Genomic DNA, 52602 nt, shown 5'->3' with positions numbered 1-52602 from the left:
CGAGTTCGCCGAGCAGTTCGGCCATCATGGCCCGGTCCTGGAGCGCGATCCCCGCCGACCCGGTGTGCGGGCTGAACTTCTCGTACGGCCCGTCAACGGCGCCCGACTGCGGCTTGAGGCCGAGCACGTCGGCGTAGAAGCGGTAGCAGGCGGGGAAGTCGGAGACGAGCAGCCTCACCTGGGCGAGTTCCAACGGGGCCTCCTTGGATGGCGGTTCTGGGCCGGTGGTTCGGGACCGGTGCTTCGGGACCGGCGTTCAGGACCAGCGGCCGGTGCGGCCGAGCAGCAGCGCCCCGGCCGCGGTCCCGGCGGTCGACGTACGCAGTACGGTACGCCCCAGTCTGTACGCTTTTGCCCCGACGCCGGTGAACAGCTCCAACTCCTCGGGCGCGATGCCGCCCTCGGGGCCGACGACGAGCACGATCTCGCCGCTTGCCGGGAGTTCCGCGCTCGCCAGGGGTTCGCTCGGGTAGTCCCGGTCCTCGTGCAGGACGGCCGCCAGTTCGGCGCGGGCGAGCAGGGCGGCGACCTGCTTGGTGGTCATCGGCTCGGCGATCTCGGGGAACCGGACGCGGCGGGCCTGCTTCCCGGACTCGCGTGCGGTGGCGCGCCACTTGCCGAGCGCCTTGACACCCCGATCGCCCCGCCACTGCGTGACACAGCGGGCCGCGGCCCACGGCACGATCGCGTCGACGCCGGTCTCGGTCATGGTCTCGACGGCGAGTTCGCCGCGGTCCCCCTTGGGCAGCGCCTGGACGACGGTGATCCGGGGGGTCTCCTCGGGTTCGTCGGTGAACGAGTCCATCTGGACCACGAGCCGGTCCTTGCCCTCGGCGGCGAGGACGACGCAGTCCGCCCAGCGCCCGCGCCCGTCGGTCAGGACGACGTCCTCGCCGGGCCGCAGCCGCTTCACGGACACGGCGTGCCGCCCTTCGGCGCCGTCGAGGACATAGCGCCCGGCGGGTCCCGCGTCGAAGTGCGCGACGACGAAGACGGGCGCGGTCATGACGCCCTCCGCAGCACCAGCGCGTCGCCCGCGGCCTCCAGCTCGGCGGTCAGTACCTCGACAAGCTGTCCGGCGGGCAGTTCGCGGGCGAGCCGGTGGCCCTGGCCCGCCCAGAGCGCCATGCCCTGCGGGTCGCCCGCCTTGGCCGCGGCCTTGCGCAGTCCGGCGGTGAGGTGGTGGATCTGCGGGTAGGCGGCGGGCGCGTACGGGCCGTGTTCGCGCATGAAGCGGTTGACGAGGCCGCGTGCGGGGCGGCCCGAGAAGGCGCGGGTGAGCCGGGTGCGGTTGAACAGCGGGTCGGTGAGCGCCTGTTTGTGCAGGACGTGGGCGCCCGACTCGGGGGTGATCAGGAAGGCGGTGCCGAGCTGGGCCGCGTCGGCGCCCGCCGCGAGGACGGAGGCGATCTGGGCGCCGCGCATCAGCCCGCCGGCCGCGATGATCGGGAGCTGCGCGGTCTCGCGGATCTGCGCCACGAGGGTCAGCAGTCCGAGCCCGGCGCCGTCGTTCTCGATGTTGTCGCGGTGGGTGCCCTGGTGGCCGCCCGCCTCGATGCCCTGCGCGATGACGCCGTCCGCTCCGGCCCACTGCACGGTCTGCGCCTCCTCGGGCGTGGTGGCCGTGACGAGGGTGAGGGTGCCGACCTTCTTGAGGGACTCCACGACCTCGCGGGTCGGGCAGCCGAAGTGGAAGGAGACGACCGGGACCGGGTCGTCCACGAGGATCGCCAGCTTGGCCACGTATCCGTCGTCCAGCCCGGCGTCCGTGTCACCGAGCCGGGTCTCGTACCAGGTGGACTCGCCGGCGAGCTGGTGACGGTAGACGGCGATGGCCGCCGGGTCGGCGTGGTCGGGCTGCGGCAGGAAAAGGTTGACACCGAAAGGGCGGGATGTGAGGCCCCGCACCTGCTTGATCTCCTCGTACATCCCGTCGGCGGTCTTGTATCCGGCGGCGAGGAATCCGAGCCCGCCCGCGTCGGAGACGGCCGCCGCGAGCTGGGGCCGGGAAACGCCGCCCGCCATGGGCGCCTGCACGATCGGGCGTGGGAAGAGATCGGTCAGTGCGGAGGACATGACGGCATGTTGTCACGTCCTCCGCACAAGTCCGAATCCAGCCTTACGCCTGGCATATTCCGCTGACCGTAAGGCTTTACCGACGGTAAGTCGGCACCCGTCGGCACCGGTTTCGACCGAAAGTCAGCCGTAATTCAGCGGCCGTTGAAAGCATCCTTCAGGCGGGAGAAGAGCCCCTGTTGTCCTGGCTGAAACTGGCCGGTGGGGCGCTCCTCACCCCGCAGTACGGCCAGCTCCCGAAGGAGCCGCTCCTGTTCCGGATCGAGCTTCGACGGGGTCTGCACCTCGACATGCACGATGAGGTCACCGCGCCCGCCGCCGCGCAGATGGGTCACTCCGCGCCCGTGCTTGGGGATGGACTGCCCGGACTGGGTGCCCGGTCTGATGTCGACCTCTTCGAGGCCGTCCAGCGTCTCCAGGGGCACCTTGGTGCCCAGGGCCGCCGCCGTCATCGGGAGGGTCACCGTGCAGTGCAGATCGTCGCCGCGCCGCTGGAACACGGAGTGCGGCAACTCATGGATCTCGACGTACAGATCACCGGCCGGGCCGCCGCCGGGGCCGACCTCGCCCTCGCCCGCGAGCTGGATCCGGGTGCCGTTGTCGACACCCGCCGGGATCTTCACGGTCAGGGTGCGGCGCGAGCGGACCCGGCCGTCTCCCGCGCACTCCGGGCACGGCGTGGGCACCACGGTGCCGAAGCCCTGGCACTGGGGGCACGGCCGCGAGGTCATGACCTGGCCGAGGAAGGACCGGGTCACCTGCGAGACCTCGCCACGGCCGCGGCACATGTCGCAGGTCTGGGCGCTGGTGCCGGGGGCCGCGCCCTCGCCGTTGCAGGTGGTGCAGACGACGGCCGTGTCGACCTGGATGTCCTTGGTGGTCCCGAAGGCCGCCTCGTCCAGCTCGATCTCCAGCCGGATCATCGCGTCCTGGCCGCGCCGGGTGCGCGAGCGGGGGCCGCGCTGGGACGCCGTGCCGAAGAAGGCGTCCATGATGTCCGAGAAGTTGCCGAAGCCACCGGCTCCGAAACCGCCCGCGCCGCCGCCCGCCTGCGAGAGCGGGTCACCGCCGAGGTCGTAGACCTGCTTCTTCTGCGGGTCCGACAACACCTCGTAGGCGGCGTTGATCTCCTTGAACCGCTCCTGGGTCTTCGGGTCGGGGTTCACGTCCGGATGCAGCTCGCGCGCGAGCCTCCGGAACGCCTTCTTGATCTCGTCCTGGGAAGCGTCGCGGCGCACGCCGAGTACGGCGTAATAGTCCGTGGCCACTTACGACTCCGCCAGGATCTGTCCGACGTAACGTGCCACTGCGCGTACTGCTCCCATCGTTCCCGGGTAGTCCATGCGGGTCGGGCCGACCACGCCGAGCTTGGCCACTGCCTCGCCGCCCGAACCGTAGCCCACCGACACGACGGACGTGGAGTTGAGTCCCTCATGCGCGTTCTCATGACCGATCCGTACGGTCATGCCCGAATCCTTGGCCTCGCCCAGGAGCTTGAGAAGCACGACCTGCTCCTCAAGGGCCTCCAGGACGGGCCGGATCACCAGAGGGAAGTCGTGCCCGAAGCGGGTGAGATTGGCGGTGCCGCCGATCATCAACCGCTCCTCCGTCTCCTCGACCAGCGTCTCCAGCAGGGTGGAGAGCACGGTCGAGACGATGCCGCGGTCCTCCGCCTCGAAGGCGTCCGGCAGATCCTGCACCAACTGCGGCACATCCGTGAAGCGGCGGCCCGCGACCCTGCTGTTGAGCCGGGCCCGCAGATCGGCCACCGACGCCTCACCGAAGGGCGCCGGGCAGTCGACCATCCGCTGCTCGACCCGGCCGGTGTCCGTGATCAGGACGAGCATCACGCGGGCCGGCGCCAGCGAAAGCAGCTCGACATGGCGCACCGTCGAGCGGGTCAGCGAGGGGTACTGCACGACGGCGACCTGCCGGGTGAGCTGCGCGAGCAGCCGCACGGTCCGGCCCACCACGTCGTCCAGGTCGACGGCGCCGTCGAGGAAGTTCTGGATCGCCCGGCGCTCGGGCGCCGTCATCGGCTTCACGCCCGCGAGCTTGTCGACAAAAAGCCGGTACCCCTTGTCGGTGGGGATCCGTCCGGCGCTGGTGTGCGGCTGGGCGATGTACCCCTCGTCCTCCAGGGCCGCCATGTCGTTGCGCACGGTCGCCGGTGAGACGCCGAGGCTGTGCCGCTCGGTCAGCGCCTTGGAGCCGACGGGCTCCTCGGTGCCGACATAGTCCTGGACGATGGCGCGCAGCACTTCGAGCCTGCGTTCACTGAGCATCGCGCGCACCTCCAGCAATGTGTGTTCCCTGCCCCTCTGGCACTCAGAGCAGGCGAGTGCCAGCATTCCCGGAGCCAGTGTACGGCCGGTGGGTACGCCGGTAGCAAGGCCGGGCGCGACCTATGTCGTAGCGTCGCGGTATGGGCATCGGTACGGGTATCCCTCCGGGGATCGCTTGGGAAGAGCCGGGGTGGGAACGGCTGGCCTCCGGGGTCGGCCGGCGCCGCCTTCCCGCCTGGGACTGCACGGCGGGTCTGGTCGCCGGGGCCGACAGCGCGCTGCTGGTCGACAGCGGCGGGACGGTACGCGAGGGGGCGGACCTGCGCCGGGACACCATGCGGCTCCTCGGCGCGGGCCGCCGGGTCACGCATGTCGCGCTGACGCATCCGCACTTCGACCATGTCCTGGGCACATCGGCGTTCGCGGGCGTGGAGGTGTACGGGGCGCTGGGCGCGGGCGAGATCCTCACGCGGGGCGCGGACGAGCTGCGTACGGACGCGGTACGGCACGGAGCCGACCCGAGGGCCGCCGCGGAGGCCGTCGAGCTGCTGGTCCGCCCCCGGTACGAGGTTCCCGTACCCGGCGAGTGGACGCTCGACCTGGGCGGCGGGGTGCGGGTGCTCCTGGTGAACCTGGGCGCCGCGCACTCGGGCCACGATCTGGCGGTCGTCGTGCCCGGCTCTCCCCGGGTCGTGTTCTGCGGCGACCTGGTCGAGGAGTCGGGCGAACCGCAGGCCGGCCCGGACGCGGTCCCGTCACGGTGGCCGGCCGCCCTGGACCGCCTCCTGGAGCTGGGCGGCGAGGACGCGCGGTACGTCCCCGGGCACGGTTCTGTCGTGAATGCGGAGTTCGTCCGGTCCCAGCGTGACCGCCTGACCAGGAGATTCGGCGTGTCGTGAGCCACGCCCGGCCCCTTCTTCCTATCGTCGGTCGAATGCGCCAGTACTCGCCGGACCTGACTCCGCCGTGGAAGAAGAAGCAGCCCGTACCCGAGGTACCGGCCGAGCCGGGGCTCGTGGTCGAGGAGCCGGGTACGGGGTTCTGCGGTGCGGTGATCCGGTGCGAGGCGGGGACGGTCACGCTGGAGGACCGGTTCGGCAAGCACCGGGTGTTCCCGCTGGAGCCGCGCGGATTCCTGCTGGAGGGCAAGGTGGTGACCCTGGTCCGGGCCGCCACGGGCGCCCCCTCGCGACCGGCCCGTACCGCGTCCGGTTCGGTGGCGGTGCCGGGCGCTCGGGCGCGGGTGGCCCGCGCCGGTCGGATCTACGTCGAAGGCCGGCACGACGCGGAACTCGTCGAGAAGGTGTGGGGCGACGACCTCCGGATCGAGGGCGTGGTGGTCGAGTACCTGGAGGGCGTGGACGATCTCCCGGCGATCGTCGCGGAGTTCGCACCGGGCCCCGACGCCCGGCTCGGCGTCCTGGTCGACCACCTCGTACCCGGCAGCAAGGAGTCCCGCATCGCGGCGGAGATCACCAGCGAGTACGCCCTGGTGGTGGGCCACCCGTACATCGACATCTGGGAAGCAGTGAAGCCGACCACCATCGGCATCCCGGAGTGGCCCCGGATCCCCCGGGGCCAGGACTGGAAGACGGGCGTCTGCAGGGCGCTGCGCTGGCCTGACCAGACGGGGATGGCGTGGCAGCGGATTCTGGCTTCCGTACAGAGCTACAGGGATCTGGAACCGGAACTTCTGGGGTCGGTGGAACGGTTGATCGACCACGTGACGGAGTGACGCTCCGCGGGTGGACCGGACATTCGGGTGCAGGTCGGATGCGTCCTGTTGCGCAGTTCCCCGCGCCCCTGAGGGGGGTGGCGAAGGCCGACTATCGACTGCGGGCCGTCGGCCGTTTTGCGCAGTTCCCCGCGCCCCTGAAAGAGACGGCTGACGCCCGTTGTCGACTGCCGGCCGCGCCCGCTTTCCAAGGGGCGCGGGGAACTGCGCACCCCGCCACACCCAACCCGCACCCCAACAACCGGCCCCACCACCCCCCTCAGGGGCGCGGGGAACTGCGCGACAAGCCACACACGACCCACGGGTGACCACCGGCCCCAGCCCCCCCTCTCCAGGGGCGCGGGGAACTGCGCACCCAGCCACACACGACCCGCACCCCAACAACCAGCCCCACCACCCCCTCAGGGGCGCGGGGAACTGCGCAACAAACCACACCCAACCCGCACCCGACCACCGGCCCCACCCACCCCCTCTTCAGGGGCGCGGGGAACTGCGCACCCCGCCACACCCAACCCGCACCCTCAGTCGACCAGATCCCGCACCACCGCATCAGCCAAAAGCCGCCCCCGCAGGGTAAGGACCGCCCAACCCTCCTCGTACGGGCCCGGTTGCAGAAGGCCGTCCTTGAGGGCCTGGCGGGACGCCGCGAGGCCGGTCGGCCTCAGGAGCGTCAGAGGGCAGCCGTCGCTCAGACGGAGTTCAAGCAGGACCCGCTCCACCCGCCGGTCCTCGTCCGACAGGACCTCACGGCCCGCACCGGGCGAGCGACCCGCCGCCAGGGCACCCGCATAGGCGCCGGGATGCTTCACGTTCCACCACCGCACCCCACCGACATGACTGTGCGCACCGGGCCCCGCGCCCCACCAGTCCGCGCCACGCCAGTACAACTCGTTGTGCAGACACCGACCCGCCTCGCTCGTGGCCCAGTTCGACACCTCGTACGACTCGAATCCGGCCATCCCCAGCACCTCGTCCGCGATGAGGTACCGATCGGCGTGGACGTCGTCGTCCGTCATCGGGACCTCGCCGCGCCGAATGCGGCGGGCGAGCTGCGTGCCCTCCTCGACGATGAGCGCGTACGCGGACACATGGTCGGGCCCCGCACCGATCGCGGCGTCGAGCGAGGCCCGCCAGTCGTCGTCGGACTCGCCCGGCGTGCCGTAGATCAGGTCGAGATTGACGTGCTCGAACCCGGCGGCGCGGGCCTCGGCGACGCACGCTTCGGGGCGCCCCGGCGTGTGGGTGCGGTCGAGGATCTTGAGCACGTGCTGCCGCGCGCTCTGCATGCCGAACGAGATCCGGTTGAACCCGCCTTCGCGCAGCGCCGCGAGATAGGCCGGATCGACGGACTCCGGATTCGCCTCCGTGGTGATCTCGGCACCGTCGGCGAGACCGAACTCGTCCCGGACGGCGGCGAGCATCCGGACCAGGTCACCGGCGGCGAGCAGCGTCGGCGTACCCCCGCCCACGAACACGGTCCGGACCGGCCGGGGATCGTCGCCCAGGACCTTGCGGGCGAGACGGATCTCGTCGACGAGGGTGTCGGCGTAGTTGTCGCGCGAGGCGAGTACACCGCCGGTGGAGCGGAGTTCGGTGGCGGTGTAGGTGTTGAAGTCGCAGTATCCGCAGCGGGTCGCGCAGTACGGCACATGCAGATAGAAGCCGAGGGGCCGGGCGGAGGCGCCGGCGAGAGCGGAGGCCGGAAGGCCACCGTCGTCCGGCACGGCCTCCCCCTCAGGAAGCACGGAGGGCATGGCCCCATTGTCCCCCGCCCACGCATTACCACCGCCGCCCCCACCTCACCCCCAGTTCCGTCACTCGCCGCATGCGCGCCCCGCCGGTCTGTCACTCTGTTGCGATGCGACGCGAGAGCGCGGTCCGGGCGGTGATCCCGCCGAGCCGTCGGCGGCGGCCGACGCCGCGCGAAGCCAGGACGTCCCTGCCCGGAAACCCGCAGTCCCCGGCCGCTGCCAGGCGATTCGTCCGTACGACGCTGACGCACTGGACGGGCCCGGTCGTCCTGGACCGGCTGGTGGACGACGCGGTGCTGCTCGTCAGTGAGCTGGTCACCAACGCGGTGGTGCACGCCGGCACGGACGTGGGGCTGCTGTGCCGCCTGGAGGACACGGCGGACGACGGCACGGCACTGGTCGTGGAGATCTCCGACCACCATCCCGCGCGGCCGATACGCGGCGGTCTGGCGCCCGTGGGCCAGGAGACCCCCGAGTTCGGCCACGGACTCCAGCTCGTCTCGGGGCTGGCCGCGGCCTGGGGCATCACGTACCGCCCGGGGACGAAGACGGTGTGGGCGCGGCTGCCGGTGGACTCCCGCGAGCAACCGCACCCGGCCCTCGGGGGACTCACGGCCGACGGCGACCACGGCGACGTCCTCGGGCCCCGCCAGGACCCCGAGGACCAGGACTGGGTCAACCGGGGCGCCCTCACCTTCCTCGCCGAGGCGTCCGACCTGCTCGCCGGACAGTTGGACGAGGAGCATGTCGCCGCGCTCGCCGGACAGCTCCTGGTGCCCCGGCTCGCCGACTGGTGCGCGGTCTGGCTCACCGACGAGGCCGACCGGCTCGGCCAGGGCGGCGCCGACGGCTTCGCCACCGGCAGCCGCCCCGCCCGCGTGTGGCACGGCAGCGAGAACCGGATCGAGGACCTCCGCCAGGCCCTGGAGAACGACCCGCCGGTCCTGCCGCTGCCGGCGAGCGATCCGGAGCGGTCGGGTCCGGTGCCCGTGCCCTGGCCGAAAGCCGCCTTCGGCGACGGCGATCCGACGGGGGCCGCACTGGCGTTCCGCCTGGCCGCCGGTGGCCGGCCGCTCGGCACCCTGATGATCGGGCGGGCCGGACTGCTCCGGTTCCCCGACGAGGTCACCGGCCTGGTCGAGGACTTCGGCCGCCGCGTCGCGCTCGCCATCGGAGCGGCCCGCCAGTACACGCGCCAGGCCACCATCAGCCGCGTCCTGCAACGCGGGCTGCTGCCCAGCGCCGTCGCCGAGATCCCCGGCATGCGCAGCGCCCTCGTCTACGAGCCACGGGAGGCGGGCGGACCCGGCGGCGACTTCTACGACGTGTTCCCGGCCGGGGACGGCCGCTGGTGCTTCGCGCTCGGCGACGTCCAGGGCAAGGGCCCCGAGGCGGCGGTCGTGATCGGCCTCGCCCGGCCCTGGCTGCGGCTGCTCGCCCGCGAGGGCTACCAGGTCGGCGAAGTGCTCGACCGGTTGAACCAGTTACTCCTCGACGACGCGACCGAGGCCGCCGACGCGGCGGCGCGCGCCCTGGCGGCGGCCGGCGGCCCCTCCGTACCGCCCGAGGGGCCGCTGCCGCGCTTCCTGTCCGTGCTGTACGGGGAGCTGGTGCCGGTCGACGGCGGGGTGCGGTGCACCCTCGCGTCGGCCGGGCATCCGCTGCCGCTGGTGCTCGGGGCCGACGGTGTGGTGCGGGCGGCGGCGAAACCGCAGGTCCTCCTAGGCGTGGTCGAGGAGGCCGCGTACCGCACGGAGACCTTCGACCTGCGGTCCGGTGAAACGTTGCTCTGTGTCACGGACGGCGTGACGGAGCGCCGGGCCGGGCGGCGGCAGTTCGACGACGGGGACGGGCTCGCCACCGCCCTCGCCGGGTGCGCGGGCCTCACCGCGCCGCTCGTGGCGGAACGTATCCGCACCCTGGTCCACGCCTTCGCGCCCGAACCGCCGGAGGACGACCTCGCCCTGCTCGTCCTTCAAACCGTCTGACCGGCCGCCCTCCGCCAGGTCCCGGACCGGCCGGATCAGGCCTCGCGCGTCCCCGCGTACATCTCCTCGATCAGATGCTGGTACTCCCGCTCCACGAACGGGCGCTTCAGCTTGAGGCTCGGGGTCAGTTCGCCGTGCTCGACATCGAGGTCGCGCGGCAGGAGCTGGAACTTCTTGACGGTCTGCCAGCGCTGGAGCCCGGCGTTCAGCTCCCTCACATAGCCGTCCACGAGGGCGACCGTCTCCGGCGCCGCGACGACCTCCGCGTACGACTTGCCGCCGAGGCCGTTCTCCTTGGCCCAGCCGAGGATCGACGGCTCGTCCAGGGCGATGAGCGCGGTGCAGAAGTTCCGGTCGGCGCCGTGCACGAGGATGTTGGACACGTACGGGCACACGGCCTTGAACTGCCCCTCGACCTCGGCAGGCGCCACGTACTTGCCGCCCGACGTCTTGATCAGGTCCTTCTTGCGGTCCGTGATCCGCAGATAGCCGTCCGGGGACAGCTCGCCGATGTCGCCGGTGTGCAGCCAGCCGTCGGACTCCAGGACCTCGGCGGTCTTCTCGGACAGCCCGTGGTAGCCCTCCATGATGCCAGGGCCGCGCAGCAGCACCTCGCCGTCCTCCGCGATCCTGACCTCGGTGCCGGGCAGCGGCTTGCCGACGGTGCCCGTGCGGTACGCCTCGCCCGGGTTCACGAACGACGCCGCCGACGACTCCGTGAGGCCGTACCCCTCCAGGATGTGCACCCCGGCGCCGGCGAAGAAGTAGCCGATGTCGGGCGCGAGCGCGGCCGAGCCGGAGACGGCGGCCCGCAGCCGCCCGCCGAACGCCTCGCGCAGCTTGGAGTAGACGAGCGCGTCGGCGACCTTGTGCTTGGCGGAGAGCGCGAACGGCGCGTTCGCCTGCCCGGTGCGCCGGAAGTTGTCCTGCGTCGTCCGCGCGTACTCACGGGCGACCCCGGCGGCCCACAGGAAGATCTTGTACTTGGCACCGCCCCCGGCCCGCGCCTTCGCGGCGACGCCGTTGTAGACCTTCTCGAAGATGCGGGGGACGGCGGCCATGTACGTGGGCTGCACGACCGGCAGATTCTCGATGATCTTGTCGATCCGGCCGTCGACGGCGGTGACATGGCCGACCTCGATCTGGCCCGATGTCAGCACCTTGCCGAACACATGGGCGAGCGGCAGCCAGAGGTACTGGACGTCGTCCGGGCCGACCAGACCGGTCGCCGCGATGGCCTTGGCCATGTACGACCAGTTGTCGTGCGGCAGCCGGACGCCCTTGGGGCGGCCCGTGGTGCCGGAGGTGTAGATCAACGTGGCGAGCTGCTCGGCGGTGATCGCCGAGACCCGCTCCTTGATCACGTCCGGGTGCTTCTCCAGATGCGCGGCGCCCCGCTTCTCCAGCTCGGCGAGGGTGAGCACCCACCCTTCGGGGTCGGCCGCGTCGGGCTCGTACCCGGCCGGATCGATGAGCACCACATGCGCCAGGTCCGGCAGCTCGGCGCGCCGCTCACGCGTCTTGGCGAGCTGGACGGCGTCCTCGGCGACCAGCACCTTGCTGTCCGAGTCGGCGACGATGAACGCGGCCTCCTCGGCGTTGGTCTGCGGATACACGGTGGTCGTCGCGGCGCCCGCGCACAGGATCGCCAGGTCCACGAGGATCCACTCGACCCGCGTCGCCGAGGACAGCGCGACCCGCTCCTCGGGCCGTACACCCAGCTCGACAAGGCCGGCCGCGATGGCGAAGACCCGCTCGGCGGCCTGCCCCCAGCTCAGCGACTTCCACTCGTCGGGGCCCTCACCGGTGGCCGCGGGCACGGGGTACCGGTACGCCTCGCCGTCAGGTGTGGCGGATACGCGCTCCAGGAAGAGGTTCGCCACCGACGGCGGCCGGTTCTCGATCAGGGTCTGTGTGTCGCTCACGACATCCTCCGGGCCCGCGACAGTGCGTGCTGGTAGCGGCTGTTGTTTAACTCACGAGTAACCATCGAGCAGAGATCAGAGTAAAGGCCCGCCGCCCGCCACGTAAGGGGCAACGGACTGTCACTTTCCTCCAGCCGGCAGTGACGGGAAGAACGGCGGCGGGGCGGGCCCGCAGCGCTCTCCGGCACCACGGTCCCGCCCCGCCCGCCCCGGCCGCACAGGACCGGAACCACTTCTCCCCTACTTCTTCCCCTTGCCGCCGCCGCTGTCGTCACTCGACAGGACGGCGATGAACGCCTCCTGGGGGACCTCCACGGAACCCACCATCTTCATCCGCTTCTTGCCCTCCTTCTGCTTCTCCAGGAGCTTCCGCTTACGGGAGATGTCACCGCCGTAGCACTTGGCGAGGACGTCCTTGCGGATGGCGCGGATGGTCTCGCGCGCGATGACCCGGGAGCCGATCGCGGCCTGGACGGGCACTTCGAAGCTCTGCCGCGGGATGAGTTCCCGCAGCTTGGCGACGAGCCGGACCCCGTAGGCGTACGCCTGGTCCCGGTGGGTGATCGCCGAGAACGCGTCGACCTTGTCGCCGTGCAGCAGGATGTCGACCTTGACGAGCTGCGAGGTCTGCTCACCCGTGGGCTCGTAGTCCAGCGAGGCATAGCCGCGGGTCTTGGACTTCAACTGGTCGAAGAAGTCGAAGACGATCTCCGCGAGCGGCAGCGTGTAGCGGATCTCGACGCGGTCCTCGGAGAGGTAGTCCATGCCGAGCATCACCCCGCGCCGGGTCTGGCACAGCTCCATGATCGCGCCGATGAACTCGGACGGCGCGAGGATGGTGGCCCTTACGACCGGCTCGTACACCTCCGCGATCTTCCCTTCCGGGAACTCGCTCGGGTTGGTCACCGTGAACTCGGTGCCGTCCTCCATGATCACGCGGTACACCACGTTCGGCGCGGTCGCGATCAGGTCGAGCCCGAACTCGCGTTCGAGCCGTTCCCGGATGACGTCCAGGTGCAGCAGCCCGAGGAAGCCGACGCGGAAGCCGAAGCCGAGGGCGGCCGACGTCTCCGGCTCGTACACCAGCGCGGCATCGTTGAGCTGGAGCTTGTCCAGCGCCTCGCGCAGATCCGGGTAGTCCGAGCCGTCCAGCGGATACAGGCCCGAGAACACCATGGGCTTCGGTTCCTTGTACCCGCCCAGCGCCTCCGTGGCGCCCTTGTGCAGGCTGGTGATCGTGTCACCGACCTTGGACTGCCGGACGTCCTTCACCCCGGTGATCAGATAGCCGACCTCGCCGACGCCGAGGCCGTCGGCCGGCAGCATCTCGGGCGAGGTGACGCCGATCTCCAGGAGTTCGTGCGTGGCCCCGGTCGACATCATCCGGATCCGCTCGCGCTTGTTGAGCTGCCCGTCGATCACCCTGACGTAGGTGACCACGCCCCGGTACGAGTCGTAGACCGAGTCGAAGATCATCGCGCGCGCGGGCGCGTCCGCGACGCCGACCGGCGCGGGGATCTCCGCGACGGCCTTGTCGAGCAGCGCGTCGACGCCGAGACCGGTCTTGGCGGACACCCGCAGCACGTCGTCGGGCTCGCACCCGACGAGATTCGCCAGCTCCTCGGCGAACTTCTCCGGCTGCGCGGCCGGCAGATCGATCTTGTTGAGTACGGGGATGATCGTGAGGTCGTTCTCCATCGCCAGGTAGAGATTGGCGAGGGTCTGCGCCTCGATGCCCTGGGCGGCGTCCACGAGGAGGACGGTCCCCTCGCAGGCGGCGAGCGACCGCGAGACCTCATAGGTGAAGTCCACGTGTCCCGGGGTGTCGATCATGTTGAGGATGTGCGTACTGCCCTGGTCCGGGCCCGTGGTGGGGGCCCAGGGCAGCCGCACCGCCTGGGACTTGATCGTGATGCCGCGCTCGCGCTCGATGTCCATGCGATCGAGGTACTGGGCGCGCATCTGCCGCTGCTCGACCACGCCGGTCAGCTGGAGCATGCGGTCGGCGAGCGTGGACTTGCCGTGGTCGATGTGCGCGATGATGCAGAAATTGCGGATCAGCGCCGGGTCGGTACGGCTCGGCTCGGGCACATGCTTAGGGGTCGCGGGCACGCAAGGTCCTGTCTCTTGAGGCTTCTCACGCCTCGGCTCGGATCGATACGTAGTCTCCATGGTCCCATGGGCGCGGCACTGCGATCGGTGGCGGGCGGGCGGGGCCTTGGTTTGGGTGGCGGGGGGCCTTGGTTTGGGGGGCTCTGAGGGTGGCTGGTAGCCTGACTAGCTGTGTCTCTTGCCCTCTCAGCGCGAGACGCGGACGCCCCCGGGTCGCCGGGGGCTCACCTGGAAGATCAATCATCGGTACGGCGCATTCTGTGCGGTACCAGAACCTGAAAAGGCTCATTCGTGGCGAACATCAAGTCCCAGATCAAGCGGATCAAGACCAACGAGAAGGCTCGGCTGCGCAACAAGACCATCAAGTCTTCTCTGAAGACCGCGATCCGCCGCACCCGCGAGGCTGTTGCCGCGGGTGACGTCGAGAAGGCCAACGCCGCCGCGCGCGAGGCTTCGCGCAAGCTGGACAAGGCCGTCTCGAAGGGCGTCATCCACAAGAACAACGCCGCCAACAAGAAGTCGGCTCTGGCTTCCCAGGTGGCGACGCTCAAGGGCTGAGCCCCCGGGCTCCTTCCCTGAACCTCTCCGTACGGTCCGCATCCGCGGGGCCGGCGAGGTTCTCCCCCACCGTGAGGTATTCCGGGCCCTCTACCCCGGATCGCGGACAGACTTTCGTGGTCGCCACGCCACGTGAATGCCCCCGGACCCACTCCGGGGGCATTGCTGTGTTCGGGCATTGCTGTGTTCGGGGGAGGGTGGGGGTGGCTCCGGACGGGTGGTTCTGGGGGGTGGGGGTGGCTCCGGGGGTGCGGGTACAGGCTCAGGGCCTACGCCCACCGTCCGTCACGCCCGGCGCGAACGTGCCGCTCGCGCGATCACCACCACGGCCTTCTCCAAGGCGTACTCCGGATCGTCCCCGCCGCCCTTCACACCTGCGTCCGCCTCCGCCACGGCGCGGAGCGCCACCGCGACCCCGTCCGGCGTCCACCCCCGCATCTGCTGCCGCACCCGGTCGATCTTCCACGGCGGCATCCCCAGCTCCCGCGCCAGATCGGCCGGCCTGCCACCGCCCCGCGCGGACGACAGCTTCCCGATGGCCCGCACCCCCTGCGCCAGCGCACTGGTGATCAGCACCGGCGCCACCCCCGTCGACAGCGACCAGCGCAACGCCTCCAGCGCCTCCGCCGCCCGGCCCTCCACGGCCCGGTCCGCGACCGTGAAGCTCGACGCCTCGGCGCGGCCCGTGTAGTACCGGCCGACCACCGCCTCGTCGACCGTGCCCTCCACATCCGCCACGAGCTGCGACACCGCCGACGCCAGCTCCCGCAGATCACTGCCGATCGCGTCCACCAGCGCCTGGCACGCCTCGGGCGTCGCGGCCCTGCCGACCGTACGGAACTCACCGCGCACGAACGCCAACCGGTCCGCCGGCTTCGTCATCTTCGGGCACGGGACCTCCCGCGCCCCGGCCTTGCGCGCCGCGTCCAGGAGCGCCTTGCCCTTGGCGCCGCCCGCGTGCAGCAGCACCAGGGTGATCTCCTCGGCGGGCGCCCCCAGATACCCCTTCACGTCCTTGACCGTGTCGGCCGACAGATCCTGCGCATTGCGCACGATCACGACCTTCCGCTCGGCGAACAGCGACGGACTGGTCAGCTCGGCGAGCGTCCCCGGCTGCACCTGGTCCGAGGCGAGGTCCCGTACATCGGTGTCGGCGTCGGCGGCCCGCGCCGCCGCCACCACCTCCCGCACCGCGCGGTCGAGCAGCAGGTCTTCCTGCCCCACGGCGAGCGTGACGGGGGCGAGCGGGTCGTCGTGTGCGATCTTCTTGGCCATCGCCGTCAAGCATCCCACGCACCACTGACACCGCCGCCCGAGCCGATGCCCATCGGGTTACGGAGCCTCGCGCCAGCCGTCCCACTCCGCAGCGAACGCGTCGAGCCGCCCGGCGTCCAGTCGGCCCTGCGCGTCCTCGACGACCACGAGCCACTGGGCGTCCTCGGCATCGTCCTCGCCGGCCAACGCGTCCCGTACGAGCTGCGGTTCCTCCGCCACCCCGAACCGGTCCCTCAGCTGTTCCGCCGCCTCCTCCGCCGCTCCGCGGTCGGGCAGCACCAGCACATGTCTCACATCACTCACCGGGACATTCTCCGGCACCGGGTCAGCTCTTCGGGACGATCTGTATGTCGAGGGCTATCTCGATGCTCGGCCCGACCACCGCTATCCCGCGGGCGAGCATCGTCTGCCAACTGACCGTGAAATCGTCGCGGTGCAGCTCGGTGACCGCCCGGCAGGCGGCCCGCGTCTCACCCTCCATACCGTTGCCGATGCCCAGATACTCCACGTCGAGCGTGACCGTGCGTGTCACACCGTGCAGTGTCAACGCCCCGGTGACCGCCCACCGCACCCCGCCCTTGTGCACGAACCGGTCGCTGTAGAACTCCAGCGTCGGGAACCGGTGCACATCCAGGAAGTCCCCCGACCGCAGATGGTCGTCCCGCATCTGCACATTGGTGTCGATGGACGCCGCATCGATCACCACATGCATCGCCGACTGCTCCATCGCGTCGGCTATCCGCAGCACCCCCGCGAAGGTGTTGAACCGTCCGTGCACCCGCGCCAGCCCGATGTGCCGCGCCGTGAACGCGATCGACGAGTGCGTCGGCTCGATCTCCCAGTCCCCCGGATCCGGCAGGGCGGGCGGCTGCGCGACCTGGAGCGTCACCTCACCGATCGACGCGTGCCCACCGTCGCCCACGGTCGCCGTCGCCCGATACGGCGTGTACCCCTCGGCCGACACCGCGAGCCGGTACTCCCCCACGGGCACCGTCGCCACGAACGACCCGAACGGGTCCGTCCCGCCGCTGACCACCTCACGGCCCATCACATCACTGATGGCCAGCTCCGCGTTCCGCACGGGCTCGTTCACCGGGTCAAGGACCCGGCAGGTGAGCACCCCCGCGCCGGGCGGCATCACGGCGGCCGACAACGGGCCCACCCGCCCCGCATGCGTACGCTTCTCCCGCCAACGGCCGAACATCCCCGAAACACCCCAGTCCGAAATGACATCAGTTGTATCGAGAATGCATTCGACCACCCTTGAGGCTTTCGAGGCAACACGGGCCCACATCGCGGGAATCCAGCCCTTGATCCACCCCTGCGCCAAGTACCCCGAATTACTCATCCCCATCACTGTTTCAGCAGTTCAGCACCAGTTTCCTGCGGTAACAACCTTCCGTCTCCCTTCGTTGACCGGTCACCCCGGCACACTCACCACGGTTCCGTGACCACCCCCAGCCCATCCGCCCCGCCGACCACCGCCACCGGTCCGTCCCGGTCCGTACGCAGCACCCTCGCCCCCGCCGCTCGCAGCGCCCCGACGGTCCGGGGCGACGGATGCCCGTACGAGTTGTCCGCTCCGCACGAGATCAACGCCAGCCTCGGCGCCACCCGGCGCAACAGCTCCGGATCCTGATACGCCGACCCGTGATGGGCGACCTTCACCACATCCACCCTCGGCAGCCCCACCCCGAACGCGCTCGTCAACAACCCCCGCTGCGCCGGAGGTTCCAGATCCCCGAGCAGCAGCAGACGCAGTCCGGCGGTGCGCACCAGGAGGGTGACACTCGCGTCGTTCGGCCCCTCCGCCGCGATCGGCCCCGGCATCCCCGGCATCCCCGGTACCGGGGACGAAGCGCGCGGCGGCCACAGGACCCGCCAGTCGAGCGCTCCCGTACGCCGTCTCTCCCCCGCCACCGCGCGCCGCACCGGAATGTTCCGCCCGGCCGCCGTCCGGTGCACGAGCGCGGCCTGGTCCGCCGGCTCCCGCAACGCCGTCGTCTCGATCACCCCCACCGATCTGCCCCGCAACACCCCCGGCAGCCCCGCCACATGATCGGCGTGGAAGTGCGTCAGGAGCACGAGCGGAACCCTGGTGACACCGAGTCCCCGCAGACACCGGTCCACGAGCACCGGGTCGGGACCGGCGTCCACGACCACCCCCGCACCGTCGCCCGTCGCGAGCACCGCCGCATCGCCCTGTCCCACGTCGCACATCACGAACCGCCAGCCCGGCGGCGGCCATCCCGCGATCACCCGGGTGAGCGGCGGCGGCTGGACCACCACGAGCAGCAGCACCGCCGCCCCCGCAGCCGCCACCCACGGGTACGTCAGCAGGCGTCTGCCGACCAGCACTACCACGGCCGTGACCCCCGCGAGCAGCAGTCCCCCTCGCCAACCGCCCGGCCAGTCCACGCCGTTGCCCGGCAGCGCCGCGCCCGTCCGGGCGATGTCCGCGATCCAGCCCGCCGGCCAACTCGCGCACCACGCCAGCCCCTTGGCCACCGGCAACGCCCCCTGAGCCGCCGCCAGCGCCGCGAACCCCAGCACCGTGGCCGGCGCCACCGCGAACTCCGCCAGCAGATTGCACGGCACCGCCACCAGACTCACCCGCGCCGCCATCATCGCGACGACCGGGGCGCACACCGCCTGCGCAGCCGCCGCGGCGGCCAACGCCTCCGCCACCCGCGCGGGCACCCCACGCCGCCGCAAAGCACCGCTCCACCTCGGGGCGACCGTCAGCAGCGCACCGGTGGCCAGCACCGACAGCACGAAGCCGTAACTCCGCGACAGCCACGGGTCGTACAGCACCAGCAGCAGTACCGCAGCCGCCAGCGCCGGGATCAACGATCTGCGCCGTCCCGTGACGATCGCGAGCAGCGCGATCCCGCCACACGCGGCGGCCCGCACCACACTCGGCTCCGGCCGGCACACCACCACGAACCCCAGCGTCAGCGCCCCGCCCAGAACCGCCGTCGTCCGCAACGGCAACCCGAGCCTCGGCGCGAGCCCCCGCCGCTCCACCAATTGCGCCGTCCCCGCAGGTCCGACCAGCAGAGCCAACAGGATCGTGAAGTTGCCTCCTGACAATGTCGCTAAGGGAGGTTTTTCGCTACCCTCGAACCATGCCTGTCGCGCCCGAATACCTGCACCTGGTCTATCCGGACATCGTCTTCCACGCACTGCTCTACGGCCGGGCTTCCCGCGACCCGAAGAAGAAGGGCCGCTCGGTCGCGGACCAGATCACCTCCGGCCGCGACCTCTGCGAAAGCCATGACTGGCCCGTTGCGGAAGTCTTCGATCAGGACATCGATCGCTCCGCATCTCGCCACGCCCGACGCCAAAGGAAGGACTTCGAGTCGCTCCTCGCAGCGATCGAGGCTGGCAAGGGACGAATCGTGGTCGCATGGGAGGCGTCCCGGTACTACCGCGACATTGAGGCGTACATCCGCCTCCGCAATGCCTGCATGGCGAACAATGTTCTCCTTTGCTACAACGGCCAGGTCTACGACCTCAGCAAGCGCGAGGACCGCAAAGCCACGGCGCAAGACGCCATCGCCGCTGAAGACGAGGTGGATGGCATCCGGGACCGCATCCTTCGCACCACCCGCTCACAGGCGAATAAGGGGCTCCCTCACGGTCGGATCCTGTGGGGCTACGCCCGCCGTTACGACCCGGAGACAGGCGACCTCACCGAGCAGTACGAGCATCCGCGCCACGGGCCGATCGTCAGAGAGATCTTCGAGCGGGTCGCTGCGGGTCAGACCGAGTACTCGATCGTCCAGGATCTCAAGACCCGCGGTGAGCGACTGCCAGGCATCGCCTGGGACTACTACCACCTGCCCACGATGCTACGGAACGTTGGATACAAAGGGCGGCGAGTCCATCAGGGTCAGGAGATCGGTGGTGCCACCTGGCCCGCCATCGTGAGCGATGAACTCTTCGACGCAGTGCAGAACATCGTGAGGGACGAATCGCGTGCGACGACCCGCGATTGGGCTGTCAAGCACCTCCTGTCGGGGATAGCGCGGTGCGGTAACTGTCCCGACCGGCCGCACATGAAGTTGGGGAAGTCACGCGACCGCAAGGTCTACCACTGCTCGAAGGCGTTCGATGCCCAGATGGCTGAGGCCAAGTTGGATGCATACGTCGAAGAAGCGGTCATCGCCTGGCTGGCCTCGAAGGCCGCCGTGGCAGCCTTTCAGTCAGACGAAGAGGAGAAGAGGGCTGCTGCCGCCCGCGCGCGTAAGAAGGCGCTGGAACAGCAGTTGGCGGAGGCCCGGGAGAGAGCCGGACGGCTCCGGCCCGACAACACGCCCGAGTTGTCGATCGCCTCCCTCGCTGGCATCGAGGAACGGCTCTTGCCACAGATTGAGGCTGCCGCTCTGGAGGCTCAGGTGAACACGGCACCGCCGGTGGTGCGTAGGCTCCTCGGCTCTGCACACGTGGATCACATCTGGAACGAGGAGTTGTCCATCGAGCAGCGGCGAGCGGTACTGCGCGCGGTGGTGAACATCGTCGTGCACAAGGCGCGTGCACGTGGCGTGCGAGCGATCGAGCCTGGTCGTGTGACGCTGACGTTTGTGGGGCAGGACGGCTTCAGGGCCCAACCACGCCACGTTCGCGCGAGCGCGAGTGCTCCCCAGATCGCTCCGGCTGCTGAGTCGGGAACTGGATGACGACCTCGCTCTTGACCGGCTGGTCGTCCAGTTGGCCGTGCCGCACCATCTGAACCGCTGCCTCGAATGTCTCGCAGACGAGCTTGGCCCGCTCTTCCTCGAACGCAATCTTCATCGCTTCGCGTTCGGCAGCGAGGCCGGCGCGGGCACGGGCGCGTTCGGCGGCGGCGTCTCGGTTGAGGCGCGCTTGCTCGTTCTCCAGCGCGGCCTGCGCGGCGATGTACCGGGATCGCTCTGCCTGCGCTTCCCTCTGCACAGCGGCAAGGATGATGCGCTCGCTGCGGGTGTCGGTGACCCATCCGTGGATTACCGACAGGATGATCGCGGTCAGGCCCACCAGAGTGCCGGCCAGGCCACCGAGAGAATGAGCGGCTTGGCCGCTGGTGACGCCGTACAGGGTGAGTGCTGCTCCCCCGAGCAGAATCGTTCCGCCTGCGGTAGTAGTGGCCCTTGCTCCGCTCGCGCGTTCCATCCGTACCCCCGCGTCACATCTGCGCTGCCGCCCCGCCGTGGTCAGCGTTGTGATCGTCGGAGGCGTCGTCTTCTAGACGCTTGAGACGCTCGATGGTTGCGAAGAACATTTGGCGCCCCACGTCGTCCCTGATTCCGAGCCGGTCAGCCGCTTCCTCCGGGGTAAGCGCAGAGCCTACCTGCGATCGGTCAGTTTCGGACAGTGACTGGAGGGATTCAGGCGACAGAACGCCACCCTCAACGAGGAGGGTTCCCAGGTTGACGCCAGCCGCGTCGCTGATGGCGCGGTAGAACCGGGCATCCGGGAGGGCGACCCCTTGCCACATGCGCGTGACGCTGCTGTCGGTCATGCCGGTGTCACGGGCGAAGCGCGCTTTGGCGCCGAACCCGGTATAGCCGGCGCGTTCCGCGGCGGGCACGACGATGGCGGCGAATCGTTGCGCGCGCGTGGGGGTCCCGTCTGTCATGTCCCGGAACTGTACCTCCCTACCTAGGGAGTAGCCACAGAATCCCTCACGCGCAAGAGTGGCCATTAGGTCACTGACCTGCATTAACACTGGTCACAGACGTAATCGAACAAGCGTTCGCATAGAAATTCACCCCTCCCTCACACGCAAGCACCCTTGCTAGGGAGCAATAGATATGCCAAAGTCTCCCTCGTGAGCAAGGAACACCCTGCTACCAGCGACAACGGCATCGGGAGGAGTGAGTACGTGTTCCGCCTGGACATCCCCAAGCTGCTGGAAATCACCACCGCACGCGGCGACTCCACCGGCTACAAGATCAACCGCCGGACCGGAATCCCTGAGTCATCCGTCTACCGCTACCTCAGCGGCGAGGCACAGCCTGACTTGAACTCGGCCATGCGGCTCGCCGAGGCATATGACTGCGACCTGCGCGAGGTCATCAAGCGCGTCCCGATCGAGGTCGCCGCGTGACCCGCGAAGAGCGCCGTGCGCTCCTCGGCGACGAGGTCATCTCCCACATTCACGCGCTGGTCGCAGCGGCACCGGAGCCGAGTCCTGAACTCGTCGACGAGCTGCGCCGGATCCTCACCCGGCCCGCCGGCCGCGTGGTCAAGGCTCCGCCGTCGACCGCTGCCGCCGCCGCCTGATCTCCCCCATGTAAGCGGGGCCGCCCGGACCATGCCCGGTCCTGACAGCCCCTCGGCAATCCACCACACCAACGAAGGAAGTGGATCACCTTGAGTACGAATCCTATCGATCTCCCCGGGCGGACCGTCGCGGTCCTGTCCCTGGCGGAAGCTCCACTGCCGGACGCTCTGCCGTTCGAGAGCGTTGTCCGCGCGTGGGAGGAGCACGCCCGGCAGGTCGCTGCTGTGACGCGTCGCCTCCTCGCCATGGCTGCTACCGGCGAGCTGCCCGAACTGATCGCCGTTCGCCCGAGGGTGACGCGCGATGAAGTCCATGTGGACATTCAGTCCGACCCGGAGGGCGTTGGCCCCTGGGCGGTGCGGCTCGGCGGTGAGGTCTCCGCTCGTACCAAGGCCGCTTCCAGGGGCGGCGACGGCTACGAGTACCTGTCCGCGACGGTGGTCATGGACGGCGTGACGGTGCGTCTGTGCTCGTGCCGGTGGATTCCGGCTGCTGAGTGGGCTGCGATGCAGGCGGACGCGTCGGCGGTGGCGCTGTGACCGAGTCGATCAGTGTCCGCGTGAAGCTGGACAGCTACAACATCGTCCGTCCGCAGGAGAAGCAGACGCAGGTCGTCGTGAGCATCCCCGACGTGGCGCGCGCCTTCTATCTTCTGCCCGCCGGTGAGTACGAGGAGTTGCAGGACGCGCAGTGGAGCGACGCTCTGAAGCGGGCGATTGAGTACACCGACGAGCAGTCACGGCGGGGTGGTTCGTCTGTCGCAGAGTCGCTGAAGGCGGCGCGCAAAGCGGTCCGTGAGTGGCTGGTCCTCGATGAGAACTGGGACGCGATGAATGTGGCCTGGTTCGAGGATCGTGCTCGGCGGGATCCGGTGTCGCGGTCTCTGCTGAAGGACCGGGAGCGGTTGTCGGCGGAGTTGGAGCAGCGGTCGCGGGATCTCGCGGATGTGGGTGCCGATCGGGGGCGGCTGAAGGCTCGGGTCGCCGAGTTGGAGGCTCAGCGGGAGCGTCGGCGTGGTCGGCTCGTCGCGCTCCAGAACGATGCGTTGAGCATGCGTGGCGTGCTGTCCCCGAACGGCGAGGAGCGCAAGGTTCCGTTCGCGCTCGGGGAGACGCTGACTCCGGCTGTGGAGTGGCTGGTTGCCCGGATCGCGGAGCTGGAGGCCGCGTCCACCTTCGTGTACCGCGCGGAGCACCCGGACTCCGGGATCGTCCTCGGGACCTACTCCACCCGTGACGCCGCGGTCGAGCACTGCGAGGCACTGGCCACCCGTGAGGGAGCGACCGGCCTTGTCTCATGGGTGCCCGATGACGGCGACGCTCTCAGCCCGGAGGAGCTGACGTACTTCGACGTCGAGTGCTGCGACGGCGACGACGTGCCCGTCCAGGAGTGCACCGGCTACGTGGTGACGCCGCTGGAGGTCGCGGCGGCGTACGACCCGGACGGTGACGAGTGATGACGCCGTTCCAGATCGTCGACTACAGCGCCAGCGCGTACCTCGTGCTCGCCGTCACCGTGAAGGTGGCCGCCGACGCCAAGGAGCTGCACCTGCCGGAGTGGCTGCGTCGCGCGCCCGGCGTGGTGGTGGCCCGGGTATCCGGGCTGGTCCTCGTCGTGGTCGACGCGGCGACCGCCCGCCTTCACGAGATCGCGCTCGCCCACTCCGTTCACAGGGGAGCCACCCGATGAACGGGCCGCAGCACTACCGCGAGGCGGAACGCCTCCTCGGCTTGGCGCACCACTTCACGTACGGGGACGGCGCCGACTCGGCCGCCGGGCTCGCCCTCGCGACCGAGGCGCAGGCCCACGCGACGTTGGCGCTCGTCGCCGCCTGCGAGGCCCGCCGACCGTGTGCGGAGTGCCCGACGCAGGTCCCGGCCGGGACGACGTACTGCTCGGCCGGCTGCCGCAACGCCGCCGACCGCCACGACGAGGGGGACCCCGATGCGTGACTGTGACTGCGGTACCTGCTGCGACCGGTGCGGTCACCTCGACCGGTGCGTCCGGTGGGACTTGACCGGTGAGCAGCCGGATGTGGCCGCGCAGGTCGCGGCTGAGGACGGTGCCCGATGAGCGCCCGTCGTTACCTCATCGCCGCTCTGTCCTCGGACAGCCTCGGCGGGATCGCCACCCTCCAGGACGTGGCCCGCGCCGAGCAGTTGGTCGACGCGCACCGCACCGAGGTACTGCGCGAGGCCAAGGGCGAGGTCGTCGCCTGGCTGGCGAAGAAGGAACGGGAGTACCGGTCCACGGGCAGCGCGCAGCATGCGTTGCAGGCGGACGTCATCGGGGTCCTCGCCTCCAAGGTTGACCGGGGCGCGATCAGGCTGTTCCTCGGCGTCGAGGAGAAGGCCACCGCCACACCGGCGGCGACGGCCACTCCCAACTTCTTCCAGCCCGGACACGTCTACACACGGACCCACCACGGCCACTGCATCGAGTTCCACGTGCAGCACATCGACACCGACCCGGGCGGCGATCAGCGCGTCGCGTTCGGGTGGCGGGCCGACGACCGCAGCACCTGGGAGCCCGCCGACTCCGACGACATGGACGGCTGGTCTGACGTCACCGAGGGCGGTGCCTGATGCCGGACACCTTCGGCGGCACCTGGAACCGCCCGCGTCAGGACGGCACCGGCCGTTCCGCGCGTGACCTCCAGGACCGCGCCAGCTACGACAACCAGCCGCAGTCCGGCTGCGGCGCGGTGCTCCTGCTCCTCGTCGCCGTGGTCATCGGGGCGGTGATCTGCGGATGAACACCACTACGCGCGAACAGCGGGGTCCCGTCCCCGATCACATCCCCAACGGACTGCTGGTGCTGGATCTGTGCTGCGGCGCCGGCGGCCTGTCCATGGGCTACTGGCTCGCCGGGTTCGACGTCGTCGGCATCGACCTCCACCCGCAGCCCCGCTACCCGTTCGAGTTCCACCAGGCCGACGCCTTGGAGTACCTCGCCTCCATCACCGCCTCCGGGGAGATCGAGCGGTACGCGCTCGTCCACGCGTCGTGGCCCTGCCAGTACTTCGCCAACGTCACCCAGTGGCGTGGCAGCCGCGACGACCACGAGGACCTGCTCACCCCGGGCCGGAAGCTGATGGCCGCGAGCGGTCGGCCCTGGGTGATCGAGAACGTTCCCGAGGCGCCGCTCCGTCCGGACTACCTGCTGTGCGGTTCGCAGTTCGGCGTGAACGTCCGCCGCCACCGCGTGTTCGAGACGTCGTGGGGCGGCGGCGGGGAGCTGTTGCCGCCGTGCTGGCACCACAAGGGGCTGCTGCCGTTCATGCACAAGGCCGAGAGGGCCTACGCGGACGCTATGGGCTGTACGTGGATGAACAAGACCGAGGCCCGCCAAGCAGTGCCTCCGGCGTACAGCGAGTGGATCGGCCGCCAGTTCCTGACCCACGGCGTCAGGGGGCCCGTATGACCGCCGCCCCCGAGCCCGCCCGCGCCCTGCCGCAGATCGCCGTCGCCTGCCCCACCTGCGGCGCCGAGCGCGGCGAGCTGTGCACCAGCCACAGCGGCACCCGCACCCGCCGCCACAACACCCACCAGGCCCGCACCAAGGCGTGGGCCAGCACCGAAAGCAGCACGTCATGACCACCACCGTGCAGGCCGGGGCCACCAGCGCCCCGGCCGCCGGCCGACGGGTCACACCCACCGGCCGACTCATCCTCCCCGCGGACGCCGACCGTGCCGCCTGGCTCACCGCCCGCCGCTCCGGCATCGGCTCCTCCGACATCGCCGCGATCCTCGGCATCAGCCGCTACGGCAACGCCCTCTCCGTCTGGCACGACAAGACCGGCGGCCTGCCACTGGAGTCCGACGACTCCGAACCCGCCCTGTGGGGGCGCCTCAACGAGGAAACCGTCGCCCGCGAATGGGCACGCCGCAACCGCAGCGTGGTCCGCCGCGTCGGCCTCGTCGCCCACGCCGACCGGCCTCACGAGATGTGCACCCTCGACCGCCGAGTCCTGGAATGCCCGCTCGCCGACGGCCGCGAGAAATGTGCCGTGGAGATCAAGTGCCGCGACAAGATGAAGGCCGGACAGTTCCGCAAGGGCGTCGCCGACGACGTCCTCGTGCAGACCCTGTGGCAGGCCATCGTCTGCGGCTTCGACCACATCCACGCCGCGGTCCTCATCGGCGGCAACGACTACCGCCAGTACGTGATCCGGGTCGCCGACCACGCCCAGCTCGTCGCCGACCTGCGGGCCGCCGGTGAGCGGGCCTGGCAGCAGATCACCACCCGCCGCGCCCCGGTCCTCTCCCATGATGCCGACCCCGATGTGCTCCTCGACCTGTACGGCCGCCTCCACCCGGAGCGCGCTGGCACGGTCGACGTCACCCGCGACGTCGACACACAGGTCGCCGTTGACGACTACCTCGACGCGCACGCCGAGATGGCCGCCGCCGAGAAGCGGAAGAAGGCCGCGAAGGCCCGCATCCTCGCCGGTCTCGCGGGCGCCGAGGCCGCCACTGTCCTGGACCGGATCCTCGTATCGCTCGACGAGCGCACCAAGCGGAACACCGACTTGGCGCGGCTGGCCGAGCGCTGGCCGGACGCCTACGCGGACTGCGTGGAGGACCGCACCCATTACCAGCTGAACATTCCCCGCTCTGTCCGTGAGGAGCACGCCGCATGACCACGATCGCTGAGCGGGCCGCAGCCGCCGCCGGCCGCACCGACACCGAGGCGTCCGCACCGCAGGACGCGGCGCCCGCCGAGGAGTTCACCCCGGTGCCGGACCCGATGGCCGACTACGAGCCCGGCGACGATGACCCCGAGATGGTGCCCGTCGGGGTCGCGTGGCTCCGCGTCCGCCGCGACATCCGCGCCATCAGCAAGGACCAGCTGTACAACCAGGCCGGGACCCGCTTCAACTTCCGCGGCGTCGACACCGTCGTCAACGTCTTCGGCCCGGTCACGCTGAAGCACGGCGTCAACGTCATGTCCTCCAAGGTCGAGGCCAGCTACGGCGAGAAGACCACCGCCAAGGGCACCAAGATGCGCGAGTGCTCCGTCCTCGTCACCTGGACGATCATGGGGCCGCTGGGAGACACGCTCACCCTCCAGACGATGGGTGAGGCCCTCGACACCGCCGACAAGGCAACGACCAAGGCGCAGTCCGTCGCGCTGCGGACGCTGCTGCTGGGCTTCGGCCTCACGCCGACGCACGACAAGGACCCGGACGCCGACCGCATCGAGCGCGGCAACGACGCGTCGCCCCGCTCGGCCGAGTCGTACCGCGACGAGATCCTCGACAAGAAGACGTCACAGGGCCGGTTGCAACAGATCGGCTACGAGCTGGGCAACCTGCGGATGCTCAACACCAAGGTGGCGAACGAGACCGGCGAGATGGAGACGCTTGACAGTCTCGGGCGCCGGATCTACGGCGAGCGCACGGGCGGTGGCTCATGAGCTGGCATCTTGGCCGTCTGGCCGGATTCGACCTGGAGACCACCGGCGTCGACACCGAGACCGACCGCATCGTCACCGCGTGCGTCGTCCAGTGCGGCGGCGGTCAGTCCACTCAGTCCGCGACGTGGATGGCCGACCCCGGGATCGAGATCCCCGAGGAGGCCGCGAAGGTCCACGGCGTCACCACCGAGAAGGCCCGCGCCGAGGGCCGTCCGGCGGCCGAGGTCGTGGAGCAGGTCACCGCGGCGCTTGCCGAGGTCGTCCTCGCCGGGGTCCCGGTCGTCGCGATGAACGCGAGCTTCGACCTGACGATGCTGGACCGCGAGGCCCGCCGTCACGGCGTGCAGCCCCTTATCGACATCGTCGGCGACGACCTGCGCGTCATCGATCCCCGCGTCCTCGACAAGAAGATCGACCGGTTCCGGCGCGGCGGCCGGAAGCTCGAAGACCTCTGCCGGACGTATCGAGTCCCGCTCGACGGCGCACACAATGCGGACGCCGACGCCATCGCCGCATGCCGAGTGGTGTGGCGGATCGGGAGCAGCTTCCCGGACCTGCCGCGCGTCGCCCTCGACGACCTGCACGCGCGGCAGATCGAGTGGGCGCGGGAGCAGGCCGAGGGGCTGGCGGACTACTTCCGGCGGACGCCCGGCAAGGAGCACCAGGCCGACGGCGTAAGGGCCGAGTGGCCCATGGTCCCTGCCCCGCGTGACGGCGGTGACCAGTGACCGCCACCCTGCACACCCCGGCCGCCACCACGGCGGTCGGGCCCCGCCCCGACATCACCATCACCGTCCACGGCGCCCCCGCCCCCCAGGGCAGCAAGCGGCACGTCGGCGGCGGCGTGATGATCGAGTCGTCGAAGAAGGTCAAGCCGTGGCGCCAGGACGTCAAGGCCGCCGCGATCGAGGCCATGCCACCCGCACCGCTCGACGGACCCCTCGCCGTGTCCATGGTGTTCACGGTTCGACACCGCCCCGGGGGACGGCCGACCTGGTGGCCGACCGGAACTCGCTGGTCGAAGTCCTTCATGTGGCGACCGGCCAGTACCCCGGACTTGTCCAAGCTCCTGCGCGCCACTGAGGACGCACTGACCGGTGTGGTGTGGAAGGACGATGCCCGTGTCGTCGAGTACGTCCGCCTCGCGAAGTACTACGTCGCCGACAAGTCCGGCGGCTCGGATGTCCTGAGCACGCCGGGCTGCGTGATCCGCGTGTGGCGCCTCCCCGAGGCGGTGAGCCTGTGAAGCTCCCCGACCACGGCACCTACTCCCGCTACCACGGCGGATGCCGCTGCAAGGAATGCTGCGACGCCGGGCGCTCCTACCGGCTACGCCTCAGCTACGACCGCATCAACGGCGTGGCGCGCCGCGTCGACGCCACACAGGTGCGTGTCCACCTTGAGCGGCTCATCGCACGAGGTTGGACGCAGTACCAGATCGCAGCCGCCGCCAGCCTCCATCAAGCCACAGTGTCCGTCGTCCTCGGCGGGTCTCCGATGGTCTACCGCAAGACGGCGTCCGCCATCCTCGGCATCCGCCTCGACCAGGCCCCGCCGGTACCGCGCGGAATGGTCGACGGCGCCGGCACCAGGCGTCGCCTTCAGGCCCTGATGGTCCTCGGCCACTCCCTGGCCGACGTCGCCCGCAGAGCCGGAGCCCCGCCGAGCAGCCTGCAACAAACCGCCGACGGACGGTGGACCACCATCCGGGCGGCGACCGCTACCTCGGTGGCACGCGTCTACAGGCAGCTCTCGACCAGCCCCGCCCCGCCCACCCGGGCCGCCGAGCAGGCCCGCAACCACGCGCAGGCACACGGCTGGCACGGCCCGATGGCATGGGCTGACATCGACGACCCCGCGTGCATCCCAGACCCCGACAGCCCCAGCGCTCCCCGTCACCTCCATGCCGCCGACGTGGCCGAACTGGTTACCCAGGGCCTGGACGACGACGCCATCGGGCGGCGCCTCGGGGTGTCCTCTCGGACGGTCCTGCGGGCCCGTGCCGCGCACGGCATCCCCTCCGCCCGGAGCGCGGCATGACCCGCCGCCCGCGCCCGCAGCCCCCGCCCACCGGACTCCTCGACTGGCGGGACCCCTCGCACTGGTCCTGGACCGAGAAGCCCTGTCGGTACTGCGGCGTCCCCACCCAGCTCCGCGACTCGAAACGAAAGCCCGCGCACAAGACCTGCGCTGAACAGGCCCTCGCCCAGCAGGCCGCCGACGCGGCCGACGCCTACCAGAACGGAACCCTTTGATGCCCAAACTGCCCGCCCACCAGACCCCCGAGGCCAAACTCGACACGGCCGCCGGACACATCGACGTCGCCCTCAACCGCGACCAGAAGCGCGGCGCCTTCGAGAAGCCGGGCACGGTCGTCTACGCGATCGTCGCCCTCACCTCCACCTCCTACACCGGCCACGCCGACGGCGAGGAGAAGCCCCCGCACGTCAAATTCCGCATCACCGAGTGCGAGGTCGCCGCCAGCGACGAGGAGGCCGTCACCCTCGCCGAGGCGAAGCGGGCGATGTGGCGCCGCCGTCAGATGGAGGGGACGTTCGACGAGGCCGGTCCCGGCCCCACGAAGCCGGACGACATCCTCGGCGCCGGGCTCTCGGGATACCCCACTGAGGACGAGTACCGCGAGCACCAGCGTGCCCGGGAGGACCGCCGCCGCGCCGAGTTCGTCCGCTAACTGTCCCGCCCCGCAGCACCGTCCGGGGCGGCCGGCCCCGAGCCCCGCCCCGGACGGGACACACAGCACGAAGCCCCGCACCAGCACGGCGCGGGGCCCATGGAAAGGACACAGCTTGATGACCAAGAAGGTCGGCATTCACGAGATCAAGGCAGGAGACCGCGCTCGAACCGACCTCGGCGACCTCACCGACCTGATGACATCCATCGAGGCGTTGGGACTCTTCCAACCGATTGTCGTCACGGCCGAGAACAAGCTGATCGCCGGAGGGCGTCGCCTCGAAGCGTGCCGCCGTCTCGGCATGGACGAGGTGCAAGTCGTCGTCGCCGAGCACATCCACGACGCCGTCGACCTCCTGAAGGCCGAGCGCGACGAAAACATCTGCCGGAAGCCGATGACCGCCTCAGAGCTGATCGCGCTCGGACGGCAGATTGAGGAATTGGAGAAGCCCCGAGCCGCCGAGCGTAAGGCCGCCTCGCAGTTGGCCGGTCGATCGCCAGGCGGCAGCCCTATCGGTGCCGTACTGGCGAACGGAACCGAAAAGTACGACTCCCGCGAACGTGCCGCCGAGGCGGTCGGCCTCTCGACAGCCACATACTCCCGCATCAAGCAGGTCGCCAACGGTGCGGACGGCTACGAGATCAACAAGGGCCAGCGGACAGCGGTTTCACCGGAACGGCAGGCCGCCTCCAAGACAGCCCTCGACCTCATGGACCGGATCACGGCGGGCGAAGAAGTACGCCCCACCGACGGCGGCCGGCCCCTCACCGTCACCGCGGTCTACGAGCACTGGAAAGGTCGCAAGACCAACCGAGGCCCCGAAGCCCCCACAACCCGCAGCCGCCCCGAACCGGCCGCACCCGCCGCGCCCCTCCTCGACGCGGGCGGTAGGCGCATGCCCCAGCGCTCCCAGCGCAAGTCGATCACCGACGGGATGGCTGCCCTCTCAGGACTCTGCGTCGGATTCGCCGGCATCAACGAGCTGGATGAGTCCATCGACGCAGAAGAGGCCGCGCTGTGGCGGCGCGACCTCGACCAAGTGCTGCGTGTGCTGCGCAGCTTCAACAACAAGCTGAAGGAACACGTCCATGCTACTCACTGACCTCATCGCCTCGGGCCAAATCACCGTCACCATCGAATGGCTGCTTGTGTCTTCGGTCGGACGGGACCCTCGCGTCAACACCCGCCCCGTCGACTCGGCTTGGGTGGAGAAGAAGCTCCGCGAAGGCTTCGACCCCAGCCTCCTCGGAGTCCCGGACGTCTCCCGGCGCCCCGGCGGAGAACAGGTCTGGCTCGACGGACAGAACCGGGCAGACCTCATCCGCAAGGCGGGATGGGCCGACCAGAAGATCGAGTGCAGGGTCTTCACCGGGCTCACGCTCGCCCAGGAGGCTCAACTCTTCCTCGGCCTTAACGACAACCGGCAGGTCAAGAGCATCTACAAGTTCCTGGCCCGCGTCACCGCCGGAGAGCCGGACGCGGTCAACATCACCGCCATCGCCGAAGCTGCCGGCTGGACCATCGCGGACGCCAGCGCCGAGAAGTGCATCACCGCTGTGCGCAGCCTGGAACGCGTCTTCCACGGCGACCAGGGACGTGACACCACGATGCAGCCCGGCCGGGCTCTCCAGCTCACCCTCCGGGTCGTCTCCGAGGCATGGGGCTATCGCAGCGAGGCGGTCAACGGCGACGTTCTCCTCGGGATCGGTGCGGTCTTCAACCGGTTCGGAAACGTCGTCGACCTGCCTGCGCTGGTAAAGAAGCTGGCCGAGTACCCCGGCGGGCCCTCCGGTCTCCTCGGCAAGGCTCGGGGCGCCCGGGACTTCCAGGGCGGAACCGTCGCCCACTGCATCTCTGACGCCATCGTCCGCGCGTACAACACCCGCCGCCGCAACGGCAGCTTGCCCGACTGGCGCTAGCCCACCCGCGGGGCCGCCACCACGCGGCCCCGCCCCTCCCTGATCAGGACGAACGAGAGAAGCCCTTCATGCCCTGGGTCAAGTTGGACGACCGCTTCCCTTCCCACCGGAAGGTCGCGCTGTTGTCCGATCGGGCGTTCCGGCTGCACGTATCCGCGCTCTGCTGGTGCGCCGAGAACTTGACCGACGGGTGCATCGCCGAACGCGAGCTACCGCTCGTGGCCAAAGTCCGCGCAGTGAAGGTGACCGCCAAGCAACTCGAAGACGCCGGGCTGTGGGACCGCGTCGACGACGGATGGCAGATCCACGACTACCTGGAGTACAACCCCTCTCGCGAGCAGGTCCTCGCCGAGCGGAAGAGGAACGCCGCTCGGCAGGAGGCATTCCGGCGCCGGAAGAACGGCAAGCCGATCCCGCCCGACGGGTCGGACGCCCCCTCGAATAACGGGCGCAGTAACGGCGTTACGGATGCCAGCGAAACGCACGACAACGACACGACGGCGACACGAACGCAGCACGACGGCGACACGACAGCGGCCGGAAAGTGTCTCGTTTCGGAGACAGAGTCGCAGGTCAGCGCATTTCGTCACGCCGTTACTAACGGCGCCCCGACCCGACCCGACCCGACCCCAACCCCTAGTAGTGGTTCAGGTAGAGAGAGAAGTACCGGTAGTAGCGCGCAAGGCGACCTGCCTCACTCTCTGATCAACGCCGACTGGCAGCCCACCACAACGGACCGCGCGGCCGCCGCTGCCGATGTCCGCCGCCTCGGCTCCGCAGGCACCGCCAACGCCACCGCCAAGTTCGTACGCCACCACCAGACCCGCGCCACCCGCGCCGCCGACTTCGGCCCCGCATGGGTCACCTGGCTCACCCGCGAACGCGCAGAAACCCCACAGCAGGGCGCCTTCCTCGTCGGCCTCCCCGGCGGCGACCAGACCACCCCCACACCCACACCACCCTCGTACGCCCAACGCATGGCCGAACTCAACGCCCGCGCCGAAGCCGACCGCAAACGCGACCGACAACACGGCGACACCGCCTGACCGCCCATCCGGATACACCGCCCGCGCGCCAACAAGACCGCCACCCAACAGGAGAAATCATGCGCAGCACCCGAAACACCACCACCCAGACCACCTGCGACTACGAGGCCAGCGACTGCACCCGCTGCGACACCTACATGATCACCGCGTCCCAGACGCTCACCGCCGAGACGCGTGCCGCCCGACACCGGGAGGACCTGGCCGCCGACGGGTGGACGGACCACGAGGGCCGCGATTACTGCCCCGACCACCCGGTGGGCAGCGGTCCCGCCTCTGCCGTTCGGCCGTGACCGCCCACCCCACCCGCAACCGGCCCGGCGACTGCCACCGTCGCCCCCTACCGTCACAAAGCGCCGTAAAGCAGAAGGAATTGACCATGACCGACCGCACTTTTCCCCACGACACGTACATCACCGCCGTCGTCAACACCCTCACCGACGTCGGCCTCGACCCCGCCGACATCACCCTCGACGACTGCGACACCCGCGGCAGCGACTGCTACCTGCGAGCCTGTCTCCGCTTCGCCCCCGAGGACACCTACGGCGTGGATGCGGTGCGCTGGCCGGACGGGCTGCTGCTGATCTGGGAGTGGCACCCCGGCATCGAGGAGGGCGAGGCCGAGCGCGGCCCGGTGTGGCTGTGGGCGAAGTGCCTGCCGGACGGCTCCAACGGTGAGCCGGCAGCGATGCCCGTCCCGGGGGCCGCCAATCCGGTCCAGGTCGCGTTCGCCCTGGCGGAGCTGATCAACAGGGGCGAGCCGGGGCGGCGGCGGATCGGGCTGTGGAACGGCGCCGCCGTGCTGGACGCGGCGTGCGAGGCGTGGGGTACCGCCGAGGGCTCCGAGTAGCTACCCATGACCGCCCTCAACCGGCCCGGCGGTGTCGATACCACCGCCGGACCGGCGCCCCGACCCTCCCACACCCGACCTGGAGACGACCATGACCACCGAACCGACCCGCTACCGCAAGAAGCCCATCCCCGTCGAAGCCCGCCAGGTGCCACCCAGCAGCGACGGCCGGCCCGGTCTCGACCTCGCTGCCTGGTGCGGTGGGTCCGTGTCCGGTACCTACGCCGAACCGAAGATCTTCGTGCCGACGCTGGAGGGCGAGCTGGTGGCCCGGGTCGGGGACTGGATCGTCAAGGGCACGCGTGGGGAGTTCTGGCCCGTGAAGGGCAGCATCTTCGCGGAGACCTACGAGCCTGCCGACACCGTGCCTGCGGACCGGGCCGGCCTCCGCGACCGCATCGCCGCGGCCCTCGACAACGCGAACCACACCCACCCGTGCCCTGTCACCGGCAGCACCTACTGGACCGGCTGCTACCACCCCGATGGCACCTCCGTCTCGTGCCACACCGACCGGCGCACCGCTGCGGTGCTGTCGGTGCTGCCCGCCGGCGCCGAGTGGGACTCCCTGGTCCGCGAGACCGGTCAGCTCCGCCGTGAGGGCGCGGCTCTCCGAGACCGCGCGGCAGAGGTCGACGCCCGGGTGGCTGGCTTGCAGCGGCAGGTCGACGCCGACCGGGCCGCCGTGCTGAGCTGGGCTGCCTGCATCGCCGAGCAGATGATGGACGAGCGCTACGGACCCGACTGCTCCTACGCCATCGGCGGTCTGGACGTGGCCCGGGAGCTGCGCCGTCTGGCTGGCGAGGCGCAGCAGCCCAGGAAGTCCACCGCCGAGAAGGCCACCAACCTCGGCCTGACCGACACGGAGTACCGGGCACGCTCCCACGCTGCCGCCGTCGCGACGATCCGGAGTGCGATCCCGGGCATGTACGCATCCGTCGGATTCCGGCTGGACGACATCCTCAACGAGGCCGACGAGGCGCAGCAGGCCGCCGCGGCGACCGCCGAGCACCACACCGGGGACCACTACTGCCCGCCCGGCACGCGCCCGGCTGGCGAGGCAGGCGACACCCCACAGACCGACCCATGGCCGCCCGTTACCGACTTCGCCCTGGAGATTCAGGAAGCGGACATTTGGGTCGGCATCAGCTTCAAGTGCAAGACGTTGGACGAGGCCCGTGAGCGCCGCGAGTCCTACCGTCGCCGCGTTCCGGACCGCAGGTTCCGGATCGTCCGGTGGGAAGAGACGTCCACCGTCGTGGAATCCGACCCCGTGTCCGGGGCTGATGCCGCGCCCGCGAAGGAGGCGTGACCGTGGCCACTGTCGTTCTGCGCGCCGAGATCGAACTCGGCGGAGTCCTGTACACGCACCACTACGGCATCCCGGCTCGCTCCTGGGCGGTCGCCGACGACCACATGCGCGAGGCATTCCGGGAGGGCGCCCGCGAGGGGCTGGCGCAGCACCTCGCCGAGACGCTGCCCATCACGATCACCGTGGTGGGCGTGGCGGACGGGGCTGACTCGTGATCGCTGACGAGGACCCGCACACCGTCTGCGGTCGACTCCTCTGCGACGCCTGTGACCCCGACAGCAACGACAACTTCGTCTGTAAGGAGTTCGAGGCCCTGTGAGCAGCAACGGAGGATTCACCGGGATCAGCCTGGCGGGAACCTGGGAGTGCGGCAACTGCGGCGCCACCGGCGACGGCTGGTACGACGCGACAGACGACGAACTTGTCCTGCACGACGAGGACGGGCAGCCCTTCGCCGCCGACGACCACGTCTGCGGGGAGCCGTCGTGATCGCCGACGCGGTCGATACCGCGATCGCCGTCGGCTGGGCCCTCGCCGCGTGGATCGCGGTGCTCGCGGCGGTCGGCACGATCGTCGTCCTCGCGGCTACCGCGACCGGGGCGTGGGCGTGGCATGCCGCCAAACGGCGCCACACGGGCCCCTCCTGGGCCTACGGGACGCTCCGGGCACGGATACGCGCCACACGCCGCACACGGGCCGCAGACAGCCACACAACAGCGCACAGCCACCGGGAGGCAGCGTGACCGCCGCCCGCATCCTCGGCACCGCCATCAACAGCGGGAGCCCGACATGATCCCTCTCCGCACCCGCCGCGACCGCACCCTGCGCCGCCTCCACACCCGCCACCCCCACTACACCCGGTGGGACGCCTGCCGGACCGGCTCACACACCGACTGCGGCGCCGCCTGCTCCGGCAACCCCCAAGGCCGCTGCTGCGCCTGCTCCTGCCCCTGCCACACCACCGGAGACCAGCCGTGACCTACCTCCTCACCGCACTCCTCGCCCTCGCCCTCGGCTGGTGCTGGGGCCACCGCACCGCCCGCATCCAGATCATCCACATCGGCAGCAGCCCCGCCCAGGACAACGCGGCGTTCCTCGCCTACGAACGCGCCCGCTTCGACGAGATCGTGAACGGCCTCGACCTACCCGGACCCGACGAACCCCGGAACGCGGCATGACCGGCCCGACGTCCGCGCCCCGGGGCGAGCGGGCCGGCACGCCCGGCGCCCACTGGGAACACGTCCTGGTCACGACCGAGGTCGTGGTCGACACCGACACCGACGGCGAGTCCCCGTTCGGCTGGCAGGAACTGCCCGTACCCAACAGAGCCACCCGGCGCGCCATCGCGCGCGCAGCACGGAGAACGAAATGACCGACCTCGAACCGCAGCGCCAACTCGCCGCCGTCATCAGGGCCCTGGCCGCATCCGAGACGGAGACCCAGACGCTCCGCCGCACACTCCGTGACGTCCTCGGCCGTTTCGAACCCGCGTGGCCCGACGCTGAACCCATGCGATACCGGGCCACCGTGACCGTGGCGGACCACGCCCGGTGGAACACCACCCTCAACCCGACCAAGGAGCAGCGCCCATGCACTGCCGAGTCGCCGCCGCAGAGATCGCCCTCGCCCTCACGGCCCGAGGGCACAACAACTCCCTGACCGGGCCCGCCTGGCAGCCCGGCCACCGCGCCACCCAGGCCAGCCCCACCACCGTTCGCGCCTTTCACGACGGACCCGACGAAGCCGCCCAACTCTCCCGGTACGCCGCCGTGCTCAAGGTCGCCGGCTACACCGTCACCATCGAACGGCCAGCGGGCAAGCGGCCATCCATCCGGATCACCCAGCAGACCAAGGAGAAATGACCATGCCCCAGCAACCCACCCCCGACTACGAGGCCACGATGAACATCCGGTACGTGGTCGGCACCACTGAGCGCACTGTCGAAGTACTCACGGGCGGCTTCTCCCTGGCCGACCACGTGGCCAGGCTCGACCCCCGCAACAGCGGCACGCAGTGGGTGACATTCATCCTCGCGGCCGGCGGCGGGATCGCGCTCCGGGGCAGCGCCATCATCGCCATCGAACAGCACGGGAACGACTGACCCACGACGCGGGGGCGCGCCCACAGACCTCCCCAGGCCAGGCACGCCCCCACCGGTGGCCTCACCGTACCGCCCCACCAGCACCACGGGAGTCACGATGACCACCACCGCCACCCACCTCCGCACTGTGGCCCTCCACTGGGCCGACCTCCACGAAGCCGCCGGACAGCCCGTCCAGGTCGGCGCCTTCGGCCTCGGACTCCGCGGCTACCTCGCCCGCCTCGACGAAGCCGACGCCGAACAACTGGAATACGAACTCCACCAAGCCGCCCACCTCCGCACCCTGGAGCGCGACCCGATCCAGCTCGGCGAACGCCCCACCCCCGTAAGGCTCCACGTGCTCGACACCATGCGCGCCATCGAGGCCGCACTCGTCGCCTGCGCCGACGACATCGCCCACGCCGCACAACGCGCACCGATCAGCGTCCCGGCCGCCCGCAAAGCCGACTACCGCACCCTCCGCGAAGCCCGCATCGCCGCCGCCGACCGGCGGCGCCGCACCGAGCTGGCCCACGCTGACGCGTACGACCCGCGCCGATGGCGGTACACCGGCCGCCGCACCGCCCCGTACGCCGCGCTGTGGCTACTGGCCCGCATCGAGCGGGCGCCCGGACCATGCCGACGCCTTACTGACACCGAAGCGAAGCAGGTCGGAGCCGTCGCGGCCGGCGCCGCCGAACGGATCGAGCGGGCCCTCGACATCGCCGCGCAACGTCGCACACTCGGACGCCCCTGCGGCTGCGGCGGCCAGATCGATGTGCACGGTGGGGAGGGGCGTGCGCCGGTCGCGCACTGCACGGGGTGTGGGCGGATCTGGACCGACGGTGGGATGGCGGTCGCATGACGCCCCTCGCGCTTCAGGCCCGCTTGTGGTTCCGCAGACTGCTGGGCATCCGTGACATGAGGAGTTCCCGTCTCCAGTCGGAGACCGCGCAGTTGAAGGCTCGGCGTAATACCTGACTGTGCCAATCTGAAGTGGTCGACATTGGGAAGGGGCATCATGAGGGAAGCCATTGAGGCAATCGGGGGCACATCTGTGCACGTCTTGTCCGGCAACGACGTTCCAGCTCCCTTTCCCGAAGACGGCATCTGGCTTGCCATTCCGCAGAACAGAGGAGGCGAGCGCGAGTCTGCGGCCGTGCTGGAGCCGGTGCACGCCCGTGCACTTGCTGCGCTCCTCGTTCGCGCAGCCGGTGATCTGGAGTTGAGTCGCGAGCGCGAGCAAGAGGGTCGCCGTCCCTGATAGGTGCGGGCCGATCTGGACCGATGCGGGAGTCGTCGCCGCGTAACATCGCGACCGGACAACTCGAACGCCCCGCCGCATCTCGACTGCGGCGGGGCGTTCACTGTGCCGAGCGTCAGCCTGCACTGCCGGTCCAAACCACTTCGGAGCCGGACTCGCCGCAGGCGTCACACTCGTAGTCGACGATGTCCTGCTTGCGGCCGTCGCCCGTTGTCTCACGCCGGGTCAGCCCCCAGCGCATGAGCGACTGATCTTCATTGCGGCACTTCGGACAGGGCCATGTGCGATCTCGCATTTCCGTCATAGCGCTCAGTCTCCTCCGACGCACTGACAACCGTGCGCGTTCACCCGAGGTAGCCGAGTGGGGCTCTGCCGTGTTCCGCTACGGGGTCGGCGCCCATTCCTGCCGGTAGCCGGGCCGGTCCGCGTAGGGCAGGGCGAGCAGGTGGAAGATGTCCGCGAACATCCGGTCGCCGCCTTCCTCGTGCAGGGTGTTAAGGACCCGCCGCTTGGCGTCGATCTCGCGCAGCACCCGCGCCGGATCATGCTCCGCGATGTGCAGGGCCACACCCTCGTCGGCGGACGCCTGCGGGTCGACGGTCGTGACCACACCGTCCTCCATCGAGTCCTCGACGTACCAGCGTGGCCCGCCCGGACGGGCCGGGGTTCCGTACTCTGACACAGCAGCACGCCATGTTGCAGCGTCGTCGCACCAGGTCGCGGCCTGCGCGATCCGCTTATCCTCGTCAAGCTGGGCGCGCAGCCAGTCCACCAGGTCATCCATCCGACGCCCCCGACTCCTCGATCACGTTGTCGACAAGGTCCCGCAGATCCCGGACCAGCGTCGGGTGGACATCTGGCCACCGTGCCTCGATCAGGTCAGCCGTGGCATGCAACTGCTCGCACGTCTCGGCGTCTTCGCGACTCAGGCCGCCCCGCTGACGTCCGCCCAATGTCGGCTCTCCTTGCTGCTTGGCGGGAAGGTCCGTCCGCTTCCCGGGTGTCGGCGGGTTCGCCGCGAAGAACGTGGCCACCTCATCGGCCCGGAACCGGGGCCGCGTGCTGCCCTCGCCCTCAACGGGGGCCGGGAAGGCGCCGCGCTTGCGATGCGCGTGCACCGTCTGGCGGCTGACTCCGTGCTCCGCCGCGATCTCACTGGTGGTCATCAAGCGCGGGCTCCCCTCTGCGTCAGGGCTCTTGGGCACGGCAACATCCTTCCCGAACCCCTTGACGTTGTAAAGAGGTTCCTGCCAGTCTGGCAACGCGACAACGAGAACGGCCCCGGTCGGTGTGTGAGAGCCCGGCCGGGGCCAGCCGAATCCCCTGAACCACCAGGAGAAACGACCGTGGAACACCGTATCCGCACCACCGGCCAGCAGCCGAGCCCCATGGCCCGAGCCCTCACCTCGATCGCCACCGCACTCGATCTGCATGCCACCCGCACCCACCCCCTCGGCGGCACCTGGCAGCCCTGCATGACCACCGGCTGGCTCACCACCCTCACCCCCACCATCATCAGCGCCCACCTGCCCGGCGTCCCCTACCGGGACCGGGCCGGTTTCACGGCCGCCGTGAGGCTCGCCCTCCCGCCCGTCACGGGCACGATCGCCGAATACGCCGCCCGCCTACGGGCGACCGCAGCGACCGCATGAACACCCCCACCTGCTGCGGCCGACCCATGGCCCGCGACGACCAGCAGTACGTCTGCCGCAAGTGCCGCTCCTGGGTCGACCTCGGGAACACCTGACGACGGCTGACCCACCACCAGACCGCCGGTCCCCGCGCCCACCCCCCGCGGGGACCGGCCCCGCCACCAGGAGCCCAGGTGCGCCCCTCCTTCACCAGCCCCCTCGCCCGGTGGGGCTTCACCACCCTCGCCGCACTCGCCATCGCCACCGCGCAGCCCGGCCCCACCCTCGTCTGCACCGTGCTCGCCCTCTACTCGTGGAAGGTCCGCCGGCCGTGAAAACCCGCACCGCCGACCGCACACGCCTCGTGCCCCACACCGTCAACGGCCGCACCGAGATGGTCCTGGAGCGCTACACCGTCGACCTGCCCGTCCCGCCCCGCGACTGGGACCGCACCGTCCTCACCGCAGTCACCGCCGCCGCAGCCGTCCTCGTCGCGGTCGCCGTCGTCTGGTCCACCGCCTCGATCGGTGACCTCCTCGCCCGCGTCACCATCGCCCCCGCCGCGTACGCCGCCGCGATCGCCTTCGACCTCGCATGGATCCTGTGCATGGCCGTCGAGTGGCTGTCCCGCTACGACCCCGCCCGCGCCGCACTGCCCCGGTGGATGGGACACGGCGCGCTCGCCGTCGCGATGGTCGCGGTCGGCGCACACGGCTGGCTCGCCGGACAGGCCGCAATCGGGATCATCGGGGCCGTCGTCTCCGGGATCGTCAAAGCCCTGTGGACCATCGTCCTGCGCCACCACGCGAAACCCCTCGACGACAAGACACAGCAGTGGGTCGACCTTCAGCGCGCCGAGGCCGGCGGGGAGCTGGCCATGGTCGCGATCAACCGCGAACTGACCCGCGCCCGAGGCCTGGTGGCAGCCGAGGAGGAAGCACTCCGGATCGATCCGGACGCCGATCCGGACTGGTCCGGACCGGATCCGGACGCCGGTTCCGAGAGTCCGCTGCCGACGCTCACCGGGCCGAGGACCGTGAAACAGGCGGTCCGGACCGCCTTGGACTCCGGGATCCACAGTCCGGACGCCGTGCTCCGCTACGTCCACCAGGTCGCCGACGCCAACGCGAAGCAAGAGACCGTCAACCGCTACCTCCGGGGCGCGTGATGGTCGTCTGGCTCATCCTCTGGATCCTTCTCGCCCTCCTCGGCGCCATCGCCCTCCACACGGTCGCGCCCCACCACTACCGCGGCGCATACCTGCTGCCCGCGGCACGCACCGTCGCCGTCATCACCACCGCCATCGCGTTCATCACGGCCGTCTGGAGCCACTGACCATGCCGTACATGGCCATCAACCTCGGGGGCGTTGCCCTCGGCGTCGGGATCGTCCTCGCGTTCCTCATGCGCTGGCACCTGAAGGAGAAGCGACGGTGGGGCGCCCTCGTGCCGTTCGCCCTGTCGCTGCTGTACGGGATGCTCGCAGCGCTCGCGGCACTCGGCTCCTGGTCGCTGCTTGGCGCCACCGCTTGGGTCGCCCTGTGGGCCGGGAACGTGGCCGGATACGCGGGCCTCGTCTGGGGCGTCGGCGGTAGCGCGCCGGATGTGACCCGCGCTCAGCAACTGATGCTCACGCCCGGCGGGTACGTGATCGTGTTCCTGCTGACCATCGTCCTGTTGGGCCTGCTCAAGTGGGGGCCCAAACAGTCCAAGAGCAAGATCCTGCTCGGTGTCATGGCCGGGGTCCTTGTGGCCTTGTCCGGGAACGTGGCCGGTGTCGCAGCGATTCCCCTGGGCAGCGGCGTGAACCTCGCCGGGATCGGGTTCACCGGGGTGTTCGGTGAGTGAGGCGGAGGCTGCCGAGGCGGCAGCCGAACAGGTCGCTGAACCACGCGAGATGAGCGAGCGGACCGCGAGGGTGATCCTCGTCGTCATCGTGTGCGGGGTGATGTGGGGGATCGTGGCCGCGTTCCCGTGGGTGGCGTACGTGATCGTGGGTGTCCTGGGCACGCTCGGCTGTCAGGCGCTGAGCCGCTGGACCGGCCGCAGGCGGGAGAGCGGCGCCGCACCGGAAGATGCGGTGCCTGAGCCGATCAGCGCACTGGACATCGTCGAGGCCCTGCACGAGGTGTCCGCACCGCACGCTTTCCTCGCGGACCTGGCCGCCGCTCTCGACGTGCCGAAGGAGACCGCGCGGGCCCTGGTGGAGAACCTCGGGATCCGCGTACGCCGGGCCGTACGCAATGGGGATGACACAGCGGTAGGCGTACACAGGGACGACCTGCCGCCCCTCCCCCGACTCTCCCCAGAAGACCCAGAAACCGGTGTTGACCAGGGACAACCAACCAACCAACGCGTGACCGTCGAGGAGTTGGGCCTCGCGGGGAGGCTCGTCAAGGACGGCAGCGAGACGACGCGCCGGCACCGCGTCCAGTAACGGCCTCGTCGCATACCGGCCCGCGGCGGGACCCTGGTACGTCACCATGGCCGTATGCCTGCCACGCTGAAGTTCTCCGGCGACGAGAAGGACATGACGCTGGACGAACTCGCGGCCTTCGTCGAGGAAGCGAGGAAGATCGGCGTCCGGGGTGACAATCCGGTGCGCGCTGAGTTGTCAATGTCGGGAAAGATCAAGCAGGTTGAGGTAGCGCTCGGCAAGGCCGACGACTGACCGGCCTGCCACACTGGTGGCTGCGCGCCGGGTAACGCCCGGCATCCAGGCCCCGCCGCTCACATCCCCCGGAGCGGCGGGGCCTTCCCGTACCCGCCCGTACACCACCCGGGGTACGCCACCCTGGGACCCATGCCCACTACCGACGTCCCCCTGCATCGCGGACGGCTGCTGGCGGTGGCAGCGTGACATTCCGTGGGAGGCCCTGTAGTCGCCGTGGTGCGCCCACTACACCCGTAGTTGCTTTCTGCTGGATCATGCCCCACACTGGCCGCAGATCTGGCATGCCCGGAAACGATCACCCCCCGCGCGGCATGATGCCCCCACAGCACACAGTCCAGGGGGGACACATGCGCATCCGCACCACCATCGCCGTAACGATCGCCGCTCTCGCTCTCGTCGGCTGCTCCAGCAGCGCCGCCAGCGACAAGCCGGCCGACCCGAAGAAACTCGACGACGCCGCATCCTTCGCCTGCGACGACTTCGCGAAGGACTACAAGGCCGCCGACACCCGTCAGGAACGCCTCGACCTCGCCCACAAGGTCAACAAATGGGCGCCCTCGTCGAAGACGAACCGCATCGCAGACAGCGGCAAGGTGCTCGCCAACGGCGCGGCAGGCAGCGCCAACGCGTGGCAGATCGCCGCCGACACTTTCGCGCAGGCATGCCTCGACGCCGGGTGGAAAGCCTGACGTCTCGTGATCCCGGCCCGGCCGCAGCCCCGAGCACGGCCGGGCCGACGCACACCCTCAGGAGGTGACATGACCCTCCGCCCCGACTACAAGCCGGTCACCGACGAGGAGAAGCAGCGGGTCTGCGAACTCCACGCACAGAACATCGGCCGCAACGAGATCGCCCGGCAGCTCGGCCGCGCGCCCCGCACCATCAGCCTCATCGCCGCTGAACTGGAGCTGGAGTTCGACCCCACGATGACCGAGGCCGCCACCCGCGCAAGGGTGGCCCAACTCGCCGCCCTCCGCTCGCAACTCGCGCTCGACCTCACACACGACGCAATCCGCCTCAGCGGCGCCATCTGGGAACCCGCCACGGTCTACAACTTCGGCGGCAAGGACAACGTCTACCGCGCCAAGCAGGTACCGGAACCTCCCGCTGACGCGAAGCGCAACCTGATGACCAGCGCCGGGATCGCCATTGAGAAGAGCCTGCGGCTCGTACCGCCGGAGACCGACACCGAGGGCCTTGCAGCGGTCGACGCGTGGCTGAGGGGGATGATGCCCGGCCAGTAAGGGGGCAGCATGTTCTCTCCTTTGGCCGGCAAGGCACTCCGCGCAACCCAACTCGCGGCAGCACGCGGGAATCTGTGGGAGGGCGCGGTCCGGTCGGGCAAGACGATCGGTTCGATCATGGTGTGGCTGCGGTACGTCCGCACCGGCCCGCCGGGCGCACTCCTCATGGTCGGGAAGACCGAGCGCACGCTGAAGCGGAACATCATCGACGTCATCGTGCAGATGATCGGCAAGCGGCGCTGCGACTACCGTGCAGGCGCGGGCGAGGTCGTCATCTTCGGCCGCACGATCTATGTGGCGGGCGCCAACGACGAACGTGCCGCCGACAAGATCAAGGGCCTGACGCTCGCGGGCGCGTACATGGACGAGGTCACCACCTACCCGCAGACCTTTTTCCAGATGCTGGAGACCCGGCTCAGCGTGGAGGGCGCGCAGTGGTTCGGCACGACGAACCCCGAGGGCCCCAACCACTGGTTGAAGAAGCAGGTCCTCGACCGAGCCCGGCTGCACCTGCGCCGCGACGGCACGCTCGCGGAGACCCAGGACCCGGACGCCTTGGATGTGCACCGGTTCTCGTTCGTCCTCGACGACAACCCGAGCCTGCCGGCCGCGTACGTGGCCTCGCTGAAGCGGTCGCACCAGGGCCTGTTCTTCCGTCGGTACGTCCTCGGCGAGTGGTGCCTCGCGGAGGGCGTGATCTACGACGCGTTCGACGAGGCTCGCCACGTCGTGGACCTGGTGCCGGAGATCTCACGATGGATGTGCGTGGGCATCGACTACGGCACGGTGAACCCGTTCGCCGCGCTGCTGATCGGGATCGGCTCGGACAACCGCATGTACGTCGCCTCGGAGTACCGGCATGACTCGCGTGTGGCGAAACGGCAGTTGACGGACGCGCAGTACAGCGTTGGGGTGCGGCGCTGGCTGTCGACGTATGAGCACCGGGGCACGAAGGGCGTGGCCCCGTCGTGGATCTTCGTGGACCCCTCGGCGGCTTCGTTCATGACGCAGCTGTGGTCGGACGGCGTGCCCGGGGTGGCGAAGGCCGACAACGAGGTGAAGGACGGGATCCGCAGCGTCAGCTCGGCGTTCGGCGAGAACATCCTGTCCATCCACCGATCGTGCAAGGGCCTGCTGGAGGAGCTGCCCGCGTACGTGTGGGACTCGAAGGCCGCGCTGAAGGGCATCGACCAGCCGCTCAAGGTGGATGACCACTCGGTGGACGGGCTCCGGTACGGGCTGCACAGCTCGGCGAACGAGTGGCGGCATCTGCTGCCCGCGACATCACTGGAGGTGGCGGCCTGATGCCCGTGCAGCTCGCGAAGGTCCGTCTCACCCCCGGAGGCGGCAGTGTCTATCTGGACGGGCAGCGTGTCCCAGCAGTCCAGTCCGTGAGGACCCACGTTGAGGGTGGACTCGTCATCCTCACCTTGGAGATCCGGGCCGCAGAGGTCGAGATGGTCCAGCGCGACGCAGGCGAGGGGGTGCCCGGTGCCGCTCCCTGACAAGAACACTCCCTGGCCGCCGATCCACCCAGCGATCCGCGCCGACATGGAGGACTGGCGCGCCTGGTTCTCCGCGAACCCCGACCGCCTCACCTACCGGTACATGAACCGGCACCGCGACGCATCCCGCTACGGCCCGCCGATGAATCGGCCGAGCACCTACCGCGGCGGCGTAGTCGGCCGTGTCGCCCGCTGGTTCTGGGGCCAGCCTGTCCCGCTCGGCGAGAAGCGCGCGAACCTGCACATGCCGCTCGCCCGGGACATCGCCCGCACGAGCAGCGACCTCCTGTACTCCGAGCCCCCGACCCTGAAGGTCGACGACTCGGGCACGCAGGAGCGCCTCGAAGACCTGATGGAGTGCGGGCTCAAACGGACGCTGATCGCGGCTGGCGAGACTGGCGCGGCGCTCGGCGGCGCCTACCTGCGCATCGTGTGGGACGACGCGATCCGGGACCGGCCGTGGATCAGCATGGTCCAGGCGGACAACGCGGTCCCCGAGTTCGCGCACGGCGATGTCCTCTGCGCGGTGACGTTCTGGACGGTCCTTGTCGTCGACGGGCAGCGGATGGTCCGGCACCTGGAGCGCCACGAGCCGGGCCTGATCCTGCACGGCGTGTACGACGGCTCGGAGACCGACCTCGGCAAACTAATCGACCTCAAGGCGTTCGAGCAGACGAAGAATCTCCTGCCAGTCCGTACCCTGCCGATCGGCAAGCGGCTCGCCGTCTCCTACATCCCGAACAGCATGATCGCCCCGGACTGGGACGACATCCCCGGCGCCGCCGGCCTCGGCGCATCGGACTACCAGGGCGCGGAGACGTTCCTGTCGGCGATCGATGAGACGTACACCAGTTGGATGCGGGACATTCGCCTCGCGAGGAGCCGGATCATCGTCCCGGCGATGTACCTGGACTCCAACGGTCCTGGCATGGGCGCCACATGGCAGGACCGTGACGTGTACGCGCCGATGAATGTGCCGCCAAATGCCGACCAGTCGATCACCCTGAACCAGTTCGCGATCCGGCACGAGGAGCACCGTGCCACGATCGAGGAACTGGTCGGCAAGGTGATCCGCAACGCCGGTTACTCCGGGGGGACGTTCGGCGATGATTCCGGCGGGGCTGCGGTCACCGCGACGGAGATCAAGGCCCGCACCGCGCGGTCGATGTCCACGCGGGCCCGGAAGGCAGAGCTGGCGGCGACGGGGGTCGCGGACATCGTGGAGACCCTCCTCGCCCTGGAGGCGTCCGGCATGTTCCCGGGCGTGGCCGGGGTCGAGGTCGAGAGGCCCAACGTTGTGTTCCAGGACTCGGTGCAGGACGACATCAAGACTCTCGCTGAGACTGCCGAGTTGCTCCGCCGTGCCGAGGCCGCTTCCACGGAGATCCTGGTGCAGACGGTGCACCCGGACTGGGATGAACGGGAGCAGCGCGAGGAGGCCGCCCGGATCCTGAAGGAGACTGGCCGGCTCGTCGAGGACCCGTTCACCCTCGGCGCCGACCGGCCCGTCTTCGACGAGCAGCCGCCGGCCGACGGTCAGCCCGACCCGACTGTGGTCCCGGCCACCGAGGACACCACGGCCAGCGAGTAACGGGGAGGCGCTATGCCGGTCAGCCCCGACATGGCCGAAGACCTCGCCTCGGCGGTCGCCTCTCTGTACGAGCAGGCCGAACTTTCCCTCATCGAGAAGGTCGCGAGCGCGCTCGCGGAGGGCCTCGGCAGCCCTCGGTGGGCCGTGCTCCGGATACAGTCGATCGGGAGCCTGCGCACGGCGATCGAGGACATCATCGCCGCCCTCCAGACCGCTTCCGTACCTGCGATCCATCGGGCGGTCGCCGAGGCGTACAACCGCGGGGCGCAGGCGGCCGTCGTCGAACTGGGGGCGCTCGCACCGACGGTCGCGACGATCCCGGCCGGGACGCAGGCGGTGGACCAGCTCGCGGCGGCGCTGGTGCAGGAAACCGGGGCGACGCATCAGCGGATCCTCCGGCAGGGCCTGGACGTGTACCGGCAGGTCATCGCCGAGGCCACATCTGCGCCGCTGCTCGGCGCGACGACCCGCCGTGAGGCTGCCGGGCGGGCCCTCGCCAGGTTCGCCGGCAAGGGCGTAACAGGCTTCGTGGACCGAGCCGGACGCGCCTGGAACCTCACCTCCTATGCGGAGATGGCTACCCGTAGTGCGCTCGGCCGTGCGGCTGTGGACGCGCACACGGATCGGATGGCGGCGTCCGGGATCGATCTGGTGATCGTGTCGGACGCCCCGGAGAAATGCGCCCGCTGCAAGCCGTGGGAGGGCAAGGTGCTGCGGCGCGAGGGCCCGTCCGGTGCCGGGATCGTGGAGGTTGAGCACGCTACCGAGGACGGCCGTATGGTCCGGGTTCGGGTGGCTGGCAGTCTCCTGGAGGCTCGGGCGGCCGGGCTGCTTCACCCGAACTGCCGTCATTCCGTGAGTAGTTATCTGCCTGGTGTGACCCGGGCGCTGCCGTCGAAGGTGGATCGGACGCGGGCGACGTACGAGCAGTCGCAGCAGCAGCGGTACTTCGAGCGCCAGGTCCGCAGGTGGAAGCGCGAGGCGGCCGGGGCGATGGACGAGAAGAAGAAGGCACAGGCGAACGCGCGGGTGCGCGCCTATCAGGGGCGGATCCGTGAGCTGGTCGCCGAGAGCGGACTTCCGCGCAAGAGCCACCGCGAACAGCTCACGGGACCACGCTGACTACCCCTCGGATTGATCTCCGTGTTCCTGGTCCCACTGCTCCAGTTGGGACCCAGTGCACGACGGGCAGAACGGGGCCGATCTGTCGACCCGGACGGCGCTCTGCCCCATCGCGTCTAGCTCAAGGACGTTTCGGACCATCGGTCCCTGACAGCGGCGGCATGCGCCGGGCGCGTTCTCGCGATATCTGGCCATCTCGCGACGGTACTCCCCCCTACCGACAAGCCCTCCAGAATTCCGGCCGCCGCACGGTGGCTGGGCACCCCGAAACGGGAGAACACCATGCAGGTCCCTTTCACCCACTCGCAGTTCAGGCACCCCCTCGCAACGCACGCCGCCCTGGACGTACTCGGCTACCGCCGCAACGGCGCACCGATCTACGCCATCGCGGGTGGCAACGGCGAGGGCGAAGGCGGATCCGAGTCCACCGAGTCCGGATCCGAACAGTCCGGGCAGGGCGCGGACGGCAGTAACCGTGACAGCTCAGAGCAGGGCGGACAGTCGTCCGGACAGGAATCCGGCGAGTCCGGATCGCAGTCCAGTGAGAAGGACTGGAAGTCGCACGCTCGTGAGTGGGAGAAGCGCGCCAAGGCTCATGCCAAGGAAGCCGAGGCCGGGGCGAAAGCTGTAGCCGAGCTGGAGAAGCTCCGCAAGGAGAAGCTGACCGAGCAGGAGAAGGCCGTCGAGGAAGCCGAGACACGGGGCCGCACGGCCGCGTCCGAGGAGTCCGCGAAGGAGATCGGCGACCGCGACGCGAAGATCAAGGATCTGTCGGGCCAGCTCGCCGTGTACGGGCGGGCCGAGAAGCTCGGTGCGAAGGTCGCCCCGCTCCTCAACTCGCGTTCGTTCTACGACGCGCTCGCCAAGCTCGACCCCGACTCGAACGGGTTCGGAGACAAGGTCGACGGCCTGATCAAAGCCGAGCTGAAAGCCAACCCGACCATCGCCGTGCAGACCGCAGGGAAGTCCGGCGGGGACCTGTCCGGCGGTACCGGCGAAGGCGCCGCGAAGAAGCGCACCGGATCGCTCGCAGGGGCGATCACGAACCACTACCAGACCTGACCACCAGGGAGAACCCCATGCCCGTGACGCTCGCCCAGGCGCAGCTCAACACCCAGGCGGACATCGACTTCGCCGTCATCGACAATCTCCGCCGCAACAGCTGGCTTTTCAACAACATGGTGTGGGACGACACCGTCACCCCGGGCACGGGCGGCGACAGCCTGACTTACGGCTACACCCGGCTGCTCGCCCCCTCATCGGCATCGTTCCGCCGCTTCAACGAGGAGTACGCCCCGAACCAGGCGACTCGCGAGCGGAAGAGTGTGGAACTCCACCCGCTGGGTGGCGCGTTCAACGTCGACCGCAAGCTGGCCCGGCTCGGCCCGGCCGCCTCGAACGAGATCAGCTTCCAGCTCGCACAGAAGCTCACCTCGATGCGGACCCGCTTCCAGCAGGAGCTGATCCTCGGCGACACCGCCGTCGACGACACGGGCTTCGACGGCCTCGACAAGGCGCTGGTGGGCCAGTCGACCGAGTACCTGCCGGTCAACGAAGGCATCACCTCGGGCTACCTCGACTGGTCCCCGGCGACGGTGACCACCGAGGACATCGCGATGAGCGTGTTCGACGCCTTCGACGACTTCCTGTCCAGGATCATGGGCTCCCAGACCGGCTCTGGCGACACAGGCGCGGACGGCTCGATCCCGGCGGGCGTGAAGGCGATCCTCGGCAACACCAAGAGCATCGCCCGAATCCAGTCCCTTGCCCGACGGGCCAACCAGTACACGTCGGAGAAGGACAGCTTCGGCAACCAGATCATGCGATACGGCAACTGGGTCCTCGTGGACCTCGGCGACCGTGCCGACGGGTCGGCGCCGATCATCCCGATCCAGACCCGGGACGCCGACGGCGCGGGCGGTGGCGGCAACATCACCGGCCTCACCGACATCTACGCCGTGAGCCTCGGCCTGGACGCCTTCCACGGCGCCTCCATGGCCAGCACCCCGCTTGTGGAGACGTTCCTCCCGGATTTCTCCCAGCCTGGCGCGGTCAAGACCGGTGAGGTCGAGATGGGTCCGGTCGCGGCCGTCCTCCGTAACACGAAGAGTTGCGGCGTCCTGCGCAACGTGAAGGTGCGGTGACCAGCATGACGAACAAGTACAAGATCGAAGCCCCCGTCCGCTCGTTCAGCGGCGACTCGGTCGGCGTCCAGTTCACCAAGGGCACCGGATACGTCACCGACGACGACAAGGCCGGCCGCGCAGCCCTGGAGTACTTCCGACGGCACGGCTACGGCGTCGCCGTCTCGGACGGCCTGACCGACGAGGAGCGTGCGCAGGAACTCGTCACCGGCGTCCCGACGCAGCGCGACCCGATCGTCCCGGTCGAGCCGTTCGACCCGGCTAAGCACGACGCGGCCGACGTGCTCGCCTACCTCGACTCGCTCCTCAATGACGACACCGCCGACCTGGCCGAGTTCGACCGCGTCATCGCCGCCGAACGCGACGGTAAGGCCCGCAAGACCATCCTCGCCCGCAGCGAGCAGAAGAAGGAGGGCGACCAGTGACGCTCCTCGGCGCATTCAAGGGGAATCCCCGCAACGACCTCGGATACCTCAACAGTTCGGGCCGCCCCGACCCGGAGGCGGTTTTCCACCGGGCGAACTTGCCGCGCGCGGGCCTGGACGACATCGCCACAGCGGCGACCGGCGTCATGTGCTCCGTCGCCCTGTACCTCCAGGACGGCGACCTGATCTCCAACCTGACGTTCATCAGCGCGGGCACGGCCGGTGCCACGCTGACCAACCAGATCGCCGCGCTGTACAACCCGGCTGGCGCTCTGCTGGCGCAGTCGGTGGACAAGACGTCGGAGGCGTGGGCGGCGGACACGGCGAAGACGTTCGCGCTGGCGTCGCCGGTACGAATCACCAAGAGCGGCGTGTACTACGCGGCGCTCGCGGTGGCCGCGTCGACCGTCCCCACCCTGATCGGCTCGACCGGCGCGAAGCCGTTCCTCACCGGCGAGGGCAACCTCGCGCAGACGTCCGGCTCCGGCATCGGCGCCACGGCCCCGGCAACGATCGCCACGCCCGCCTTCAAGCGGGCCGTGCCGCTCGTCATCGCGACCTGATCGGAGGTAGAGCAGATGCCTCTTTCCAGCACGCTCGCGATCAGCGCGTTCGCGGAGCTGTCTCAGACCGCCGGGCTCGGCACGGGTCGGGTTCCTGCTGGCCTGTCCCGAGCGGTGACACTCGCCTCCGGTACGGGCGCGGGCAAGGCCGACCGGGTCTATCAGGCCCGCCGTACGCTCGCCGCGTCGGCGACCGAGGACCTCGACCTGGCCGGTGTGCTCCTCGATGCGTTCGGGGCGGCCATCACGTTCCTGCGGGTCAAGGGCCTGTTCATCTCGGCGGCCGTGGGCAACACGAACAACGTCGTCGTGGGTGGCGCAGCCAGCAACACGTGGACGACGCTCCTCAATTCGACCGGAACGCTCACGCTGCGGCCCGGGGCGGCCGTGGGTGCCCTTGCCGGGCAGGCGGACGCGACGGCGTACGGCGTGACGGCGTCCACGGGCGACCTGCTGAAGGTCGCCAACTCCGGCGCGGGGTCGAGCGTGAGCTACGACATCGTCATCGTCGGCGCGAGCGCGTGAGGGGGCGGGCATGGCTGACCTGGTGAGCAACATCAGCAAGGGCCGCTTCGTCCACTACGGCGCGGTGGCGCAGGCGGGGACGGGCGGCGCGAAGCTGGTCGCGATCGTCCTCTCGGCGGCGGGGCTGGGGACGGACGATCAGCTCCAGGACGCGGCGACGGTGACGGCGATCCTCGCGGTCGCGACGGAGCAGACCACGATGGGCCGCAAGACCCTGTCGGGTGTCACGGCCACGGTCAACAACACCGCGAACACCGCGAGCCTCGACGCGAACGATGTGACGTGGACGTCGGCGGCCGGGTCGGCTACCGGGAAGCTCGTCATCGCGTTCGACCCGACTGGCAGTAGCGGAGATGGGGCACTGATCCCTCTCAGCGTCCACGACTTCGCTGTCACCCCGGACGGCACCGACATCACGGCGCAGATCAACGCGGCGGGCCTCGCGGTCGCGGAGAACGCACCGTAGCGGGAGGGGGGCGGCCGTGGCTCGACTCTGGACGTGCGGGTTCGAACTCCAGTCGACCGTGGCCCTGATGGAGGTACTGGCCGTCACGGGCACGCCGTCGATCTCGACGACAATGGTCCGTGGCGGCGGCGCCTCCCTCCGCTCCAACCCGACGGCCGCGACGGC

73 protein-coding genes and 1 pseudogene (2 of these 74 only partly in view) are annotated in these 52602 nt (G+C 70.0%); 57 read left to right on the top strand and 17 right to left on the bottom strand.

The annotated features are described in order from the left end of the window. The 5 genes from ACIQNU_RS02670 to hrcA all read right to left on the bottom strand — a co-directional run. A protein-coding gene (locus tag ACIQNU_RS02670; RefSeq protein WP_401360104.1) for a VOC family protein crosses the window boundary here: on the bottom strand, window positions 1-193 show its start. Its footprint begins 200 nt before the window's first position; 193 of the gene's 393 nt are visible here — the first part of the coding sequence; the start codon lies at window positions 191-193; its stop codon lies beyond the left edge, outside the window. A 63-nt stretch (window positions 194-256) separates the two neighbouring features. Next, entirely contained in the window at window positions 257-1006 is a 750-nt protein-coding gene (locus ACIQNU_RS02665) for a 16S rRNA (uracil(1498)-N(3))-methyltransferase (RefSeq protein WP_401360102.1), read from the bottom strand. Beyond that, entirely contained in the window at window positions 1003-2076 is a 1074-nt protein-coding gene (locus ACIQNU_RS02660) for a nitronate monooxygenase (RefSeq protein WP_401360099.1), read from the bottom strand. The genes ACIQNU_RS02665 and ACIQNU_RS02660 overlap by 4 nt, the downstream gene beginning before the upstream one ends. A gap of 134 nt (window positions 2077-2210) precedes the next feature. Next, window positions 2211-3344 carry a molecular chaperone DnaJ gene (dnaJ, locus tag ACIQNU_RS02655; RefSeq protein WP_401360096.1) on the bottom strand — a complete coding sequence of 378 codons (1134 nt, stop codon included), beginning with the start codon at window positions 3342-3344 and terminating at the stop codon, window positions 2211-2213. Beyond that, window positions 3345-4361 carry a heat-inducible transcriptional repressor HrcA gene (gene hrcA, locus ACIQNU_RS02650; protein ID WP_401360094.1) on the bottom strand — a complete coding sequence of 339 codons (1017 nt, stop codon included), beginning with the start codon at window positions 4359-4361 and terminating at the stop codon, window positions 3345-3347. It lies immediately after the preceding gene. A 140-nt stretch (window positions 4362-4501) separates the two neighbouring features. Between hrcA and ACIQNU_RS02645 the strand changes: the two genes are divergently transcribed. Both ACIQNU_RS02645 and ACIQNU_RS02640 read left to right on the top strand, forming a co-directional pair. Further along, a complete protein-coding gene (locus tag ACIQNU_RS02645; RefSeq protein ID WP_401360091.1) occupies window positions 4502-5260 on the top strand; it encodes an MBL fold metallo-hydrolase in 759 nt (252 codons plus the stop codon). Between the two features lie 35 nt (window positions 5261-5295). Next, window positions 5296-6096: a DUF3097 domain-containing protein gene (locus ACIQNU_RS02640; protein ID WP_401360088.1), complete on the top strand. Its 801-nt coding sequence runs from the start codon at window positions 5296-5298 to the stop codon at window positions 6094-6096. Between the two features lie 521 nt (window positions 6097-6617). Here the strand turns inward: ACIQNU_RS02640 and hemW are convergent. Further along, window positions 6618-7850: a radical SAM family heme chaperone HemW gene (gene hemW / locus ACIQNU_RS02635; protein WP_401360085.1), complete on the bottom strand. Its 1233-nt coding sequence runs from the start codon at window positions 7848-7850 to the stop codon at window positions 6618-6620. A 104-nt stretch (window positions 7851-7954) separates the two neighbouring features. Between hemW and ACIQNU_RS02630 the strand changes: the two genes are divergently transcribed. After that, a complete protein-coding gene (locus tag ACIQNU_RS02630) occupies window positions 7955-9835 on the top strand; it encodes a SpoIIE family protein phosphatase (RefSeq protein ID WP_401360082.1) in 1881 nt (626 codons plus the stop codon). 35 nt (window positions 9836-9870) lie between these two features. Here ACIQNU_RS02630 and ACIQNU_RS02625 read toward each other — a convergent pair whose 3' ends face one another. Together ACIQNU_RS02625 and lepA are read right to left on the bottom strand one after the other, a co-directional pair. Further along, window positions 9871-11760: an AMP-dependent synthetase/ligase gene (locus ACIQNU_RS02625; protein ID WP_401360079.1), complete on the bottom strand. Its 1890-nt coding sequence runs from the start codon at window positions 11758-11760 to the stop codon at window positions 9871-9873. Window positions 11761-12000: 240 nt separating this feature from the next. Further along, on the bottom strand, window positions 12001-13872 hold the full coding sequence (gene lepA / locus ACIQNU_RS02620) for a translation elongation factor 4 (RefSeq protein WP_401360076.1): 1872 nt from the start codon (window positions 13870-13872) through the stop codon (window positions 12001-12003). A 291-nt stretch (window positions 13873-14163) separates the two neighbouring features. Between lepA and rpsT the strand changes: the two genes are divergently transcribed. Further along, entirely contained in the window at window positions 14164-14430 is a 267-nt protein-coding gene (rpsT, locus tag ACIQNU_RS02615; RefSeq protein ID WP_401360073.1) for a 30S ribosomal protein S20, read from the top strand. A 285-nt stretch (window positions 14431-14715) separates the two neighbouring features. Here rpsT and holA read toward each other — a convergent pair whose 3' ends face one another. The 4 genes and pseudogenes from holA to ACIQNU_RS02595 form a co-directional block, all read right to left on the bottom strand. After that, the gene (gene holA / locus ACIQNU_RS02610; RefSeq protein WP_401360070.1) at window positions 14716-15705 is read right to left on the bottom strand and encodes a DNA polymerase III subunit delta; all 990 of its coding nucleotides are present in this window, start codon (window positions 15703-15705) and stop codon (window positions 14716-14718) included. Between the two features lie 57 nt (window positions 15706-15762). Next, window positions 15763-16008 (bottom strand): hypothetical protein, encoded by a 246-nt coding sequence (locus ACIQNU_RS02605; RefSeq protein ID WP_401360067.1) that lies wholly within the window; start codon window positions 16006-16008, stop codon window positions 15763-15765. A gap of 22 nt (window positions 16009-16030) precedes the next feature. Next, a complete protein-coding gene (locus tag ACIQNU_RS02600) occupies window positions 16031-16909 on the bottom strand; it encodes a YceI family protein (protein ID WP_401360065.1) in 879 nt (292 codons plus the stop codon). Between the two features lie 230 nt (window positions 16910-17139). Next, window positions 17140-18801 (bottom strand): annotated as a pseudogene (locus ACIQNU_RS02595) (ComEC/Rec2 family competence protein); the annotation flags it as partial. Between the two features lie 32 nt (window positions 18802-18833). Between ACIQNU_RS02595 and ACIQNU_RS02590 the strand changes: the two are divergent. After that, the gene (locus tag ACIQNU_RS02590) at window positions 18834-20387 is read left to right on the top strand and encodes a recombinase family protein (protein WP_401360063.1); all 1554 of its coding nucleotides are present in this window, start codon (window positions 18834-18836) and stop codon (window positions 20385-20387) included. Here ACIQNU_RS02590 and ACIQNU_RS02585 read toward each other — a convergent pair. After that, complete coding sequence (locus ACIQNU_RS02585) at window positions 20308-20859, bottom strand: hypothetical protein (protein WP_401360059.1); 552 nt, start codon at window positions 20857-20859, stop codon at window positions 20308-20310. The genes ACIQNU_RS02590 and ACIQNU_RS02585 overlap by 80 nt on opposite strands. 13 nt (window positions 20860-20872) lie before the next feature. Then, window positions 20873-21325, bottom strand: a complete 453-nt coding sequence (locus ACIQNU_RS02580; protein WP_401360057.1) for a hypothetical protein — start codon at window positions 21323-21325, stop codon at window positions 20873-20875. Between the two features lie 192 nt (window positions 21326-21517). Between ACIQNU_RS02580 and ACIQNU_RS02575 the strand changes: the two genes are divergently transcribed. From ACIQNU_RS02575 to ACIQNU_RS02420, 32 genes are all read left to right on the top strand, one after another. After that, window positions 21518-21796, top strand: coding sequence for a helix-turn-helix domain-containing protein (locus ACIQNU_RS02575; protein WP_401360055.1), 279 nt, complete (start codon window positions 21518-21520; stop codon window positions 21794-21796). Then, entirely contained in the window at window positions 21793-21972 is a 180-nt protein-coding gene (locus tag ACIQNU_RS02570; RefSeq protein WP_401360052.1) for a hypothetical protein, read from the top strand. Before ACIQNU_RS02575 ends, ACIQNU_RS02570 begins: the two co-directional genes overlap by 4 nt. A 90-nt stretch (window positions 21973-22062) precedes the next feature. Beyond that, a complete protein-coding gene (locus ACIQNU_RS02565; protein ID WP_401360049.1) occupies window positions 22063-22512 on the top strand; it encodes a hypothetical protein in 450 nt (149 codons plus the stop codon). Then, window positions 22509-23429, top strand: a complete 921-nt coding sequence (locus ACIQNU_RS02560; protein ID WP_401360046.1) for a hypothetical protein — start codon at window positions 22509-22511, stop codon at window positions 23427-23429. Before ACIQNU_RS02565 ends, ACIQNU_RS02560 begins: the two co-directional genes overlap by 4 nt. Then, window positions 23429-23662, top strand: coding sequence for a hypothetical protein (locus ACIQNU_RS02555; RefSeq protein WP_401360044.1), 234 nt, complete (start codon window positions 23429-23431; stop codon window positions 23660-23662). The genes ACIQNU_RS02560 and ACIQNU_RS02555 overlap by 1 nt, the downstream gene beginning before the upstream one ends. Beyond that, window positions 23659-23925, top strand: a complete 267-nt coding sequence (locus ACIQNU_RS02550) for a hypothetical protein (RefSeq protein ID WP_401360042.1) — start codon at window positions 23659-23661, stop codon at window positions 23923-23925. Before ACIQNU_RS02555 ends, ACIQNU_RS02550 begins: the two co-directional genes overlap by 4 nt. A 117-nt stretch (window positions 23926-24042) precedes the next feature. Further along, window positions 24043-24558, top strand: coding sequence for a hypothetical protein (locus tag ACIQNU_RS02545; protein WP_401360039.1), 516 nt, complete (start codon window positions 24043-24045; stop codon window positions 24556-24558). After that, window positions 24558-24728, top strand: a complete 171-nt coding sequence (locus tag ACIQNU_RS02540) for a hypothetical protein (protein ID WP_401360036.1) — start codon at window positions 24558-24560, stop codon at window positions 24726-24728. Before ACIQNU_RS02545 ends, ACIQNU_RS02540 begins: the two co-directional genes overlap by 1 nt. Beyond that, window positions 24725-25396 carry a DNA cytosine methyltransferase gene (locus ACIQNU_RS02535; RefSeq protein ID WP_401360033.1) on the top strand — a complete coding sequence of 224 codons (672 nt, stop codon included), beginning with the start codon at window positions 24725-24727 and terminating at the stop codon, window positions 25394-25396. Before ACIQNU_RS02540 ends, ACIQNU_RS02535 begins: the two co-directional genes overlap by 4 nt. Next, window positions 25393-25569, top strand: a complete 177-nt coding sequence (locus tag ACIQNU_RS02530) for a hypothetical protein (protein ID WP_401360032.1) — start codon at window positions 25393-25395, stop codon at window positions 25567-25569. The genes ACIQNU_RS02535 and ACIQNU_RS02530 overlap by 4 nt, the downstream gene beginning before the upstream one ends. Beyond that, window positions 25566-26615 carry a lambda-exonuclease family protein gene (locus ACIQNU_RS02525; RefSeq protein WP_401360029.1) on the top strand — a complete coding sequence of 350 codons (1050 nt, stop codon included), beginning with the start codon at window positions 25566-25568 and terminating at the stop codon, window positions 26613-26615. The genes ACIQNU_RS02530 and ACIQNU_RS02525 overlap by 4 nt, the downstream gene beginning before the upstream one ends. Beyond that, window positions 26612-27391: an ERF family protein gene (locus ACIQNU_RS02520; protein WP_401360026.1), complete on the top strand. Its 780-nt coding sequence runs from the start codon at window positions 26612-26614 to the stop codon at window positions 27389-27391. Before ACIQNU_RS02525 ends, ACIQNU_RS02520 begins: the two co-directional genes overlap by 4 nt. Next, window positions 27388-28119 carry a 3'-5' exonuclease gene (locus ACIQNU_RS02515; protein WP_401360023.1) on the top strand — a complete coding sequence of 244 codons (732 nt, stop codon included), beginning with the start codon at window positions 27388-27390 and terminating at the stop codon, window positions 28117-28119. The genes ACIQNU_RS02520 and ACIQNU_RS02515 overlap by 4 nt, the downstream gene beginning before the upstream one ends. Next, the gene (locus tag ACIQNU_RS02510) at window positions 28116-28637 is read left to right on the top strand and encodes a RusA family crossover junction endodeoxyribonuclease (protein WP_401360021.1); all 522 of its coding nucleotides are present in this window, start codon (window positions 28116-28118) and stop codon (window positions 28635-28637) included. The genes ACIQNU_RS02515 and ACIQNU_RS02510 overlap by 4 nt, the downstream gene beginning before the upstream one ends. Beyond that, complete coding sequence (locus ACIQNU_RS02505; RefSeq protein WP_401360018.1) at window positions 28634-29431, top strand: hypothetical protein; 798 nt, start codon at window positions 28634-28636, stop codon at window positions 29429-29431. Before ACIQNU_RS02510 ends, ACIQNU_RS02505 begins: the two co-directional genes overlap by 4 nt. Continuing rightward, window positions 29428-29646, top strand: a complete 219-nt coding sequence (locus ACIQNU_RS02500; RefSeq protein WP_401360015.1) for a hypothetical protein — start codon at window positions 29428-29430, stop codon at window positions 29644-29646. Before ACIQNU_RS02505 ends, ACIQNU_RS02500 begins: the two co-directional genes overlap by 4 nt. Further along, window positions 29646-30083, top strand: a complete 438-nt coding sequence (locus ACIQNU_RS02495; protein ID WP_401360014.1) for a hypothetical protein — start codon at window positions 29646-29648, stop codon at window positions 30081-30083. Before ACIQNU_RS02500 ends, ACIQNU_RS02495 begins: the two co-directional genes overlap by 1 nt. Before the next feature lie 118 nt (window positions 30084-30201). Further along, window positions 30202-31185: a ParB N-terminal domain-containing protein gene (locus ACIQNU_RS02490; RefSeq protein WP_401360012.1), complete on the top strand. Its 984-nt coding sequence runs from the start codon at window positions 30202-30204 to the stop codon at window positions 31183-31185. Further along, window positions 31172-32002, top strand: a complete 831-nt coding sequence (locus ACIQNU_RS02485) for a DUF6551 family protein (RefSeq protein ID WP_401360009.1) — start codon at window positions 31172-31174, stop codon at window positions 32000-32002. Before ACIQNU_RS02490 ends, ACIQNU_RS02485 begins: the two co-directional genes overlap by 14 nt. A 68-nt stretch (window positions 32003-32070) precedes the next feature. Next, complete coding sequence (locus ACIQNU_RS02480) at window positions 32071-33048, top strand: hypothetical protein (RefSeq protein ID WP_401360007.1); 978 nt, start codon at window positions 32071-32073, stop codon at window positions 33046-33048. A gap of 59 nt (window positions 33049-33107) precedes the next feature. Next, window positions 33108-33338, top strand: a complete 231-nt coding sequence (locus tag ACIQNU_RS02475; RefSeq protein WP_401360005.1) for a hypothetical protein — start codon at window positions 33108-33110, stop codon at window positions 33336-33338. An 86-nt stretch (window positions 33339-33424) separates the two neighbouring features. Further along, window positions 33425-33895, top strand: a complete 471-nt coding sequence (locus ACIQNU_RS02470; RefSeq protein ID WP_401360003.1) for a hypothetical protein — start codon at window positions 33425-33427, stop codon at window positions 33893-33895. 91 nt (window positions 33896-33986) lie between these two features. After that, window positions 33987-35204: a hypothetical protein gene (locus ACIQNU_RS02465; protein WP_401360001.1), complete on the top strand. Its 1218-nt coding sequence runs from the start codon at window positions 33987-33989 to the stop codon at window positions 35202-35204. Window positions 35205-35206: 2 nt separating this feature from the next. After that, on the top strand, window positions 35207-35419 hold the full coding sequence (locus ACIQNU_RS02460) for a hypothetical protein (protein ID WP_401359998.1): 213 nt from the start codon (window positions 35207-35209) through the stop codon (window positions 35417-35419). A gap of 100 nt (window positions 35420-35519) precedes the next feature. After that, entirely contained in the window at window positions 35520-35693 is a 174-nt protein-coding gene (locus ACIQNU_RS02455) for a hypothetical protein (RefSeq protein ID WP_401359996.1), read from the top strand. Further along, entirely contained in the window at window positions 35690-35947 is a 258-nt protein-coding gene (locus tag ACIQNU_RS02450; RefSeq protein ID WP_401359994.1) for a hypothetical protein, read from the top strand. Before ACIQNU_RS02455 ends, ACIQNU_RS02450 begins: the two co-directional genes overlap by 4 nt. Window positions 35948-35993: 46 nt before the next feature. Continuing rightward, on the top strand, window positions 35994-36182 hold the full coding sequence (locus tag ACIQNU_RS02445) for a hypothetical protein (RefSeq protein ID WP_401359992.1): 189 nt from the start codon (window positions 35994-35996) through the stop codon (window positions 36180-36182). Next, window positions 36179-36382, top strand: a complete 204-nt coding sequence (locus ACIQNU_RS02440) for a hypothetical protein (RefSeq protein WP_401359990.1) — start codon at window positions 36179-36181, stop codon at window positions 36380-36382. Before ACIQNU_RS02445 ends, ACIQNU_RS02440 begins: the two co-directional genes overlap by 4 nt. Next, window positions 36379-36576, top strand: coding sequence for a hypothetical protein (locus ACIQNU_RS02435; protein WP_401359988.1), 198 nt, complete (start codon window positions 36379-36381; stop codon window positions 36574-36576). The genes ACIQNU_RS02440 and ACIQNU_RS02435 overlap by 4 nt, the downstream gene beginning before the upstream one ends. A 217-nt stretch (window positions 36577-36793) precedes the next feature. After that, a complete protein-coding gene (locus ACIQNU_RS02430) occupies window positions 36794-37066 on the top strand; it encodes a hypothetical protein (protein ID WP_401359986.1) in 273 nt (90 codons plus the stop codon). A gap of 2 nt (window positions 37067-37068) precedes the next feature. Further along, complete coding sequence (locus ACIQNU_RS02425) at window positions 37069-37305, top strand: hypothetical protein (protein WP_401359984.1); 237 nt, start codon at window positions 37069-37071, stop codon at window positions 37303-37305. Between the two features lie 97 nt (window positions 37306-37402). After that, complete coding sequence (locus ACIQNU_RS02420) at window positions 37403-38149, top strand: hypothetical protein (RefSeq protein WP_401359981.1); 747 nt, start codon at window positions 37403-37405, stop codon at window positions 38147-38149. A 514-nt stretch (window positions 38150-38663) separates the two neighbouring features. Here ACIQNU_RS02420 and ACIQNU_RS02415 read toward each other — a convergent pair. The 3 genes from ACIQNU_RS02415 to ACIQNU_RS02405 form a co-directional block, all read right to left on the bottom strand. Further along, window positions 38664-38852, bottom strand: a complete 189-nt coding sequence (locus ACIQNU_RS02415) for a hypothetical protein (RefSeq protein WP_401359979.1) — start codon at window positions 38850-38852, stop codon at window positions 38664-38666. A 78-nt stretch (window positions 38853-38930) separates the two neighbouring features. Next, window positions 38931-39332 (bottom strand): DUF6221 family protein, encoded by a 402-nt coding sequence (locus ACIQNU_RS02410; protein ID WP_401359977.1) that lies wholly within the window; start codon window positions 39330-39332, stop codon window positions 38931-38933. Further along, window positions 39325-39714 carry a helix-turn-helix transcriptional regulator gene (locus ACIQNU_RS02405; protein WP_401359975.1) on the bottom strand — a complete coding sequence of 130 codons (390 nt, stop codon included), beginning with the start codon at window positions 39712-39714 and terminating at the stop codon, window positions 39325-39327. Before ACIQNU_RS02405 ends, ACIQNU_RS02410 begins: the two co-directional genes overlap by 8 nt. A gap of 180 nt (window positions 39715-39894) precedes the next feature. Here ACIQNU_RS02405 and ACIQNU_RS02400 point away from each other — a divergent pair, with 180 nt between their 5' ends. The 20 genes from ACIQNU_RS02400 to ACIQNU_RS02305 all read left to right on the top strand — a co-directional run. Then, window positions 39895-40200, top strand: a complete 306-nt coding sequence (locus tag ACIQNU_RS02400; RefSeq protein WP_401359973.1) for a hypothetical protein — start codon at window positions 39895-39897, stop codon at window positions 40198-40200. A gap of 173 nt (window positions 40201-40373) precedes the next feature. Beyond that, window positions 40374-40514 (top strand): hypothetical protein, encoded by a 141-nt coding sequence (locus tag ACIQNU_RS02395; RefSeq protein WP_401359970.1) that lies wholly within the window; start codon window positions 40374-40376, stop codon window positions 40512-40514. Further along, window positions 40511-41347, top strand: a complete 837-nt coding sequence (locus ACIQNU_RS02390) for a protein transporter Sec31 (RefSeq protein ID WP_401359967.1) — start codon at window positions 40511-40513, stop codon at window positions 41345-41347. Before ACIQNU_RS02395 ends, ACIQNU_RS02390 begins: the two co-directional genes overlap by 4 nt. Beyond that, window positions 41347-41514: a hypothetical protein gene (locus tag ACIQNU_RS02385; RefSeq protein WP_401359965.1), complete on the top strand. Its 168-nt coding sequence runs from the start codon at window positions 41347-41349 to the stop codon at window positions 41512-41514. Before ACIQNU_RS02390 ends, ACIQNU_RS02385 begins: the two co-directional genes overlap by 1 nt. A gap of 11 nt (window positions 41515-41525) precedes the next feature. Then, window positions 41526-42026: a hypothetical protein gene (locus tag ACIQNU_RS02380; protein ID WP_401359962.1), complete on the top strand. Its 501-nt coding sequence runs from the start codon at window positions 41526-41528 to the stop codon at window positions 42024-42026. A 49-nt stretch (window positions 42027-42075) separates the two neighbouring features. Further along, window positions 42076-42615, top strand: a complete 540-nt coding sequence (locus ACIQNU_RS02375; protein ID WP_401359960.1) for a hypothetical protein — start codon at window positions 42076-42078, stop codon at window positions 42613-42615. Between the two features lie 54 nt (window positions 42616-42669). Continuing rightward, on the top strand, window positions 42670-42849 hold the full coding sequence (locus ACIQNU_RS02370; RefSeq protein ID WP_401359958.1) for a hypothetical protein: 180 nt from the start codon (window positions 42670-42672) through the stop codon (window positions 42847-42849). A gap of 350 nt (window positions 42850-43199) precedes the next feature. Then, window positions 43200-43541, top strand: coding sequence for a hypothetical protein (locus ACIQNU_RS02365; protein ID WP_401359956.1), 342 nt, complete (start codon window positions 43200-43202; stop codon window positions 43539-43541). A 69-nt stretch (window positions 43542-43610) separates the two neighbouring features. Continuing rightward, window positions 43611-44096 carry a helix-turn-helix domain-containing protein gene (locus ACIQNU_RS02360; protein WP_401359954.1) on the top strand — a complete coding sequence of 162 codons (486 nt, stop codon included), beginning with the start codon at window positions 43611-43613 and terminating at the stop codon, window positions 44094-44096. 9 nt (window positions 44097-44105) lie between these two features. Next, window positions 44106-45401 (top strand): PBSX family phage terminase large subunit, encoded by a 1296-nt coding sequence (locus ACIQNU_RS02355; RefSeq protein ID WP_401359952.1) that lies wholly within the window; start codon window positions 44106-44108, stop codon window positions 45399-45401. Next, on the top strand, window positions 45401-45601 hold the full coding sequence (locus tag ACIQNU_RS02350; RefSeq protein ID WP_401359950.1) for a hypothetical protein: 201 nt from the start codon (window positions 45401-45403) through the stop codon (window positions 45599-45601). The genes ACIQNU_RS02355 and ACIQNU_RS02350 overlap by 1 nt, the downstream gene beginning before the upstream one ends. Then, complete coding sequence (locus ACIQNU_RS02345) at window positions 45588-47192, top strand: phage portal protein (RefSeq protein WP_401359948.1); 1605 nt, start codon at window positions 45588-45590, stop codon at window positions 47190-47192. Before ACIQNU_RS02350 ends, ACIQNU_RS02345 begins: the two co-directional genes overlap by 14 nt. A 12-nt stretch (window positions 47193-47204) precedes the next feature. After that, the gene (locus ACIQNU_RS02340) at window positions 47205-48314 is read left to right on the top strand and encodes a phage minor capsid protein (RefSeq protein WP_401359946.1); all 1110 of its coding nucleotides are present in this window, start codon (window positions 47205-47207) and stop codon (window positions 48312-48314) included. Window positions 48315-48596: 282 nt separating this feature from the next. After that, entirely contained in the window at window positions 48597-49376 is a 780-nt protein-coding gene (locus ACIQNU_RS02335) for a hypothetical protein (protein WP_401359944.1), read from the top strand. 17 nt (window positions 49377-49393) lie between these two features. Then, the gene (locus ACIQNU_RS02330) at window positions 49394-50458 is read left to right on the top strand and encodes a major capsid protein (protein ID WP_401359942.1); all 1065 of its coding nucleotides are present in this window, start codon (window positions 49394-49396) and stop codon (window positions 50456-50458) included. A gap of 5 nt (window positions 50459-50463) precedes the next feature. After that, window positions 50464-50883, top strand: a complete 420-nt coding sequence (locus ACIQNU_RS02325; protein ID WP_401359940.1) for a hypothetical protein — start codon at window positions 50464-50466, stop codon at window positions 50881-50883. Next, a complete protein-coding gene (locus tag ACIQNU_RS02320; RefSeq protein ID WP_401359938.1) occupies window positions 50880-51446 on the top strand; it encodes a hypothetical protein in 567 nt (188 codons plus the stop codon). The genes ACIQNU_RS02325 and ACIQNU_RS02320 overlap by 4 nt, the downstream gene beginning before the upstream one ends. Before the next feature lie 15 nt (window positions 51447-51461). Further along, window positions 51462-51971, top strand: coding sequence for a hypothetical protein (locus ACIQNU_RS02315; protein ID WP_401359935.1), 510 nt, complete (start codon window positions 51462-51464; stop codon window positions 51969-51971). A 10-nt stretch (window positions 51972-51981) separates the two neighbouring features. Beyond that, window positions 51982-52437 (top strand): hypothetical protein, encoded by a 456-nt coding sequence (locus ACIQNU_RS02310; RefSeq protein WP_401359932.1) that lies wholly within the window; start codon window positions 51982-51984, stop codon window positions 52435-52437. A gap of 16 nt (window positions 52438-52453) precedes the next feature. Then, on the top strand, window positions 52454-52602 hold the 5' portion of the coding sequence (locus ACIQNU_RS02305; RefSeq protein ID WP_401359930.1) for a hypothetical protein. Its footprint extends 3208 nt past the window's final position; 149 of the gene's 3357 nt are visible here — the first part of the coding sequence; it begins with the start codon at window positions 52454-52456; the stop codon falls past the right edge of the window.

This window comes from Streptomyces sp. NPDC091292 (genome assembly GCF_044757265.1).
In the GTDB taxonomy this organism is placed as follows: domain Bacteria; phylum Actinomycetota; class Actinomycetes; order Streptomycetales; family Streptomycetaceae; genus Streptomyces.
The sequence above is the reverse complement of the archived record's forward strand: the minus strand, read 5'-3'. Positions and strand labels throughout refer to the sequence as shown.

Excerpts from the sequence above, each read along its gene's own strand:
- ACIQNU_RS02665 (WP_401360102.1), bottom strand. The coding sequence starts at position 1,006 with ATGACCGCGCCCGTCTTCGTCGTCGCGCACTTCGACGCGGGACCCGCC.
- ACIQNU_RS02660 (WP_401360099.1), bottom strand. The coding sequence starts at position 2,076 with ATGTCCTCCGCACTGACCGATCTCTTCCCACGCCCGATCGTGCAGGCG.
- hrcA (WP_401360094.1), bottom strand. The coding sequence starts at position 4,361 with ATGCTCAGTGAACGCAGGCTCGAAGTGCTGCGCGCCATCGTCCAGGAC.
- ACIQNU_RS02645 (WP_401360091.1), top strand. The coding sequence starts at position 4,502 with ATGGGCATCGGTACGGGTATCCCTCCGGGGATCGCTTGGGAAGAGCCG.
- ACIQNU_RS02640 (WP_401360088.1), top strand. The coding sequence starts at position 5,296 with ATGCGCCAGTACTCGCCGGACCTGACTCCGCCGTGGAAGAAGAAGCAG.
- hemW (WP_401360085.1), bottom strand. The coding sequence starts at position 7,850 with ATGCCCTCCGTGCTTCCTGAGGGGGAGGCCGTGCCGGACGACGGTGGC.
- ACIQNU_RS02630 (WP_401360082.1), top strand. The coding sequence starts at position 7,955 with ATGCGACGCGAGAGCGCGGTCCGGGCGGTGATCCCGCCGAGCCGTCGG.
- holA (WP_401360070.1), bottom strand. The coding sequence starts at position 15,705 with ATGGCCAAGAAGATCGCACACGACGACCCGCTCGCCCCCGTCACGCTC.
- ACIQNU_RS02600 (WP_401360065.1), bottom strand. The coding sequence starts at position 16,909 with ATGTTCGGCCGTTGGCGGGAGAAGCGTACGCATGCGGGGCGGGTGGGC.
- ACIQNU_RS02590 (WP_401360063.1), top strand. The coding sequence starts at position 18,834 with ATGCCTGTCGCGCCCGAATACCTGCACCTGGTCTATCCGGACATCGTC.
- ACIQNU_RS02585 (WP_401360059.1), bottom strand. The coding sequence starts at position 20,859 with ATGGAACGCGCGAGCGGAGCAAGGGCCACTACTACCGCAGGCGGAACG.
- ACIQNU_RS02580 (WP_401360057.1), bottom strand. The coding sequence starts at position 21,325 with ATGACAGACGGGACCCCCACGCGCGCGCAACGATTCGCCGCCATCGTC.
- ACIQNU_RS02555 (WP_401360044.1), top strand. The coding sequence starts at position 23,429 with ATGACGCCGTTCCAGATCGTCGACTACAGCGCCAGCGCGTACCTCGTG.
- ACIQNU_RS02550 (WP_401360042.1), top strand. The coding sequence starts at position 23,659 with ATGAACGGGCCGCAGCACTACCGCGAGGCGGAACGCCTCCTCGGCTTG.
- ACIQNU_RS02545 (WP_401360039.1), top strand. The coding sequence starts at position 24,043 with ATGAGCGCCCGTCGTTACCTCATCGCCGCTCTGTCCTCGGACAGCCTC.
- ACIQNU_RS02540 (WP_401360036.1), top strand. The coding sequence starts at position 24,558 with ATGCCGGACACCTTCGGCGGCACCTGGAACCGCCCGCGTCAGGACGGC.
- ACIQNU_RS02535 (WP_401360033.1), top strand. The coding sequence starts at position 24,725 with ATGAACACCACTACGCGCGAACAGCGGGGTCCCGTCCCCGATCACATC.
- ACIQNU_RS02530 (WP_401360032.1), top strand. The coding sequence starts at position 25,393 with ATGACCGCCGCCCCCGAGCCCGCCCGCGCCCTGCCGCAGATCGCCGTC.
- ACIQNU_RS02525 (WP_401360029.1), top strand. The coding sequence starts at position 25,566 with ATGACCACCACCGTGCAGGCCGGGGCCACCAGCGCCCCGGCCGCCGGC.
- ACIQNU_RS02520 (WP_401360026.1), top strand. The coding sequence starts at position 26,612 with ATGACCACGATCGCTGAGCGGGCCGCAGCCGCCGCCGGCCGCACCGAC.
- ACIQNU_RS02515 (WP_401360023.1), top strand. The coding sequence starts at position 27,388 with ATGAGCTGGCATCTTGGCCGTCTGGCCGGATTCGACCTGGAGACCACC.
- ACIQNU_RS02500 (WP_401360015.1), top strand. The coding sequence starts at position 29,428 with ATGACCCGCCGCCCGCGCCCGCAGCCCCCGCCCACCGGACTCCTCGAC.
- ACIQNU_RS02495 (WP_401360014.1), top strand. The coding sequence starts at position 29,646 with ATGCCCAAACTGCCCGCCCACCAGACCCCCGAGGCCAAACTCGACACG.
- ACIQNU_RS02490 (WP_401360012.1), top strand. The coding sequence starts at position 30,202 with ATGACCAAGAAGGTCGGCATTCACGAGATCAAGGCAGGAGACCGCGCT.
- ACIQNU_RS02485 (WP_401360009.1), top strand. The coding sequence starts at position 31,172 with ATGCTACTCACTGACCTCATCGCCTCGGGCCAAATCACCGTCACCATC.
- ACIQNU_RS02480 (WP_401360007.1), top strand. The coding sequence starts at position 32,071 with ATGCCCTGGGTCAAGTTGGACGACCGCTTCCCTTCCCACCGGAAGGTC.
- ACIQNU_RS02475 (WP_401360005.1), top strand. The coding sequence starts at position 33,108 with ATGCGCAGCACCCGAAACACCACCACCCAGACCACCTGCGACTACGAG.
- ACIQNU_RS02470 (WP_401360003.1), top strand. The coding sequence starts at position 33,425 with ATGACCGACCGCACTTTTCCCCACGACACGTACATCACCGCCGTCGTC.
- ACIQNU_RS02465 (WP_401360001.1), top strand. The coding sequence starts at position 33,987 with ATGACCACCGAACCGACCCGCTACCGCAAGAAGCCCATCCCCGTCGAA.
- ACIQNU_RS02445 (WP_401359992.1), top strand. The coding sequence starts at position 35,994 with ATGATCCCTCTCCGCACCCGCCGCGACCGCACCCTGCGCCGCCTCCAC.
- ACIQNU_RS02435 (WP_401359988.1), top strand. The coding sequence starts at position 36,379 with ATGACCGGCCCGACGTCCGCGCCCCGGGGCGAGCGGGCCGGCACGCCC.
- ACIQNU_RS02430 (WP_401359986.1), top strand. The coding sequence starts at position 36,794 with ATGCACTGCCGAGTCGCCGCCGCAGAGATCGCCCTCGCCCTCACGGCC.
- ACIQNU_RS02425 (WP_401359984.1), top strand. The coding sequence starts at position 37,069 with ATGCCCCAGCAACCCACCCCCGACTACGAGGCCACGATGAACATCCGG.
- ACIQNU_RS02420 (WP_401359981.1), top strand. The coding sequence starts at position 37,403 with ATGACCACCACCGCCACCCACCTCCGCACTGTGGCCCTCCACTGGGCC.
- ACIQNU_RS02415 (WP_401359979.1), bottom strand. The coding sequence starts at position 38,852 with ATGACGGAAATGCGAGATCGCACATGGCCCTGTCCGAAGTGCCGCAAT.
- ACIQNU_RS02410 (WP_401359977.1), bottom strand. The coding sequence starts at position 39,332 with ATGGATGACCTGGTGGACTGGCTGCGCGCCCAGCTTGACGAGGATAAG.
- ACIQNU_RS02405 (WP_401359975.1), bottom strand. The coding sequence starts at position 39,714 with ATGACCACCAGTGAGATCGCGGCGGAGCACGGAGTCAGCCGCCAGACG.
- ACIQNU_RS02385 (WP_401359965.1), top strand. The coding sequence starts at position 41,347 with ATGGTCGTCTGGCTCATCCTCTGGATCCTTCTCGCCCTCCTCGGCGCC.
- ACIQNU_RS02380 (WP_401359962.1), top strand. The coding sequence starts at position 41,526 with ATGGCCATCAACCTCGGGGGCGTTGCCCTCGGCGTCGGGATCGTCCTC.
- ACIQNU_RS02375 (WP_401359960.1), top strand. The coding sequence starts at position 42,076 with ATGAGCGAGCGGACCGCGAGGGTGATCCTCGTCGTCATCGTGTGCGGG.
- ACIQNU_RS02370 (WP_401359958.1), top strand. The coding sequence starts at position 42,670 with ATGCCTGCCACGCTGAAGTTCTCCGGCGACGAGAAGGACATGACGCTG.
- ACIQNU_RS02365 (WP_401359956.1), top strand. The coding sequence starts at position 43,200 with ATGCGCATCCGCACCACCATCGCCGTAACGATCGCCGCTCTCGCTCTC.
- ACIQNU_RS02360 (WP_401359954.1), top strand. The coding sequence starts at position 43,611 with ATGACCCTCCGCCCCGACTACAAGCCGGTCACCGACGAGGAGAAGCAG.
- ACIQNU_RS02355 (WP_401359952.1), top strand. The coding sequence starts at position 44,106 with ATGTTCTCTCCTTTGGCCGGCAAGGCACTCCGCGCAACCCAACTCGCG.
- ACIQNU_RS02350 (WP_401359950.1), top strand. The coding sequence starts at position 45,401 with ATGCCCGTGCAGCTCGCGAAGGTCCGTCTCACCCCCGGAGGCGGCAGT.
- ACIQNU_RS02340 (WP_401359946.1), top strand. The coding sequence starts at position 47,205 with ATGCCGGTCAGCCCCGACATGGCCGAAGACCTCGCCTCGGCGGTCGCC.
- ACIQNU_RS02335 (WP_401359944.1), top strand. The coding sequence starts at position 48,597 with ATGCAGGTCCCTTTCACCCACTCGCAGTTCAGGCACCCCCTCGCAACG.
- ACIQNU_RS02330 (WP_401359942.1), top strand. The coding sequence starts at position 49,394 with ATGCCCGTGACGCTCGCCCAGGCGCAGCTCAACACCCAGGCGGACATC.
- ACIQNU_RS02325 (WP_401359940.1), top strand. The coding sequence starts at position 50,464 with ATGACGAACAAGTACAAGATCGAAGCCCCCGTCCGCTCGTTCAGCGGC.
- ACIQNU_RS02315 (WP_401359935.1), top strand. The coding sequence starts at position 51,462 with ATGCCTCTTTCCAGCACGCTCGCGATCAGCGCGTTCGCGGAGCTGTCT.
- ACIQNU_RS02310 (WP_401359932.1), top strand. The coding sequence starts at position 51,982 with ATGGCTGACCTGGTGAGCAACATCAGCAAGGGCCGCTTCGTCCACTAC.